This is a genomic window from Ruegeria sp. YTSB088 (assembly GCF_059609825.1).
The window spans coordinates 1-54,630 of the sequence record NZ_JBXWMM010000008.1; the positions used below are offsets into that span (position 1 = coordinate 1).

Sequence of the window (54,630 nt, forward strand, 5' to 3'; positions counted from 1 at the left end):
CCGTCCATCTGTGCGGCACCGGTGATCATGTTCTTGACGTAGTCGGCGTGGCCGGGGCAGTCGACGTGCGCATAGTGACGCGTGTCGGTCTCGTATTCCACGTGGGCGGTCGAGATGGTGATGCCACGTGCTTTTTCTTCAGGCGCGCCGTCAATCTGGTCATACGCTTTGAAGTCACCGAAATACTTGGTGATTGCTGCGGTCAGCGTGGTCTTGCCGTGGTCAACGTGGCCAATCGTGCCGATGTTGACGTGCGGCTTATTACGCTCAAACTTTTCCTTTGCCATTCCTCAGGCGCCCTTTTGCGATTTGGGGGACCCTTGGTCCCGTGGTTACATGTGCGCGCGCGGGATATTTGGTTCAAAGCGGAAAATCAAGCACATCCTGAGGGAAATGCGCCGATCACGTTGGATTTTGCGTGACCTCGACAGATTCCAGCGGCTGGATCAGGTCTGGCCGTTTGTCAAACCAGTCGTTTTCTTCATGCTCTTCAGCAAGCCATTCCTCGACACGGTCGGCAATTTTTAGAGCCAGACCGCTCATCTGTTCTTCTTTGGTGCGCTCATGCCCTGACCCTTTAAATGCACTTCCGCCGGTGGTGTCTTCCAGCACCTGGAATTGCTTCCCTTTGGCCAGAAACTCTTTCTTCTTCACGTCATAGACGTTGACCAGCACAATCGCAGTGCTTCTGGGATTGTAAATCACAGGTATTCCCGGCGGAGCCAGCATGTAGCCCTCCAGACTAATGCCGACGTCATATTCCTGCGAACCATCGTAACGCCCCAAACGAATATCAACAGCGTTCTGGATGGCTTTTGTCCATTCTTCAGGTGTGGCGTCCCGCGACACAGGTCCCTGAACGGCCTTGTCCGCAAAGGCATAGTTGACACGCAGTTTGAACTCGCCAAGGGATTCAGGTGGTTCATACACTTGTGTCTGTGTGCAGGCGGCCATCAGGGCCAGTCCGGTGATCAGCGTCAGAATGCGCAACATGTCTCGTCTCGATAGGCCTGTTTTTTGTTGATCTAGCGCACCGATACGGGTTGTGCCAAGCCGTATCGGCGGAAATTCACCTGCGCAGCAGCGCGATCACGAAAACTTATAGTCACGTGGGAAGCCATAGGGTGGTTTTTTCCCAACAGTGGCCCGTTTTGCCAGCCATTGCGTCATATCCGCCTCATGTCGGGTCTTTTCGCCGCCCATGGACCATTTCAGGCCCTCTTCCCAGTTGAAGGTCGTTACATCCGACAAACCGCCATCCAGCTCGAGCGTTCCCTGCCGACCTCGCGCCATATTGTACTTTTGCAAACGCACACCTTTTCCGCGCGTCATCTCGGGCAATTCCTCGGTTGGGAAAACCAGGAACTTGCCGTTTTGGGATATGACAGCCACGTGGTCGCCATCGACCGGCTTGCAGATCATTGCCGTTTCGCCGCCTTTGACGTTCAGCACCTGCTTGCCATTGCGGGTCTGAGCAAGAACATCGTCCTCGGGAACCATGAATCCGTTGCCCGCGTCCGAAGCCACCAAAAGCTTGCGGCCGGGCTTGTGGATCAGAATGTCGATGATCTGCACCTCGTTCGGCAGATCAACCATGAGGCGCAAGGGCTCGCCCATGCCCCGCCCGCCGGGCAGGTTGGCAGCACTAACGGTGTAGAACCGCCCGTTCGAGGCAAACACCAGCAGCCGGTCCGTCGTTTCCGCGTGGAAGATGAACCTCGGACCGTCGCCATCCTTGAACTTAAGTTCGCGCTTCAGATCGATATGGCCCGTCATCGCGCGAATCCACCCCATCTGAGAACAGACCACGGTGATCGGTTCCTTGTCGATCATCGCTTCAAGCGGCACTTCTTCGACCTGCCCGGCCTCAGCGAACCGGGTCCGACGCGCTCCACCTTCGTAGTCTTTGCCGAAGGTCTTTTTGGTTTCTTTCAACTGCTCGGCGATCTTGGCCCATTGCAGTCCTTCGTCGGCCAGCAGGTCCTCAAGGTCGGCACGCTCCAGCATCAACTCGTCACGCTCGCGGACCAGCTCCATCTCTTCCAGACGACGCAAGCTGCGAAGGCGCATGTTCAGGATGGCGTCGACCTGAACCTCAGACAGTTCACCCTCACCCGGCTTGGGCGTGACATAATCTGACTCGTCGGTGGCGCGGACATGGGTAATGCCCCAATCCTCGCGCATCAGCGCTGCCTTGGGGTCGTCGTCGTAACGGATAATGTCGATCACACGGTCGAGGTTCAGGAAAGCAACGATAAAGCCCTCCAGCACCTCCAGACGATGATCAATCTTCGCCATACGGTGGCGGGACCGACGCAGAAGCACCTCTTGCCGGTGATCGAGGAAGGCGCGCAGCACTTCCTTCATCGAGCAGACTTTCGGCGTCACCCCGTCGATCAGCACGTTCATGTTCAGGTTGAACCGCACCTCGAGGTCCGAATTGCGAAAGAGCATACCCATCAACACCTCGGGGTCGACGTTCTTGGAACGCGGCTCGAGGATCAGGCGGATGTCATCGGCGGATTCATCCCGCACATCGGCGAGGATCGGGATTTTCTTAGTCTGGATCAGTTCCGCGATCTTTTCGATCAGCTTGGACTTCTGAACCTGATAGGGGATCTCAGTGACGACGATCTGCCACTGACCGCGGCCCAGATCTTCGACCTCAAACTTGCAGCGCAACCGGAACGACCCGCGCCCTGTGCGATAAGCCTGCGCGATATTCTCCGGTGGCTCGACGATTACCCCACCGGTCGGAAAGTCTGGACCCGGCACGTAATTCAGCAACGTATCATCGCGCGCGTCTGGCGTCTTGATCAGATGCAGACATGCATCACAAAGTTCCGAAATATTGTGCGGCGGGATATTTGTCGCCATTCCAACGGCGATGCCGCTTGCACCATTGGCCAGCAGGTTCGGAAACTGAGCGGGCAGCACCACCGGCTCGGTCAGTGTCCCATCGTAATTGTCGCGGAAGTCGACGGCATCTTCGTTCAGACCCTCAAGCAGCGCTTCGGCGACGATGGTCATCCGCGCCTCGGTGTATCGCGAGGCCGCCGGGTTGTCGCCGTCGATGTTGCCGAAGTTCCCCTGCCCGTCTACCAGCGGGTACCGGACGTTGAAGTCCTGCGCCAAACGCGCCATCGCGTCGTAAATGGCGGCGTCACCGTGCGGGTGATAATTGCCCATCACGTCGCCGGAAATCTTGGCGGACTTCCGAAAGCCTCCGGTTGCACTGAGTCGCAGTTCTCTCATCGCATAGAGGATTCGCCGATGTACCGGCTTCAATCCGTCCCGCGCATCCGGCAGGGCACGGTGCATGATGGTGGACAGCGCATAGGTCAGGTAACGCTCGCCTATCGCGCGGCGCAGCGGCTCCGCCACCTCACCCCCGTTGTCGGGGGCCTCCATGTTGGGGTCGTCGATCGTATCGTTCATATATGATGTGATACGACGCAAGGACGTCTTGGTAAAGCAAGCAACGCGTATTTTACTGGGGACAAGTCGCGCTTTTTGCAACAGGGGGAGGCAAGTCAGTGTTTTCCCCGAATTTTCGACTCAAGCGCACTATTATGCTATCATTCCAACAATTGAATAATTGCTGCCTTTTTGTTGTTACGATTGACCTGGGGGATGCGCCATGACGCGCCTTGTACTTGTTACTTTCGCCGCACTCGGCTGGACCTTTTACGTTATGAGCGGAGGTCCCGACTTTGAGCCGCGCGGGGTCCGCACAGCGGAACCGGAACGCGTTGCCACTGCGCCAAGACCTGTCAAACCAGCCGTCGAACCAGCACCTGCCGAAACTTTGGTCGTTCGTGCTGCAGTAGAACCGGCAGTATCGGGCCCCCCGGTCACTAAAACTGTCGCCGAGTTGGATGAAGCAGAAACAAAAGCGCTGTTGTCTCAGGTTGCGGCTGGCTTGAAGGCGAACCCCACGCTGTTCGCTGACGAAAACGTCACCCTGACCCTGGCATCACTGGAGCAAGGCTTGGCCTCCTTGGAACAGGTGACTACCGACGCCGAATTGCCAACGGTTGAACTGCCCGCCCCTGTTGAGGTCACCAAGGATATCCGCGAAATTTCAGGAACCCGTGTAAACCTGCGCGATGGGCCGGGGACGATCTATCCGATCATCGGCAAGGCCAGGATTGGCCAGCAGGTTGAGGTCTTTGGAGATTCAGGCAGCGGCTGGTTGCGCCTGCGCGTGTTACCCGGGCAACAGGTTGGGTGGATTTCGGCATCACTCGTCCGGAAAACAACGAACTGACATCGAAGCGTCATTGCCCTGCCGCAAACCCCGCCATAGCTATGGGCGGGGATCAGGTTCGGAAGGCACATGCAGAAATCGATTCTAATTACAGGATGCTCGTCAGGCATCGGTCTGGACGCGGCACACGGAATGCGTGCGCGCGGCTGGCGCGTTTTTGCATCCTGCCGCCAGCAACGCGACTGTGATCGCCTGCGTGCGCAGGGGTTCGATAGTCCCAGAATCGACTACACCGATACAGACAGCATCACGTCGGGTTTGTCTTATGTTCTTGAGGCTACAGGCGGCTCTCTGGATGCCGTGTTCAACAATGGCGCACATGGCCTGCCCGGCGCGGTTGAGGATGTTCCGACAGATGGTCTGCGCCATATTTTTGAGACCAATGTCTTTGGCTGGCACGAGCTGACCCGACAGGTCATTCCCGTCATGCGGGAACAGGGTCATGGCCGGATTGTGCAATGTTCCTCGGTTCTGGGTCTTGTCGCCTTCCCGTGGCGCGGCGCGTATGTCGCCACAAAATACGCGATCGAAGGGCTGACCGACACGCTTAGGTTGGAGCTTCGGGATACCGACATCCACGTCGCCCTGATCGAGCCCGGCCCCATCACCTCAAAACTCCGAGAAAAGGCGATCCCAATGTTCGAGAAATACATCGACTGGGAAAACTCGGCCATTCGGGAAAAGTATGAGGACTCACTACTGAAGCGTCTTTACGAAAGCAGTGGGCCAGACCGGTTTGAATTGCCCGCCTCTGCCGTCACGGACAAGCTGGCCCACGCGATCGAGGCGCGACGCCCAAAACCGCGTTATTACGTGACCACCCCGACATATGTCGCGGGGTTCCTGCGCCGGATCCTGCCCACAAAAGCAACTGATCGCATCCTTTCGGATATCTGAGACGATATTTCCCGTTCGCTTTTCGACGCTCTGACGCTAGATGGGTGATAATCGAAAAAACCGGACGGTGACTTCATATGGACCTTCTGATGGTCATTCTGCTTCTGGCTATGGCGGCGGTTGTCGTTGTTTTGGCCCTGGGCATCGCGAATTTCGGCAAAGGCGGCATGGAAGCGGCCAAGAAGAGCAACAAGATGATGCGCCTGCGCATTCTCTTTCAGTTCATCGCCGTGTTGCTGATCGTGCTTTTCGTGTATCTGCGCGGACAGGGAGTTCAATAAATGGTCGTACTCAACAAAATCTACACGCGCACTGGCGATGACGGAAAAACCGCTCTGGGCAATGGCGAGCGTGTAGCAAAATACTCGGGCCGCGTCGCAGCCTACGGCACAGTGGACGAACTGAACGCTTTTGTCGGCGTGGCACGGACTGAAGCCGAAGGCGATGTCGAGATCGCGCTGTCGCGCATTCAGAATGACCTGTTCGATCTGGGGGCCGACCTCTGCCGACCTGACATGGAGAAAGATGCAGAGGCCGATTACCCGCCTCTGCGCATCGTGTCCGCCCAGATCGACCGGCTGGAAGCCGAGATCGACGTAATGAACGAGACGCTGGAACCTCTGCGCAGCTTCATCCTGCCCGGTGGCTCGCGTCTGGCTGCACATCTGCATGTGTGCCGCACCGTTTCGCGCCGGGCCGAACGGCTTGCGGTCGAACTGACGAATATGGAGCCCGTCAACGACGTGGCGGTCAAATACCTCAACCGTCTCAGCGACTGGTTTTTTGTTGCTGCCCGTTGCGCAAACGCGAACGGTAAAGACGACGTATTGTGGGTTCCGGGCGCGAACCGCTGATCGCGAAATGCAGAGGTCGCGGGTAATATTCTTTCGCCTCTCTGCAAAAAAATTGCAAAACGCGACGTCCCGACGCCATGACGTGACGATTTTGCTCTGTTGTGCCACTGCGGCAAGCGCTATCTAGTCGGGCGAGAGCATTGGTGGAGTCGCCTTCGCGGCTTACCGTTTTTTTGAGGAGAAAGCGCTACAATGAAGGTACTGGTGCCTGTCAAACGCGTGATTGACTACAATGTGAAGGTCCGCGTGAAAGCGGACGGTAGCGGTGTTGATCTCGCCAATGTCAAAATGTCGATGAACCCGTTCGACGAAATTGCAGTCGAAGAGGCGATCCGCCTGAAAGAAGCTGGCAAGGCTGACGAAGTCGTTGCTGTTTCGATCGGCGTGAAGCAGGCGCAGGAAACCCTGCGCACCGCGCTGGCCATGGGTGCGGACCGCGCAATCCTGGTTGTGGCGGCTGACGATGTACACACAGATATCGAGCCTCTGGCCGTTGCCAAGATCCTTGCCAAAGTGGTCGAGGAAGAGCAGCCGGGCATTGTTCTGGCGGGCAAGCAGGCGATCGACAATGATATGAACGCCACCGGCCAGATGCTGTCGGCCTTGCTGGGCTGGTCACAGGGCACTTTCGCGTCCGAGTTGGACATCGAAGGCGACACCGCCAAGATCACCCGCGAGGTGGATGGCGGTCTGCAGACCATCAGTGTCAAGATGCCTACCATCGTGACCGTTGACCTGCGCCTGAACGAGCCGCGCTATGCTTCGCTGCCGAACATCATGAAGGCGAAGAAAAAGCCGCTGGACGAGAAAACCGCCGCCGATTACGGCGTCGACGTCACTCCGCGTCTGGAAGTCGTCAAAACCGTAGAGCCGCCGGCACGTGCCGCTGGTATCATCGTTGGCTCGGTTGAAGAGCTGGTCGAGAAACTCAAAGAAGTGGGGGCTGTGTAATGGCTGTACTTCTGCTTGCCGAAGTGAACAACGGCGAACTGGCGATGGATGCGACCGCAAAGGCCGTAACCGCCGCGAAAGTGCTGGGTGACGTTACCGTTCTGGCCGCAGGCGGGTCTGCCGCTGCTGCCGGTGAGGCCGCCGCCAAGATCGACGGTGTGTCCAAGGTTCTGGTCGCCGAAGACGCGTCGCTGGGCCACCGCCTTGCGGAATCCACCGCTGCGCTGATCGTAGGTCTGGCGGATGGCTACGAGCACATCGTGGCGCCAGCAACCACCGACGCCAAGAACGTGATGCCTCGCGTTGCTGCTTTGCTTGACGTGATGGTGATCTCGGATGCATCCGGCGTTGTTGATGGCTCGACCTTCGAGCGCCCGATCTACGCGGGCAACGCGATCCAGACCGTCAAGTCGAACGACGCCAAGAAAGTCGTAACGATCCGAACCGCCAGCTTTGACGCTGCCAGTGAAGGGGGATCGGCCGCAGTTGAGACCGTGTCGGTTGGCGACAACCCCGGCCTGTCCCAATGGGTTGAGGACAAGGTGGCCGAAAGCGACCGCCCTGAACTGACCTCGGCCAGCGTTGTTGTTTCGGGCGGACGCGGTGTCGGCTCGGAAGAAGACTTCAAACTGATCGAGGGGCTGGCTGACAAGCTGGGCGCTGCGGTTGGTGCGTCGCGTGCAGCGGTTGACTCGGGCTATGCTCCGAATGACTGGCAGGTGGGTCAGACCGGTAAGGTTGTTGCCCCTGATCTGTATGTCGCCGTCGGTATTTCGGGAGCAATTCAGCACCTGGCCGGCATGAAGGACTCCAAGGTCATCGTTGCGATCAACAAAGACGAAGAAGCCCCGATCTTCCAGGTCGCTGACTTTGGTCTTGTCGCCGACTTGTTCCAGGCCGTGCCGGAACTGACCGAGAAACTCGGCTAAAGCCAAGCGCAAACAGCAAAAACCAAACAAGGCTCGCCAACAGGCGGGCCTTTTTCAGTTCAGGTCCCTCAAGGCAACCAGCAGTTTTTCGGCAATCTCGCGATGCGCGGAGGGGCCGATCATGTGTTCCGCAATCGGCTGCTGCAGCGTCCCGAACAAAACATCTTCGAGAGCATCTGATCGAGCGGATACAGGTACCGAAACCTCTACAACATCAGCACATAGTGGTTGCAGTTGTTCGATCATTGCGGCGTCAGGCACAATAGGGTCAATATGCGATCCGGCTTGCCGCTGCACATGCAACCAGAGCAGAACAACACTGGGTTCGATCCGGCCGATTAATTCTCCTGTGGTTCGTATCCAGGCCTCTCGCAACTCCTGCACCACGACTTCGAATCGCGCGTCCTTTTGGGCGCTTAACCGCTCCAGCAAATGGCGCACGAAATGGATTTCAGTGAAGTCAACGTCGGGGTATAGCTCCAGCAAGTCTGAGGTGGGTTCAAGGAACCGATCATTGCGGCGCGGATGCACGCGGTAAAACCGATTTGATTGGCGCAGAAGATCCGGCGCCTGCAACACGCACAGGCCTGACTGATTGACCAGTTTCAGCACCCCCGGATCAGTGGACAACGCTTCGACCCCGCAAAACAGGCTGCCGAAGTTGACGCACGGTTTTCCCAATCGCGTCTCCAGCACTGCCGGAAACGGGCAATCAACGAATCTGCCGAAAGTTTCCTCTCCTCCCAGGCAAGCCACCAATGGCTTGTCCAGCGCGCCGGGCGGACCCCGGAACCAAAGTTTCGAATCCGCATATTGACAGGCGGACACCCCGCCGCTGTTTGTCTGATGAAAGCTCATATCAAGCCCCCCGTTATCTCACCCGCTGCCATCTTGCGGCCACAGATATTGAGATTTTCCTAATGCGCGCATTTGAAGCAAAATTGACCACCTCGATCCTCTTGCCGCCTGCCCCGGTCTGCCGATACTGTCGCGGTATCCTCCAGGGCAAAGGCAACTGAAAATGGAAGTTAAATCGGTCGGGGTGATTGGCGCGGGTCAGATGGGTAACGGCATCGCCCATGTTATGGCTTTGGCGGGCTACGACGTCTTGTTGAACGATGTCAGTCAGGATGCTCTGGACAGCGCCATTTCCACAATCGAAGGCAACTTGGCGCGGCAGGCGTCGCGGGGCAAGATTACGAACGACGCGATGCAGACTGCCCTTAAACGGATCACGACCACGCTGGAACTGCCGCGACTGGGTCAAACAGATCTGGTTATCGAGGCGGCAACCGAGCGGGAAGCTATCAAGCAGGCGATTTTCGATGACCTGCAACCGCACCTGCTGCCGCATACGATTCTGACGTCAAATACATCCTCGATTTCCATCACGCGCCTGGCAAGCCGCACGGATCGACCCGAACGGTTCATGGGTTTTCATTTCATGAACCCTGTCCCTGTTATGCAATTGGTGGAATTGATCCGCGGCATCGCCACGGATGAAGAAACCTTCAACGCGTGCAAAGCGGTGGTGGATCGGTTGGGCAAAACGGCGGCAAGCGCCGAAGACTTTCCGGCCTTCATCGTGAACCGGATCCTGATGCCGATGATCAACGAGGCGGTTTACACACTCTATGAAGGCGTGGGGAACGTTCAATCCATCGATCAGTCAATGAAACTTGGAGCGAATCATCCCATGGGCCCGCTGGAGTTGGCGGATTTCATCGGGCTGGACACCTGCCTGGCGATAATGAACGTGCTGCATGACGGGTTGGCCGACACCAAATATCGTCCTTGTCCTCTGCTGACGAAATATGTCGAGGCCGGGTGGCTGGGGCGTAAGACCGAGCGCGGCTTTTATGATTACCGAGGCGAAGTTCCGGTACCTACGCGTTGAGGGGGCCAGCCCCCTCGCCCGGACTTTGCCCGGGCTCACCCCCGGGATATTTTTAGCCAGGTGAAGACGCGGATCAGGTTTGTTCCGACTTGCCCAGAGACATGGTGTGATTTCTGAGCCAGGCCATGAAACCGCGCGGATCGCGCTCCAACAGCTCCAGATCGCGGTCCGAAATCGAGTCGCCGATGACCGGCGACTGGGGTTTATTGCAGGATCGGACGATCTCATGCAGCAACAGTCCCTGCCGGAGAATTGCAGAGACGCGGTTGGCAATCTGGTACCAGCGCGAATTACTGCCCGGAAAGAAAATTGGCACCACGCGCGCGCCCGAACGGCGGATCATCTTGGCGGTGAACACGTTCCATTCCCGCTCGATCGCAGGCCCGAACCAATCATCCGAGGACATCACAACACCGGATGGGAACAGCGCCACAACGCCACCGTTTTTGAGATGTTCCATAGCTTTGCCGCGCATTTCCAACATCTTGGCCTGCGCCTCGGGATCATGTGGAAATGGAACCGGAATCATGAATGATGTGGCCGCTTCGTCCAGCCCTGTCAGAACCGAACGGGTCAGGATGCGGTAATCGCTGCGTACCTGGCCGATCAGCTCGGCGAGAATCATGCCATCGACCATCCCATGCGGGTGGTTGGCGACGACGACGACCGGGCCGGTTTTGGGAATGCGGTCAATCTGTTTCTGCGGTGTGGTCAGGTCGATTCCCATAGTCTTGAGGGCACCGCCCCAGAACCGCTGGCCGCGATAGTATTCGTTCTTTTTTTCGAACTTGTTGACCATACGCAAAATGGTCAGCTTGCCTGTGCACCACTCGATGGCCCGAATGGCCGTCGAAGTCCAGGCATCGTCAAATGAGTTTGCATAGGTCAGAGTTCTACGGTCGTAGATCTCACCCTGATCTGCGGCCCCATCCACCACCGGGCTTGTCTTGGTCTCGTGCGTTGTTTCCGCCAATTCCTGGTCTTCCCGTTCTTCATGTCCCGGCGGGGCGGCTTAAAACCCCTCTCCGAACTTGTCATTCACAAGCGTTTCCAGAGCTTCTGCCAATGCCTCAGCATCCGGCCCGGACGTCTCGACGTCAATAGTTGTTCCGCGCGATGCTGCCAACATCAAAAGGCCCATGATACTATCGCCTGATGCAGAAAGTCCGTCTTTTGACACCTCAGCATGCGCATCGAACCCCTCCACAACCTCAACCAGCTTTGCCGAGGCCCGTGCGTGCAGGCCCTTTTCATTGATTATTTTCAGGCTTCGGTTAGTCATATTCAATAATCCGCTTTTAATCCAATGTCACATTCTGCGCATTGATGTACTTCCGTCCAGCCTCCATTGCCTGGCGGACGGCATCACCAATGGGCAAGTGGCGACTTTTGGCCAATTTGATCAGCATCGGCAGGTTTGCCCCATACAGAATACGCCGGTCCTGAGGAGCGCAGGCACGCAGACTGAGATTCGAGGGGCTGCCTCCAAAGAGGTCGGTGACGACAACAACACCATCGCCGGTGTCCACTTCGTCCGCGGCACGGCAGATTTCGGCCTGTTTTTCGTCCCGGTCGTGGTCAGCCTCAATCGCGACCGCCACGAGGCTGGCCTGCGGTCCGACCACATGTTGAGTGGCGGCCAGGTATTCCTGAGCCAACCCCCCATGTGCAACGATCACAATTCCGATCAATCTGACCTCACATTCAACGACCGACGTTCCATCTCGCGATGTCTAATTGCCACCTGCTGACCGTCTTCCGCAAGGGCCTTTGCAACGGCTTCTGCCAGGGCAACCGATCTGTGTTGGCCACCGGTACACCCGAATGCCACGGAAAGATGCGCTTTTCCCTCGGCCCGAAAGGCAGGCAACAGCAGGGTCAGCAAGCCCAGCACACCTTCAAAAAACGGTAAATAGTTTGCGTCTGACTGCACATAGTGCGCAACGTCAGGGTGTCGACCATCCGCTGCCCTGAATTCCGGGCGCCAATAGGGATTTGCGAGAAACCTACAATCGAACACCATGTCCAATCCGCGCGGAAGTCCACGTTTATAGGAAAAGGATTCGATGGAAACCGCCAGATGCCGCCCGCCTTGTGGTGCGAACCAATTCTCGACCTCTTCCCGCAGCTGATGCACGTTCAGAAGGCTGGTGTCGATCAGCGTGTCCGCGATCTCACGTATCGGTGTCAGCAGCTCTTTTTCGCGCTCAACACCGGTTTCCGGGCTGGCATTCTTGGCGACGGGATGCCGCCTTCGGGTTTCTGAAAATCGGCGCACCAGAACATCATCGCTGCAATCCAGATACAGAACCGTCAGATCGACCTGCGCCAACCGACCCAGTGTTTCGGCCAGTTCTATGAAGCCGATCGTTGAGAAATCGCGATTGCGTGCATCTATACCCAGCGCCATCGGACGGTCGCTGTCCGCGCTGTCAAGCAAGCGCAGCAAAAGTCCCATCGGCAGGTTGTCGATGGCCTCAAAGCCCAGATCTTCCAACACATGAATGGCAGTGGATCTTCCTGCCCCGGAGGGACCCGTGACAAGTACGATTCGCCTTTGCGATGTCATTTGTTCGGCCATTCGGGGTTTACACGCCCATTTCCCAGGAGTTGCATCAACGCTGCAGCCAAGTTGGGCACCCCCGCGCCCCGAAGCAAGGGAACAGTTTGCCTCAGCACGGAAATCATCAAAGTATCGGGTAGACGCTGAGGCTCATGCTGGTCCAGATCCACGACGTAATCCAACGGAACCGGGCCTGTGGGATCGGCTGCGAGCAGGCCAAACTGACGCGCCTCGATCAAACCGCGTATCTGTGGCACGGCGGATGCAAACACCCGATGATGCTGCATCTCCAAATTGACGCGGTCATCCGCAACCAAATCCGCACCATACGCCATCATTTGTAACGCCAGACCGGACTTCCCTGTACCGGACAAACCGATGATCAAAAGCCCGCGTCCGGCAAGCGAAACGCAGGAGGCATGTACACAGGCCCTGTCCTGACCTTTGGCGTGTGACAGTGTATCAACGTGCATGGATTTAAACGGGCAGCCCTACAACAAAGCGGGCACCCAGCGGATCCGACGTGATGTCGGCCTCGGTCGGGCGGATGTTTTCCGCCCAGATCACGCCGCCGTGGGCTTCGACAATCTGCTTCGAGATCGCCAGCCCCAGGCCCGAGTTATTGCCAAAATGTTCCGCCGGACGCTGCGAGTAGAATCGCTTGAACACTTTGGTGAGCGCCTGTTCGGGAATTCCTGGGCCGGTGTCTTCGACAACGACCAACACACGGTTGTCTCGCTGTCTGACCCAGACGCGAATGGCGTCATTTTCCTCGCAGAAGGAAATCGCGTTGGTGATCAGGTTGACAAAGACCTGCGCAAGTCGCGCTTCCAGCCCGTTGATCACAATTGGTTCGGAGGGCAGATCCGTAATGTAGTCGATGCCCTTGGATCGGGCATCTTCGCCCAGATACTGGCCGAGATTGCCCAGCAGCTTGAGCAGGTCAAAGGGTTGCTCTTCTTCCTTGACGAGTTCCGCATCCAGACGCGACGCATTCGATATGTCACTGACCAGCCGGTCCAGCCGCCGAACATCATGTTCGATCACATTCAGCAGTTTGTCGCGCTGATCCTCGCGTTTGATCATCCGCAGTGTGCCCACGGCGGATTGCAGGCTGGCCAGCGGGTTTTTGATTTCATGGGCGACATCAGCAGCAAACTGTTCGTTTGCGTCGATCCGGTTGTACAGCGCGGTTACCATACCACGCAAAGCGCGGCTGAGACGCCCTATTTCATCTGGACGACCACTGAGGTCCGGAATACGGATGCGCCCGGGGTTGACGCCCGTGCCCCGGTCTTTGCCCATTTCGGCGGCCGATGCCAGGTCAGCCAGCGGATTGGCAATGGTCGAGGCCAGTACAAGACTGAGGCCCACAGAAACCAACAGCGCCACCACGAACATCTGAAGAATGCGCTCCTGCTCACGGCGGGCAAGCGCATCGATTTCCCCCGCAGGACCAGTAATGGCAACCGCTCCGGCGGGAACATCCGCATAAAGGATCGGTGCGGCAGCCACGATAACCGTCTCACCCGCGCTGTCCTGTACCGCCTGCACCTGGCTGTGACCGGCAATCGCTTGCGGAATAATGGTCTGAACACGCTGCGCCAACGTCGGTGCCTCGGTTTCAGTTGACCAATTGAGTAGATTCGACAAACCCATCCAGACAGCATTTAGCGTGTCGCTGATCACCGTGCTGCCGGTCTGAATCTCGGCCTCGGATTGCAGAAGAACCGGCATATCTGAGGCTTGCGGGGCACCACGTGTCCAGCCGATTAACGTGCCGCTGGCGTCATATACAAAAACCTCGCCCCCTTCGGGCAGGGTGAGGCCAGACAAGGTATCCTTGACGTCCAGGTTCCCGGCATTCTGCCCGGATTGCTGTGCGCCCTGACGCAGCTGGGTTTCAAACACGTTGCTGACTAGCAGCGCATCGCCCAGCAGATTGCGGGCAGTCTGCTGAACCTTCTCTTTTCGTGAGTCGTCCAGATACAGCAACCCAGTGACCAGAATCACCAGAGCGATCAGGTTGAAAGTGATGATTTTGCGCGCCAGAGGTGAACCACGCAGAGAAAACAGGTTCCTCCGGGATCGCTTTTCCCTCAGCTCCGCTGACTCGGGGTCCTGGGGAATGACCCAGTCATCCCCTAGAACGACGTCACCGTCGCGCATTTCGCTGGCTTGTTCGGTGTCGCGCACGAGACCCCATTACCTCTTGCAGGCGGCCGCGCCTATTCTTCGTTGTACCGGTAACCGATACCATACAAGGTTTCGATCGCCGAGAACTCGGAATCAGCCGCGCGCATTTTTTTCCGCAGGCGCTTGATGTGGCTGTCGATCGTGCGGTCATCCACATAGACCTGATCGTCATAGGCGACATCCATCAACTGGTCGCGGCTTTTGACAAAACCCGGACGTTGGGCCAACGCCTGAAGCAGCAGGAATTCAGTCACGGTCAGGGACACATCATTCCCTTTCCAGCTGACCGCATGGCGCAACGGATCCATTCTCAGGTCGCCGCGTTCCATGACTTTAGTATCATTGCTGTTGGTTGCTACCGCGTCGCCGCTTGTTGCCTCTTGGCGGCGCAGCAAAGCCCGAATGCGTTCGACCAGCAAACGCTGCGAAAAAGGCTTCTTTACATAGTCATCCGCGCCCATGCGCAGGCCCAGAACCTCGTCGATCTCATCGTCCTTCGAGGTCAGAAAGATCACCGGCATCTGCGTCTTCTGACGCAGCCGTTGCAGCAGATCCATGCCGTCCATTCGCGGCATCTTAATATCCAGAACAGCCATGTCCGGCAGTTTCTTGTTGAACGCATCCAACGCGGCCTGGCCATCATTATAAGTTTCAACCTCGAAACCTTCGGCTTCGAGGGTCATGGATACAGACGTCAGTATGTTTCTGTCGTCATCCACAAGTGCAATCTTTGACATCGGGCTCACCCCTATTCCTGCTCACTCGCGCAATAATTCGCTTATTTGTAAGGCATTGTTGGCGGTTTTAAGACGCCGAATCAATCCGTAACTGCGAATCACGCCTTTGTTGCGGCAGGTCTGCGGCAAATTTGCCTTGATGCCCGCAAAAATCTGCCCGCTTTTCCGACATTGAATTTCTGATGGCGCTAAACTCGGGCTTGGTTGCGCTAACTGCGTCAAACCCGCCTGTTCATGCCCTGAATGACCGTGATAAGACGCGCTCAGCCGCCGGTTTTCCCGGCTCACTGCCCCAAAGGCGCAACGGCCAACGACCTTCGCGCCGCCACAGGAGAAGACACACATGACATCTGGACGGGTTAACCCGCAATTCCGCCTCGAAGATCAGGGCATCGAGGGTCTGGGCAATGTCTATTATAACTTCATGGAACCGGCGCTGATCGAAGAGGCGCTGAAGCGCGGCGAAGGCACACTTGGCAATGGTGGTGCGTTTCTGGTTACAACAGGTAAATTCACAGGCCGGTCGCCCAAGGACAAACACGTTGTCAAGACCGCCAGCGTTGCCGACACCATCTGGTGGGAAAACAACGCCGAAATGAGCCCCGAAGGCTTTGACGCACTGTACAATGATATGCTGGCCCATATGAAAGGCCGTGACTATTTTGTGCAGGATCTGGTTGGTGGTGCTGATCCGGCTTATGCGATCAATGTTCGTATGGTCACTGAACTGGCGTGGCATAACTTGTTCATCCGACACCTGCTGCGTCGCCCGGACCGCGAGGATCTGGATGAGTTCACTGCCGATTTCACGGTCATCAACTGCCCCAGCTTTCAGGCCGACCCGGCAAAGCACGGCTGCCGCAGCGAGACCGTGATTGCAATGAATTTCGACCGCAAGCTGATCCTGATCGGCGGCACCGAATATGCCGGTGAAAACAAGAAATCGGTTTTCACCCTGCTGAACTACATGCTGCCCGAAAAAGGTGTGATGCCGATGCACTGCTCGGCCAACCATGCCGTTGGCAACCCGGTCGACACCGCCGTGTTCTTCGGCCTGTCCGGCACCGGCAAGACAACCCTGTCCGCCGATCCTTCGCGCATACTGATCGGGGATGACGAGCACGGCTGGTCGGATCGCGGCACCTTCAACTTCGAAGGCGGATGCTATGCCAAGACCATCAACCTGAATGCAGAGGCAGAGCCGGAAATCTACGCGACCACCTCGAAATTCGGTACGGTGATCGAAAACATGGTCTTCGACCCCGAAACCAAGGAACTGGATTTCGACGACGACTCACTGACTGCGAACATGCGCTGCGCCTATCCGCTCGAATATATCTCGAACGCGTCCAAAAGCGCACTGGGTGGTCACCCGAAGAACATCATCATGCTGACCTGCGATGCATTTGGCGTTCTGCCCCCGATCGCGCGGCTGACGCCAGCACAGGCAATGTATCACTTCCTGTCGGGTTTCACGTCAAAAGTGGCCGGTACAGAACGTGGCATCACCGAGCCGCAGCCGACTTTCTCGACCTGTTTTGGCGCACCGTTCATGCCACGTCGCCCAGAGGAATACGGCAACCTGTTGCGGGACAAGATCGCTCAACACGGCGCGACCTGCTGGCTGGTCAACACCGGCTGGACCGGAGGCGCCTATGGAGTAGGCAGCCGGATGCCGATCCACGCAACCCGCGCTTTGTTGACCGCCGCTCTGGAAGGCTCGCTGCGCGACGCCGAGTTCCGCAAGGATGCCAATTTCGGCTTTGACGTTCCGGTCTCTGTCCCGGGCGTCGCCGAAGTTCTGCTTGACCCGCGCCGCACTTGGGACGATCAGGCCGCATTCGACAAACAGGCCGAGAAACTGGTTCAGATGTTTGCCGAGAACTTCGAGCAGTATCTGCCCTTCATTGACGACGACATCAAAGCCGTCGCAATCGGATAAATTGGGAAAGGGGCTGAAAAGCCCCTTTTGCCTTACGCCTGCCGCACTTCTCCCTAAGGTTGTTTGTGGTAATAAGCACATACAATTGCGTTGTTTCAAAATGCAATTTGCGCTAGCTCTGATAGTCGCTGTGACGAAAAAACCCGGCACTTTTGCGCCGGGCACTGGCTGAAAATTAATTGGGGGTCACTCATGTGCGCACACTCACAACGCGGGATTGAGCAACCTAATCAGCCACCTAGTCTAAGTAAATGGGGATGAGTGTCAATACGAGACTTTCTGAAATGCGCGTCATTCAGAATGACTCAAATGGTCGCAATTAGGCGGCAAACGGCACAGAAAACTGTAGGTAACATTATGACTGAGATCTCGAAACTCACCGAACTGCGCAAATTGATGAAAAGCATGGAGCGCACATTAGGCCTGGAAAATCTATCTCCGGTTGAGCGCGACATTTACTATGCCGCCGAAGAGCTTTCCAAGCCCGATCGGGAAGTACGCACGTTCGGTTTGATTGAGCACACGTTGGTTCAGAGCGTTTCGCGCCCGACTTTCTTCCGCGCGCTGAAATCTCTGGTCGAAAAAGGCTATCTTTCTCAAAGCGGCAGCGCCAACCGAGGACGGTACATCGTTCATGCGCCCAGATGAAGCGATCCACGAGCGCAAGGAGCCGTGATCACTTTGCGCGCGTGGGCTACTGAAACGCTTCTGGCCTCTCTGGCCTATGTGCTGGCGTCGATCCTTACCTTCGCCGTTCTTATGCCGTTGCAGAACGTGTTTTTCCCGGAATATCCAAGCCGGGCGAGCCTGTTGTTTCTGCCGCATGGTGTACGGGTTCTGACGGCGTGGCTGTTGGGGTGGCGCGCCATTTTCGCATTGTTGCCAGGCGTGTTCATCGTTTTCGCCTATTTGGGTGGAACGGACGTGTTCCTGCCCAGCCGCCTGATGGCCATCGCGATTGCAGTTCTGACTGTCCCGGCCATTTTTTATCTTCTCAAAGCAATCGGATGGAACCTGTTTCCCCGCCCGGACCGCAAACCCTGCTGGATATGCGTGATGGGCGTCGGTGTCATCACGTCCTTCCTTGTCTCCGGGTTGACCAATTTGGCTTTTGGCAGTGCGACGGTCGAATACATCGCTTTCCTGATCGGCGATATATCAGGCTTGTTCTTCCTGATGCTGGGTCTGTATTTTGCCTTCAGGTTTGCCGACAAGCGACGGGTTTAAGGTGTCACCCCATCAGGCCCCGCCGCAGTAAATTCAAGCCGGCCACCAGCAAGACAAACAGTGTGACCTGGCGGAAACTGGCCTGATCAAAATGGTCCTGCAGCTTGATGCCCACCCACATCCCCGCCAAAGCAGGAAGAACCAAGGTCGCGGAAAATGGGATCGTCTCCGCGCGAACAATACCGGACATCTGATGGGCAATTAGCAAAAGCACCGCGCCCAGCCCATAAATGACACCTTGTATTCGAATCTGTTCCTTCTTGGGTGTATTCAAAGCCGTAAGATAGGCAACCGTCGGCGGACCCCATATTCCCGACATGCCGCCGACGAAACCCGCAATGCCTCCGATCACGGCCTCAATACCCTGTGACGGGCGGCTCAGAGTCAGACGGGCGCCCAGTAATTGAAACAGAACGAACACAGATACGAATGCACCGATGAGGATCAGAAAAACAGAATTCGGGACCAGTGCGACAAGCTGCGCACTCAGCACCAGTAAGAGGCCGCCAACAACAAGAAATACCCGGAACCGAAGGATTGCAGAATAGGCTGCGCTGGCCCCACCCCGAAGTGCCTGAAGCCCATTGGTTACAAGTGTCGGCAAAATCAGACCCGCCAACGTCAGATCCGGCGGCAAAAAGGAATTAAGTCCTGACACAAACACCATGGGCATGGCAAAGCCAACTATACCCTTGATCCACCCTGCGGCAAAAGCGACGGCCATGGCCAACAGCAGTTCCTGCGGCGAGAGAATGGAAAACAGGTTCATTCCCCCTAGATATCATCTGGATATTCTTCTGCATTGCAAAAATGATGGGGTAATATTTGAACTTTTTTACATCATAATTGGTATTTTTGTTGCGCTGCACGTGCAGCATGATATGACCAGACGACCGAGGAAAGGACGCGATTCATGGCCCACGACGGACAGGATATGACCGAGATGACAACTGCTGCAGTTTTGCCCGATCTTCTGAATATGACCCGGGCTGCCGTACCCGCGGTAGAAGCCGTTTTTGAAAAGGCCCGTGAATCCGTGCGCCGCATGGTCTCGGCAGATGGCCGTATCTCTGGCGCTCTGATCGAAGCAAACCAGACCGCCGCACATGGTCTGGCCTGGCTGGCCACGTATAATCAGTCGCTGCAACAGATGCAGCGCTGGGCCGAAGCACTTCAGGCCGAAGGCAAGTTCGGCGAAGTCGAGCAGTTGCTTCACCAGATAGCTTTTGGCGAGTACCTGCATCAGGTCGCAGGTGGCATCCCGATGAACCAGGGCGAAGTCGTGCGCCTTCAGGATATGGGTCTCGGTTGGGATGCGCTGTCGGGCTTTCAGTCGTCCGAAGTACAGACCTTGATGGCGCAGGCAAACTCACAAGCCGCACGCAGCCGTTTGGTCGAGCTGATGCAGGATCAGGCCGGTGCCACCATGTTCGGCGCGTCGGGCCTGGACGAAGAACTTGAGATGATCCGCGACCAGTTCCGCCGCTATGCGCAGGAAAAGGTCGAACCGTATGCCCATGAATGGCACCTCAAGGATGAGCTGATCCCGCTGGAAATCATCGAAGAGCTGGCGGAAATGGGCGTTTTCGGGCTGACCATCCCGGAGGAGTTTGGCGGTTTCGGCCTGTCCAAAGCCTCGATGTGCGTTGTGTCCGAAGAACTGTCGCGTGGCTACATTGGCGTTGGCTCACTGGGCACCCGTTCGGAAATCGCAGCCGAATTGATTATCGCCGGCGGCACAGACGAGCAAAAGGCCAACTGGCTGCCGAAACTGGCCAGCGCCGAAATTCTGCCGACCGCTGTCTTCACTGAACCCAACACCGGCTCGGATCTTGGCAGCCTGCGCACCCGTGCCGTGAAGGACGAGAACGGTGATTACCGGATCACCGGCAATAAGACCTGGATCACCCACGCCGCGCGCACCCATGTCATGACCCTGCTGGCGCGGACCGATCCCGACAGCACCGATCACCGCGGCCTGTCCATGTTCCTGGCCGAAAAAACACCGGGCACGGACGAGAACCCCTTCCCCACTCCCGGCATGACCGGTGGTGAGATCGAGGTTCTGGGCTATCGCGGCATGAAGGAATACGAGCTGGGCTTTGACGGCTTCCACATCAAGGGTGAAAACCTGCTGGGGGGTGAAGAAGGCAAGGGTTTCAAACAGCTGATGGAAACCTTTGAAAGCGCCCGCATCCAGACTGCCGCTCGCGCTATCGGCGTGGCGCAAAGCGCGCTGGATATCGCCATGCAATATGCGATCGACCGCAAGCAGTTCGGCAAATCGCTGATCAACTTCCCGCGTGTCTCGGGCAAGCTGGCAATAATGGCGGTCGAGATCATGATTGCGCGCCAGCTGACCTATTTCAGCGCGTGGGAGAAAGACCACGGCCAGCGCTGTGATCTTGAGGCCGGCATGGCCAAGCTGCTAGGCGCCCGGGTGGCCTGGGCAGCAGCCGATAACGGGCTTCAAATCCACGGCGGCAATGGCTTTGCGCTGGAATACAAGATCAGCCGCGTTCTGTGTGACGCGCGCATTCTCAACATTTTCGAAGGGGCTGCCGAGATTCAGGCACAGGTCATAGCACGACGTCTGCTCGGGTGACCGGAACCGGCACCCCGTTTCCCCAACTGACCCGGCCTTTGCGCCGGGTCTTTTTCTTTACGGTGGGGTTTGTACGCACTCTGTCCTTGGAACCTTCCGTTTTGTACAGGCCCACATCGACGCCCTTCAGCGCCTCTACAACGGCACGTGTGACTGGCACGTGTCCAAACTTCCCCCTTTGATCCCGGCACTTTCACCGTTACAGCGTCAGCTGGACCTGACTCAACCCGATCAGCATTTGGTACTTCGCATGACCCGATCCTTCTTCGTCCTTTGCGCCACTCTGACGACGCTCTTTCTTGCGGGCTGCACCACCCCTGCGCCAACGGCCAGTCAAAGTGATATCGAGACGCTTGCGCAGTCGATCCAAAGGCTTGGGCCGGATGTCGATCCGGTTGAAGCCCAGAAGGCGGCAACCATCGCCTACACCTATTCGCAGCAATTGGCGCGGGACTGGAATGTCACCGACCCGGCCATCGTCCACAACGCCAAGGTCATTAACGGATTCCGTGAAAAAGGGTTGTGCAATGACTGGGCCGAAGCCATGACCAAGCGGCTGCGGCAGGAAAACTTCCGGACACTGGACCTGAATTGGGCCACTTCTCCGCCGACATCCTTTCGAATTATCCACCATTCGGCGTCTATCAGCGCCAAGGGGGATTCGATGTATGACGGCATCATCCTTGATCCCTGGCGCAACAGTGGCGCATTGTACTGGGCGCCGGTGCGCGAGGATACGCGCTATAACTGGAAACCCAGGCAGGAAGTGCGCGAGCAACTGCTGAACGGGTCCCTCCCCTACTGACCGTGGTTCCGCCGACAACCCCGATGCGCTAAGACCCAGCTATGACACGCCTGATCCTGACCCTGTCTTTGATGGCACTGTTCCAATGCGACAAGGACGAAACCGTTGCGGCCTATGGTGCGGCGGACCAGATTTGGGTGCTGCAGGAGATCGATGGTCAGCCCTATGAGGCGAGTGCTCTGCTGCGGTTTCCCGAAGAAGGCAGGATTTCCGGAAACGCTCCGTGCAACAGCTATGACGGAACACTCAACGCGCCCTACCCGTGGTTTGAGGTTCAGAACCTCAGCGCGACGCGCGCCGCCTGCGCGGGGCTCGAAGCGGAAGGGTTCTACTTTGCCGCCCTCATGACCATGACCCAATCCGAAGTGTCAGGCAATGTGCTGATCCTGCGAAACGAGGATGGGCACGAGATGGTGTTCACAGCCGCCGAGTGACCTGATCCACGAACCTGGCCCGCGCTTCGGGCAGCGGATTATGCCCCAAAGACGGCGCGACGCGGTGTTCCAGGAAATACCCGGTCGTGCGCAGGGCCTCTGCGATCTCGGCGTCGGGCGCAGTGCCTTCCCCGCGCAGACAGGGCGGAAGGGGCAACAGCTTGTCCGCCCAATCACCGGCGCCATTCGCACTAACGGAACGGCCTGTTTTGGGCGATACGTAGATCAATCCTTCGGTCACACCTGTCACGGCGCAGGCTGTCAGATCAAGGCCAAAGCCAAGTTCGTCCAGCAGCGCGAGTTCCCATCGCAGATAAGCCAGAGGCCAGATCTCGTCCTGCCCCAGCAGGTCCATCAACTGTTCCGTCCGTGTATAGAGCGAGGCGTGTGGTTCCCGTTCGGGCAAACAAAAGGACAAGAGAGAGACGACAGCGTTGAGCCCGGACAGTGCCAGCCGCCCTGAAAACGCGGCTGCCGCGCGGGACCGCAGGGGCTCGACCTGAAAGGTGCCGATATGTTCTTCCAGTCGCGCGCGCCACAGCACGTCCAGTTGCGCGCCAGGTTGCAGGATCGGCGCGATCTTGCGGCTGGTCCCACCACGCACCACACCGGCATGACGACCATGGCCTTCGGTGAAGACCTCGATAATCGCCGCTGTTTCGCCATGGCGGCGTAAAGTCAGGAGTATTCCGTGATCGCGCCAGTCCAAAACTCGACCCTGCTGTTGGTTGGGTTGGATCGCAGAAAATCCCAAGCGACGTCGGCGCGCAAGGGCGGAACTTCTTTTCCCGCTTTCGACGAGAGTCCTTTTTCCGAAGGCGCCATAGTTTTGTGACTTCGTGCCACCCGTCTTGTGCACGTTCTCGCAACCCCCACCTGCGCTTCAAACAGAAGGGGCCGCGCCATGATAGATGACGAACCGCAACCTGCCGTGTATTACGACAAACACGAAATCTGGACGCCGGATCCGACAGCCGCAGACATGCAGGTCTATGAGACGTTTGCTTCGGCCGTCGTCGAACTTGTGCAGGTGCTGGATGACAACAAGCCGATGTTGTCACGGGATGTCTACGCCCGCTTTTTTGCGTCTCTGCTGCACCTGTCCAGAATGTTGGGCGAATACGAAGACGGGTGGAACGGCGGAGATGGCGCGTGATCCAAAGGCGAGCGAAGACCGTGGGGAAGAATATCAGCCTTTCATTCCAAAGGCCCCGGAAGAACGCGTCAGCTGACCCACAGACCGATGGAAACCCCGTCAGTTCCCTGTTCGGGTAGGTCGGGGGCCGCCAAAGCTATTCCGAAAAACGCGTTGCTTGAATCCAGTTCAGGTATTAATGTTCCGCTTATGTTCTTAAAGTGGGATTCCAAAAAATGTCTCTTAACTATATCATGATCGGTTCTAACGACGTTGCCAAAGCGCGGAAATACTATGACGCGGTTGTTCCCCAGATCGGCGGAAAGGTCATCGCCGAGTATATGCCGCACGCTGTGTGCTATGAGCTGCGTGGCGGCGGATGCATATGGGTCGCGACACCCTTCGACAAAGAAGTCGCGACGATCGGAAACGGGAACATGGTTGGTCTGCTGTGCCAAAACGAAGCGGAAGTTCGCGATGCGCACGCAACCGCGCTTGCAAATGGCGGAGCAAACGAAGGTGATCCGGGTGACCGCCCCCAATATGGTCCGAACTTTTTTGGCGCTTATGCACGCGACCCTGACGGGAACAAGATGAGCTTTGTCTATTTTAGCGACGCAGGTTGATGGCGCTGAAAACCACTTGCGAACTTGATAGTGAGAAAAACCTCAGGCGGCAGGAGGTTTAGAACGTCACACCTGCGTGAATTAGGATGCCGATGACCATTAATAAGTTCAGCACCATCGAGAGTCCGTTGCCCACATAGATGGGCAGCTTGCCCACCACCATACCATAGGCAAACCACAGGAAGGACAGCCCGGCATAGAGAGACCAGGACAGAAGCGACTGACCGGTCGCGTGTTCGGAATGGGTAAAGTAGAGCTTGATCAATTGTGGAAGCGTGGCAAAAGGCCCGACAACGCCGACAAAGACCATGAAGCCCTCGAACCGCTGCATCCAGTGGCCGAGTTCCGATTTCTCCAGTTTCTCCGCAAGCGTTTCAGTCACGAAAGCCCCTCTTGGTTGCGCTCGGTCCGTAGGACACGTCAGGCCTTACAGGCCAATTGCAGCAATAAAATAGTCGCTTTGATCTCGGCGTCAAAGACCCTTCTGAATCGTGGTCACTCCAGCCCCTCTTCGCCCAGCAGGTGCCGCCCCTGCCGGTCTTCGACCTCAATCACCCAGAGGTCCGGGTCAAAGCCACGTTGACGCTGGATGGCCTGGTCCACGTGGCCCTCCGGGCCAGACGAGAGTTCGACCCATTTTCGTTCACCACTCATCAGATCAAAGCTGCGTTGGAACGCAACGGCCTGTCCATCCAGCGTGTTCAGCTTGACCAGAACTGCGCCTGCCGTGTCATCGCCATGGGCCACCACATAGGCCGGGATATCCTGAAATCGCAGCCGCGCCAGATAGGCGTGGACCCAGAACTCGGCCGTCAGACGGGTCATGCGTTTCCGTCTTTGAAATCCAGACCCATTTCCGAGTAACGCTCGGATTCTTCCAGCCAGTTGGGCCGGACCTTCACTTGCAGGAACAGGTGAATTTTGCGGTCGAGGAATTCTTCCAGTTCTGCCCGCGCAGCCTGGCTGACGGCCTTGATGGTCTCGCCCTTTTTGCCCAACACGATGCCTTTGTGGCCGTCACGCATGACATAGATGACCTGATCGATCTTGGCAGAGCCGTCTTTGCGTTCTTCCCAGTTCTCGGTCTCGACAGTCAGCTGATAGGGCAATTCCTGATGCAGGCGAAGAGTAAGTTTCTCGCGCGTCATTTCCGCGGCGATCATGCGCAGGGGCAGATCGGCGATCTGATCTTCGGGATAGAGCCAGGGGCCTTCAGGCAGTTCAGAGGCCAGCCACTTACGCAGGTCCTCGACGCCGTGGCCCTTTTCAGCCGAGATCATGAAGGTTTCGGCAAACGGGTAGCGTGCGTTCAGGTCACTGGTCAGCGCCAGCAGCTTTTCGGACGGCACCTTGTCGATCTTGTTGATCGCCAACGCGATGGTGCGGCCCTGCCCGATCTCTTCCAGACCTTCGAGGATGCGTTCAACCCCTTCGGTGATACCACGATGCGCTTCAACCATCAGGACAACGACGTCCGCATCTGCGGCCCCGCCCCATGCAGCAGCTACCATGGCGCGATCCAGGCGGCGGCGGGGTTTGAACAGGCCGGGCGTGTCGACGAAGACCAGTTGCGCGTCGCCTTCCATCGCCACTCCGCGGATACGCGCGCGGGTGGTCTGCACCTTATGAGTCACGATCGAAACCTTGGCCCCGACCATGCGGTTCAGCAGGGTTGACTTACCCGCATTGGGCTCTCCGATCAGGGCGATAAATCCGGCGCGTGTGGTCATGAGTCTGGCGATCCTGTTTGCAAGTGCGCACCCCTATAGCAGAAAGCTTCGACGGGCCAGAGGGATTTGTCGCATTGCGGCCATGCGATTTCGATGTCAGATGAACGCAGACGCCCAGCCATTCCCAGCCCGGCATCAAATCCGTTCAGTGAGGTTTTCATGAAACGTCGCGAGTTTCTTCTTGGAAGCAGCGCCGCTGCAAGTGTTTTGGGATTGGGAGCGTTGCCTCTGACGGCCAGCGATGCTGCGCAGGAGCTGGTGTTGCAACCTGCCAGCTATCGGTTGCGCGATCAGCTGACCACAGGGATGGTCAGCCTGTCACCAGATGCGCCACCACCGGTTCTTTACGGGCGTCAGGGCGAAACACTGCGTCTGACGGTGCGCAATACCCTGCCCGATTATACTGCGATGCATTGGCACGGGCTGCGCATCCGCAACGAGATGGACGGGGTACCCTACCTGACCCAGATGCCCATCGGCGAAAACGAGAGCTTTACCTATGAATTCACACCGCCGGATGCGGGCACGTATTGGTATCACCCTCATTGCATGACGATGGACCAGATGGCCCGAGGGCTGACCGGTGTGATGGTGGTTGCCGAACCGGAAGACCCGGGATTCGACAGCGAGCAGGTGATCAATCTGCGGGATTTCCGACTGGACGAAGATGGAGCGTTTCTCCCGGCTTATACTGCCCGCGGCGCTGCGCGGGCAGGCACGTTTGGCAACGTGCAGACCGCCAACTGGCAGAGCGAAGCAGCGTATGACCACGCCGCGGGCAGTCTGGTGCGCGTACGGGTGGTCAATACGGACACGACCCGTATCTACACGTTGCATCCCGAAGGGGCCGAGGTCCGGATCATCGCATGGGATGGTCATCCGGTTGAGATTGACGTGACACTGCCCACAGCAGCCAAGCCGCTATTGCTTGCCCCGGGTCAACGGGTGGATCTGGCGGTTCGGATGCCGGACGACGAGGGGCAGTCAGCCCTGCTGGTAGCCAAGTTTCCCGGGCAGAAACACCTCACTATGGTCCGGTTGCGGGCTATGGGCAAAACCATTGCAAGAGACCTGCAAGAGCTGCGCCCATTGCAGGTAAACCCAGTCGCGCGCCCTGATCTGGGTCAGGCCGAGTTGCATGAATTCGTGTTCGGTTGGACCCCGGAAGGCGGCGCCCCGAATGACGGGTTCTGCGGGTCGTTGGGCTATAGTTTCTGGTCGATCAACCGCACGCCCTGGCCAGGCGATGCGGCGCAGGGAACCGGGCCAATGGCCGTGCTGCAACGGGGCAAGAGCTATGTTCTGCGACTGCGCAATGAATCGCCCAACCTGCACCCGATCCACCTGCACGGGCTGGCCTTCGTTCCGCTGACGTCGAACCTGCGCAAACTGCCACCGTTGCTGTCCGATACCATGCTTTTGTTGAAAGACGAGACCGTCGACGTCGCGCTGGTCGCGGACAATCCCGGCGACTGGGCGTTTCATTGCCACGTGATAGAACACCAGAAAACCGGACTGGCCGGGTTCATCCGGGTAATCTGACCCTAGCCCGGTGGTGACATGTTCAACGCCAGAACGTGGTTCGGATAGGCTTGGTCTGCGATACGGAAATCCGTGACGCCGACCTGACGGAAGCCTTTGGACAGGTAGAAATCGATGGCCGGAGCGTTCTCGGAATTGGTCGTCAGCCAGATTTCGGTGCGGCCTTTGTTCCGGCAATGGTCAATGGCCACCTGCAACAAAGCTGACCCGATGCCCTTTCCGTGGTGGCGCGGCTGCACGTAAAAGGTCACGATCTCAAGATCGGAAAGCCCGTCAATGGGTGGATCACGGCCCTCTGCCAACCGAATGTAGCCATCGATTCCATCGCGGTTTTCAGACACCACCAGAAGATCACTCCCTTCCTCTAGCAGCGTTTCGAACCGTGCGGTTGTGAACTCGGACAATGCAAACTCGGCGAAGAAAGAACTTACGCCATGGCGCAGGTATGTGCCGATCCAGACTTCAATCGACAACGCGGCCAGGCTGGCGGCGTCCGATTTCCGGGCTGGTCTGAGCTTCATGCCCCTAGGACGAGCTGGCCGGACTCAACCGTTCCAGCAAAGCCTTCGCCGCGGCCTGTTCGGCCTGACGTTTGGATCCTGCGGTGGCCTGTGCCTCGGTGCCGTCCTGAAGGCGGGCCGCAATGGTGAATATCGGGGCGTGGTCTGGACCACTGCGTTTGACTTCGACGTATGTGGGCGGCTTTTGTCCACGCGCCTGCGCCCATTCCTGCAACGAGGTCTTGGCGTCACGCGCATCTGCCTCGACCTCGTGGATGCGGTCCCCCCAAAGCGCCAGGATGACATCGCGGGCGGCCTCGAACCCCGCATCCCGGTAGATGGCGGCGATCACGGCCTCCATCGCGTCACCCAGCAGCGCTTGCTTGCGGCGGCCACCAGTCAGCATCTCGGACCGGCCCAGTTTCAGGACCGCGCCCAGATCGATCTGGCGGGCTACATCTGCGCAGGCCTCCTTGCGGACCAATGCGTTGAACCGGGGGGCCAACTGGCCTTCGGAGGCTTTTTTGTCAGCTTCAAGCAACGCGGTGGCCATGACAAGGCCCAGGACGCGGTCGCCCAGAAACTCCAGCCGCTGATTGTCTGGTCGGGTGGACGAAGACACCGAGCCATGGGTCAGCGCACGCACCAGCAGTTCGGGGTTTTTGAACTCATACCCCAATCGCCGCTGGAACGCCTTTATCTCAGACGAAAGCTTCAATTGACCGCCTTGAAGAAGCGGTCCGACCGCCATGTCCAGAAGAACAGCATCGAACGGCCGGCAGACGAGAACATGATCCGGTCGGCGCGACCGATCAGGTTTTCATAAGGCACGTATCCCACACCACCGGCAGATTGCGGCAGACGGCTGTCGCTGGAGTTGTCACGGTTGTCACCCATGAAGAAATAGTTGCCCTCGGGCACGGTATAGATGCCGGTATTGTCCGATGCCTGGTTGCCGATGTTCAGCACATCATAGGAAACGCCATTGGGCAGGGTTTCGATTAGGCGCGACTTTTCGCAGGTGCCGCCAATACCGACAGGACCGTTTTCACAGCGCGGGCGCAGACGCTGCGGGCCTTGTGGTTCTGCAACTTCGGTGAACACGCCATCGGGCTGCTGTGGAACCGGAGTGCCATTGAGGATGATCTGGCCATCGCGGACCTGGATCCGGTCGCCCGGCAACCCGATCAGGCGTTTGATATAATCACGCCCGGTGACCGGATGGCGAAAGACGATGACATCGCCACGTTCCGGATCACCGCCCCAGATACGGCTGTCGTCGTCGCCCTTCATCCAGCCACAGATGTCTTCGGCGTCCACATTCAGGCCGACGCTGGGGATGATCAGGCTGGGGCAGGATGCATAGGAATAGCCATAAGCCATCTTGTTGACGAAGAGGAAATCACCGATCAGCAGCGTCTGCTTCATCGAGCCCGAGGGGATCCAGAACGGCTGAAAGAAGAGGGTACGGAACACGCCGGCAATCAGCAGCGCATAGACGATGGTTTTGATCGTCTCCCAGACGGGATTTCCGGTCTTGGCTTCCTCGGCCATACTGCTCTCTCCAGTTCTTTGCTTGGCTTCGCTGCTACATGCGGGGGCGATGGGGGTGAGTCAAGGCTGCGTGGTGAGATCTTGAAGCGGCCGCGCCTCGATCACCACGAAAGCCTGCGCCCAGGGATGGTCATCGGTCAGCGTGACGTGGATGATCGCCTCGTGCCCTTCAGGCGTCATTTCGCGCAGCCGTTCGGCGGCCCAGCCTGTCACATGCATCACGGGCTGGCCGGTGCGCAGATTGGTGACGGCCATGTCTTTCCACGCGATGCCCATGCGCAAACCGGTACCCAGCGCCTTGGAACAGGCCTCTTTCGCGGCCCAGCGTTTGGCATACGTACCCGCGGTGTCGGCGCGGCGTTCGGCCTTGCGCTGTTCGGTGTCAGTAAAGACGCGATTGCGGAACCGGTCGCCGAACCGGTCGAGCGTGCCCTGGATGCGATCAATATTTGCCAGGTCTGTGCCGATGCCGAGGATCATGACAATCTCACCGTCAGGATCTTGTAACTCGCCACACCAAAGAACCCGGCGAAGGCGAAATCGAACCAGCGGCGGGCGCGGCTGTAGGTGCGGACCATGCGCTCGGATGAAAACAGAAATGCATAGCCGATGAAGATCAAAAGCGATCCGGCATAGAGCATGGCGAAATAACCCAGCAGCATCGACAGGCTGGCATCATTGGGCGCGACGATGGCATAGATCGAGCCCCAGCTGAGGATCGCCTTGGGGTTGGTCAGGTGAATGGCCGCGCCCTTGGCAAAGATGGTCGGCAAAGTACCCGTGACCGGTTTGCCCAAAGCGACCTCATCCGAGGTCATCGCACGACGCAGGGCCTTCAGCGCCAGCCAACCCAGATAAACTACGCCGATATAGCGGATCACCTCGAACACCCAGACATTGGCCAGCATGATCGCCGACAGGCCAAGCGCGGCGGCAATGCCCCACGCGGCAGATCCAGCGCAAATGCCCAGTGCAAAGGCCAGCCCAGCGGTGCGGCCTTCGTTCATGGCTGTTCCGGCAATGCCCATCGTGGCGGGGCCCGGAGAGCCGCCAGCCATCAGCCAGGCTAGCCAGATGGCGACAAAGCCGGGGGTGATCACGCCCGCGCCTCATCCATAAGGCGGCGCATTTCCTGAATGGCCGGGGTCAGACCCAGAAAGATCGCCTCGCCAATCAGGAAATGACCGATATTCAGTTCCTTGACCTCTGGGAAAGCGGCGACCGGTTTCACGGTGTCATAGGTCAGGCCATGACCCGCATGAACCTCAAGCCCCAGCGAATGGGCGAAAGAGGACATCTGGCGCAGCGATTCAAGCTCGCGCTCGGCATCCTCGATACGGCCTTCGGCATAGGCGTCGCAATAGGCGCCGGTGTGCAGTTCGATTACCTCAGCACCGATACGGTGCGCGGCCTCGATCTGGCGTTGATCGGCGGCGATGAAGATCGACACCCGACAGCCGACATCACGCAAAGGCGCGATGAAATGCGCCAGCCTGTTTTCCTCGCGCGCGACTTCAAGACCGCCCTCGGTGGTGCGCTCCTCGCGCTTTTCGGGAACGATGCAAACCGCGTGCGGCTTATGGCGCAAGGCGATTTTCTGCATCTCGGGCGTCGCGGCCATCTCAAAGTTCAGCGGCACCGACAGAACCTCCATCAGCCCGTCGATATCGGCGTCCGAGATATGGCGTCGATCTTCGCGCAAATGCGCGGTGATGCCGTCGGCGCCTGCTTCTTCCGCCAGTTTCGCGGCGCGCAACGGATCCGGATAGTCCCCGCCCCGCGCATTGCGCACCGTGGCCACGTGATCGATGTTCACACCCAGACGCAGATGGTTCTCAGACATCCCTCGATTCCTTTTGCATGTTTTGGCCCGAGCCTAGAGGCTCTGCCGAAGAAACGGCAGCCGAATCTTCGGCCAAACGCTTGATTTCATCAAACTTCGCCTTGATCTTGGCGCGACGGCGCTGCTGGTACGTCAGTATCAACGGCAGGCTGAGGTAATAGCAGATCACACCCGCAACGACGCCCGGAATGATCCCACCGATCATGTAGGGGTAGAAGACGTCGTCGTAGAACTGCGACAGCCCGTGCCAGTCGGCCACGCGATCCGTAAACAACGCCAAGAAATTGTTCTTGAGATCCCCTATGGCATTGGCGAATTTGCCCATCAGCCCCCGTGTGTCGCCTTCTTCGTATTCGGTGCCCAGCAGGAAATGCCCGGTCTGAAGACAGATCACCCCAATCGGTACATACGTGAGCGGGTTGCCAAAGAACGTGCCGCTGAGCGCGGCCAGAAGATTGCCTTTGATCAGCCTTGCGCCAATGGCGGCGACAAGAAAATGCAACCCGTAAAACGGAGTAAAGGCCGCGAAAACACCCGCCCCTATGCCGCGCGCGATCCGGTCAGGGGTATCCGGCAAGCGCCGGACGCGGTGTTTCACGTAATGGAAGGCGCGGGTCCATCCGCCACGCGGATAGACGAAATCCGATGCGATCTGGACTGGAGAGCGTCGGTCTCGGCGCTTGAATACCACCCGTGATCACCCCTTCTCAGCCAGCCGCAACCGAAGTCTTGACCTGATCCCGATACCGTTCGACCGCAGCAACATCGCTTTCCGCCTCTAGCATCAGCATGAGTGAGTGAAGCTGTTCAAGGTCGCGCAGCTCGACATTGATCAGAAGGCGATAAAAATCCGGTTTGCGATCAACAAACTCGAGGTTCGAGATATTGGCCTTTTTCTCGCCGATCAATGTGCAAATACGCCCCAGAACTCCGGCGTCGTTGCCAATGGTCAGATCCAACGTCGCGCCATAGACGGCCGGGTGGGTGCCCGAGTGCCAGTGCAGATCGACCCACCGGTCAGGTTCGCCTTCGAACTCGCTGAGCCGGTCGCAATCGATGGCATGTACAACCACGCCCTTGCCCCGATAGGTGATGCCAACGATACGTTCCCCCGGCAGCGGCTGACAGCAGGGGGCCCGGTCGAACTTCTGCCCCGGCTCCAGGCCGATCACGGCACGACGCAGCGGAATGGCGTCGCCGTCGTCCTTGGCAAGTTCGGGATAGACGGCCTGAACCACCTCATGCGCGGTCAGTTCGGCGCTGCCAAGACGGGCCAGCAGCTCGTGCCGATCTTTCAGGCGCAGGTGTTTTGCGGCGGTATCGAGCGCTTTGTCGGTCGCCTTGCGGCCCACGTGCTCGAACCCGGAACGGGCCAGTTCCTTGCCCAGCTTGATGAATCGTTCCCGATCCACCTCGCGCAGGGCGCGGCGAATGGCGGTACGGGCCTTGCCGGTGACTGCAATCTCCAGCCACGTGACCTGAGGCGTCTGACCATCGGCGGTGATGATGTCCACGGACTGGCCATTTTTTAGCCGCGTCCAGAGCGGAACGCGGATACCATCAACCTTGGCCCCGACACAGGCATGACCAATCCGAGTGTGAATGGCATAGGCAAAATCGATCGGAGTCGCGCCACGCGGCAGCTTCACCACGTCGCCCTTGGGGGTGAAACAGAACACCTGGTCCGAATACATCTCGAGCTTGACGGCCTCGAGGAAGTCTTCGTGATCTTCCTCGTTGTCGAACTGCTCGGTCAGATTGGAAATCCATTTGGCCGGGTCGACGGCGAACGGGTTCTCGGTGCGCACACCGTCGCGATAGGACCAGTGCGCCGCGACCCCGGTTTCGGCCACGTCATGCATCTGCCGGGTACGGATCTGGACCTCGACCCGTTTACCGTCCCGGCCAGAAACCGTGGTGTGGATGGAGCGGTAACCGTTGGATTTCGGCTGGCTTATGTAATCCTTGAACCTGCCCGGCACCGCCCGCCAGCGCTGATGGATGGCACCCAGAGTCCTATAGCAGTCTTCCTCGGTCTGGGTGATGATGCGGAAACCGTAGATGTCAGACAAGCGAGAGAAGCCCTGATCCTTTTCCTGCATCTTGCGCCAGATCGAATAGGGTTTCTTGGCGCGACCAAAAACCTCTGCCTCGATACCCGCTTTTTCCAGCTCGTGTCGCATGTCGCCGGTGATGCGATGAATCACGTCGCCGGTTTCGCGTTGCAGGGTGATGAAGCGACGGATGATCGACTGGCGGCCTTCGGGGTTGAGGACACGGAAAGCCAGATCTTCAAGTTCCTCGCGCATCCACTGCATGCCCATCCGGCCCGCAAGCGGTGCGTAGATATCCATCGTCTCACGGGCTTTGACGATCTGCTTTTCCGGGCGCATCGCCTTGATCGTGCGCATGTTGTGCAAACGGTCGGCGAGCTTGACCAGAATGACCCGCAGGTCCTTGGACATGGCCATGAACAGCTTGCGGAAGTTCTCGGCCTGCTTGGTCTCGCGGCTGGACAGTTGCAGGTTGGTCAGTTTGGTGACGCCATCCACCAGCTTGGCGACCTCATCCCCAAAAAGTTCAGCCACCTTGCCATAGTTGGCCTTGGTGTCTTCGATCGTGTCGTGAAGCAGCGCCGTGATGATGGTCGCATCATCCAGACGCTGTTCGGTCAGGATGGCGGCAACGGCAACGGGATGGGTGAAATAGGGTTCACCGGAATGACGGAATTGCCCTTCATGCATCTGTTGGCCAAATTCGTAGGCCAGCGCAATGCGGTCAGCATTCGTCTTGGGATTGTAGTTGCGGACCAGCGCAATCAGGTCGTCAGCAGAAATCATCCGGTCCGCACCTTCGTCTTCAGGGCTTACCCCTGCCCTTGAGCCTCCATCAGAGCGCGCAGGAGCTTCTCTTCGGACATGTCGTCCATGGCGGGTTTGTCCGTTTCGGCACCCATCAGCAGCGCCATCTGATCCTCTTCGGGCTCATCAACCTCGATCTGGGTCTGGTTGGCCTCGATCAGCCGCTCGCGCAGTTCGTCTGCGCTTTGGGTTTCGTCGGCGATCTCACGCAGAGACACGACAGGGTTCTTGTCGTTATCGCGGTCAACGGTAATCGCTGCACCGGCGGAAATCTCGCGCGCCCGATGGGCGGCGAGCATCACCAGCTCGAACCGGTTTGGAACCTTGTCTACGCAATCTTCAACCGTCACGCGGGCCATTGGGCGCTCTCCGTTTCTGAATCCATGTCAGGAAGGGGTTTATCTAAGCGCGAATCCGCGCCTTGACAAGCAGGAAATGCTGCATTTGCACGGATCACAGCGCCGTGACCGCCTCAACCTCTGCCGCGGGAAGGGCCTGGATCATCTCGGAGACCGTGAGATCCAGAACCGGATGACGCCATTCGGGCACGATATCGGCCATTGGCACCAGGACAAAGGCGCGATCCTGAAGGCGCGGGTGCGGCAGAACCAACTGATCCGGCGCCTCCTGCCTTTGCGCTTCGGCCGGCAGGGTCAGCCAGCGATCGAACACGGCGCGATCCGGCAGGACCTGATCTTCGAAACAGACCAGATCCAGATCCAGCGTCCGCATCCCCCAGCGCTGCACCCGTTCGCGCCCGAATTCCTGCTCGACCTCGTGCAGCGCCTGCAAAACCTGCGACGGAGATTTCTCGGTCGCAATCAGCGCCGCGGCATTCACGTAGTCCGGGCCGGACCCGGCGGGAAAGCACGGTGTCGCAAAAAAACGACTGACAGAGCGAATCACCACATTGTGACGCGGTAACGCGTCAAGCGCGTTCTGAAGTGTTACAGCGGGACTATTTCCTCTCAAATCGAGATTTGCGCCCAGCGCAACAACGGCATTTGGCATGGATTTGCTCATGTGATACCCTACATTCGACCCATTGCATACTTGCGATAACCGACAGAAGTTCTAATTATAGGCTTACCAGAGCGCGTCATTTTATCACTCACTCACTCACGTAACGCGGCACGCACTGGATTATACCGGAAGGGACCATTTATGTTTTATAAAGACGAACGGCTAGCGCTGTTCATCGACGGCTCGAATCTTTATGCCGCGGCAAAAGCACTCGGTTTCGACATTGACTACAAACTTCTGCGGCAGGAATTCATGCGCCGCGGCAAGCTTCTTAGGGCCTTCTACTACACAGCGCTGCTGGAAAACGACGAGTATTCGCCGATCCGTCCCTTGGTTGACTGGCTGCATTACAATGGCTTCACCATGGTCACGAAACCGGCCAAGGAATACACCGACAGCATGGGGCGTCGGAAAGTCAAAGGAAACATGGATATCGAGCTTACCGTCGATGCCATGGAACTGGCGCCGCGCGTCGATCATATCGTGCTGTTCTCGGGTGATGGGGATTTCCGCCCGTTGATCGCCAGCCTGCAACGGCAGGGTGTGCGCGTATCGGTGGTTTCGACCATCCGCAGCCAGCCACCGATGATCTCGGACGAACTGCGCCGCCAGGCAGACAATTTCATCGAGCTGGAAGACCTGCGCGATGTCATCGGTCGCCCGCCGCGTGAAATGCCAACGGAGCATCGCAGCGTCGCTGTTGCCAGCAACAGCTAACAAGGCGACTGGCCTGTCATGATGGGGAAAAATCGCGCGGTCAGGACGTCGGTCCTGGCCGCGCTTCTTTAACAAGGTACAGGTGCTTAAACATCACCTGATTAGCAACGATTCGTGTCAGAGGAATGACGATGTCCTGTCTGGACCAAGGCCGGGAAAAGACTTACCTGTGCCATAAGGAGACAGCCTGATGAAAAAGCCGCCACTGACACTTTACCTTGCCGCCCCACGCGGGTTCTGCGCCGGTGTGGACCGCGCCATCAAGATCGTTGAGATGGCTTTGCAGAAATGGGGCCCACCGGTCTATGTGCGCCACGAGATCGTGCACAACAAATTCGTGGTCGATGGCCTTCGCGCCAAAGGGGCCGTTTTCGTCGAAGAGTTGCAGGAATGCCCCGATGATCGCCCCGTGATCTTTTCCGCCCACGGAGTGCCGAAATCCGTTCCCGCCGAGGCTGCCCAGCGCGAGATGATATATGTGGACGCCACCTGTCCTCTGGTTTCCAAGGTGCATGTCGAGGCGCAGCGCCACGCGGATGCGGGGTTGCAGATGATTATGATCGGCCACAAGGGCCATCCGGAAACCGTGGGCACCATGGGGCAGTTGCCCGAGGGCGATGTGCTGCTGGTCGAGACCGTGGACGACGTTGCCACGGTGCAGGTGCGCGACCCGCAGAAGCTGGCCTTTGTCACCCAAACCACCCTGTCGGTCGATGACACCAAGGACATCATCGCGGCCCTTCAGGCCCGGTTCCCGGCCATTGTCGGACCGCACAAGGAAGACATCTGCTATGCCACCACGAACCGGCAGGAAGCGGTGAAGTCCGTGGCCCCCAAGGCGGATGCCTTGCTGGTTGTGGGGGCGCCGAATTCATCGAACTCGCGCCGCCTGGTCGAGGTCGCCTCGCGCGAGGGGTGTCAGTACGCGCAGCTGGTCCAGCGCGCCACCGAGATTGACTGGCGCGCGCTTGAGGGTATCTCGACCGTGGCTGTCACTGCAGGCGCGTCGGCCCCGGAGGTTCTGGTGAACGAGGTGATAGAAGCGTTCAGCGTGCATTTTGATGTCACCGTCGAGCCGGTCGAGACCGCCATTGAAAACGTCGAGTTCAAAGTCCCCCGCGTGTTGAGGCAACCGGCGTGAACGGAGTGCCGAAAGCACCGCTCTATCTGGGACTGGCGGGACTTGTCCCGTTTGTCTGGGGCGCGCTGACCTATCTGAACGGCGACCTGAATGCCTGGGGCGCGCAAACCTTTGGCCCACGTTTCGTAGGGCCCTATGTGCAACTGTTCTATGGATCGGTCATCCTGAGCTTCATATCCGGTGTTCTCTGGGGCTTTGCCACCAAGACGTCAGGCAGCAAGGCGGCACTGTGTTATCTGTTGTCGGTTCTGCCCGCGCTTTGGGCATTTGCTATGACAGGGGGCGGGCCGGTCAATGCGGGCACCAATCTGATATATGGGTTCGTTGGCTTGTTGTTGCTGGATGCCCTGTTTTCCTACTGGCGCCTTACACCGATCTGGTGGATGCAGTTGCGCATCCTGCTGACCGCAGTCGTTTTGGCCAGCCTTGCAGTCGGAGTGTATCTGTGACCGATGAACGTACGATCAAAGCCTATACAAACAAGGTGGCCGAATATCTGAAGATCCCCCTGCCGCCCGAGCAGCTTGAGGCTCGTCAGGCTTTCGCCGATGCGGTCGGTGCAGGAGGCTATGTACTGGATCTGGGGTCCGGGCCGGGGTCGGACAGCAGTTTCCTTATGCGTCAGGGGCTGAAAGTTCGGGCACTGGATGCCACGCCAGCCTTTGTCGAACATGCACGCGTAAACGGTGTGGATGCACATCTGGGTACGTTCGATGACGTCACCGAGACAGCCGAATATGACGGGATTTACGCCAGCTTTTCCCTGCTGCACGCTCCCCGCGCAGATTTCCCGCGCCATCTGCAATCGATCCACAGGGCTCTGAAACCGGGCGGCCAGTTGTTTCTGGGGATGAAACTGGGCACCGGTGAGCACCGCGATGATCTGGATCGCTATTACACCTATTACACAGAGTCTGAAATCGAAGACGCATTGAAAGAGGCCGGGTTCACGATTAATCGCGCAGTCCACGGCATCGGAAAGGGTCTGGCCGGATCGTATGATGGATATGTTCTGGTGTTTGCCCATGCCTGAATTGTTTGCATATACAGACGGCGCCTGTTCGGGCAATCCTGGCCCCGGCGGCTGGGGCGTGCTGCTGCGCGCGATGGACGGGGACAGGGTTCTTAAAGAACGTGAGCTCAACGGAGGCGAGGCCGAGACCACCAACAACCGGATGGAGTTGCTGGCCGCCATCAGCGCGCTGGAAACGCTGGAGCGGCCGTCGAAGATTACCGTCGTCACCGACAGCGCCTATGTGAAGAACGGTGTCACCGGCTGGATTTTCGGTTGGAAGCGCAACGGTTGGAAAACCTCGAACAAGAAGCCGGTTAAGAATGTCGATCTGTGGCAGCGCCTGGATGAGGCGCAGGAACGGCATGATGTGACCTGGGAATGGGTCAAGGGCCACGCGGGCCACCCCGAGAATGAAAAAGCCGATGAACTGGCTCGTGCCGGCATGGCGCCGTTCAAACCGAAAAAGGCACAGGCGTGACCGCACTGACGCTGCTGGACTATGCCTCAGTTCTGATCTTCGCGTTGACAGGGGCACTGGTGGCCAGCCGTGCCCAGCTGGATCTGGTGGGCTTTGCTTTCATGGCCTGCCTGACCGCCGTCGGTGGCGGCACTGTACGAGACCTTTTGCTGGATCGTCACCCGATCTTTTGGGTCGGGCAGCCGAATTACATCTTGATCGCAGTCGCGGCGTCGGTCTTGGTGTTCTTTACAGCACATCTGGTTGAAAGCCGTTATAACTGGCTGGTCTGGCTGGACAGTTTTGCGCTGTCGGTTGCCGTTGCGGCCGGAACCGGCGCGGCGCTGTCGCTGGATCAGTCCGGGGTCATTGTCGTTTTGATGGGTGTGACCACCGGATGCCTGGGCGGGCTGATGCGCGACGTGGTCTGCAACGAAGTGCCGCTGGTGCTGAAACAGGGCGAACTTTATGTGTCCTGCGCCTTTACAGGTGCCCTGACGGCAGTGCTGGCTGCCAGATTGGGGACAGAGCCTGCGTTTTCTCTGGCTCTCTGCGCGCTGGTGTGCTGGGCGTTGCGAGCCGGGTCTTTGATGTTTGGCTGGCAGATGCCGGTCTACAAAAGCCGCCCGCCGCGCAACTGAGCCTATCTGTGGACGCCAAAGCGGCATGCTGATACCCCTGCTGAAAGCGCAGCCCGGAGGCCAATGTGTCCTTTAGACTTACATCCATCACTTCCTGCCTGGCCCTGCTCGCCTCATGTGGCGCGTATTACACTCCTGTCAGTTTTGTTGCTCAGGGCGACCAGATCATCGCCTCGGGCACGATTGACGAGACAACCCTGTCTGCCTTTGAGGAAGTGATCGCCCAAAACCCCGAAGCCCGAACGCTGGTGCTGCAATACATTGAAGGGTCGTTGGATGATGACGCCAACGTTATTTTCAGCCGCGAAGTGCACAAGGCCGGGTTCGATACCGTCGTGCCCTCGAACGGTCTGGTTGCCAGCGGGGGCACCGATCTGTTTCTGGCCGGAAACCGCCGCGTCCTGCAACCGGGGGCCTGTGTCGGTGTCCACAGCTGGGCCGGGTCAGGTCTGGTGGCGACCGACTTGCCCGAGGACGACCCCGAACATGACCGATACCTGGACTATTTCACAGACATCGGCGTGGATGAGGCATTCTACTGGTACACCCTCTATGCCGCCCCGGCCGACAGTATGCACTGGATGAACACCACCGAAGCGAACCGGTTCGGTTTGACCAACAGAGGTGCTCCGGCACTTGGGTCTGCGACGGAGTGCGACGAAAGGTAAGTTAGCCGTTCAACAAGCGCGCGCCGATTTCCTTGACGAACTTCGCGGCCACCATCGCCGTCATGCCATAGGGGTCGCGATGCGGGTTAAGCTCGACAATATCTGCACCGACCAGCTGACCTTTGAACCAGTGGATCAGGTCGATAACCTCGCGCGTGCTCAGCCCGCCGGGCTCATGGTGCGAGACGCCGGGGGCAAAGGCCGGGTCCAGCGCATCCAGATCCAGTGACAGGTAGACGGGGCCATCGAAGGCAATCTGCAAATCGGGGCTCCAGCTGCGCATGTCGATCACCTCGACGCCGAACCTGTCGGCCTGTTCACGCTGATGCGCGTTCATGGTGCGGATGCCGACCTGCACCAGACGCTTGACCGGGCAGTTCTCCATCACGCGGGCAAAGGGGCAGCCATGGCCGAGCGGTCCGATATCCTGCGTTTCGTACAGATCAGGGTGGCTGTCGATATGCAGGATATTCAGCCCTTCGTACCGGTCTGCATGGGCCTTGATCAGCGGATAGGCCACGGAATGGTCACCGCCCAGTGACAACAGGCGTGCGCCGGTTGCGATCCGCTTCGCCGCTTCGGCCTCGATCCGGTCAATCGGTTCCTGCCCGCGCATCTCAAAAACACCCAGATCGCCGGTATCCCGGAATTGGGCGCTTGCACCCAGATCAGTGCCATCCTCGGCCGTCAGGTTGGCCGCGCCGGAATGCAGCGCCTCGCGGATGCGTCCGGGGGCGAATGCCGGCCCTTGCAGGAACGAGGAATGCAGATCCAGAGGAATGCCCATCAAAGCGACATCTCCCGGCTTCAGTTCGTACGGCATCATCACTCCCCTTTTTACTTGAATGTGATCTGGATGGAGGAATGGCGCCGGGTCAAGGGGTTAACGGCGCAGGTAGGTCTGCCAGATCCAGATCACCAGCAATGCACCCAGAACCGCCCCGACAAAACCAGACAGCCACCCCATAACGGTTACAAGAAACCGCAGAACGAACCCTCCGATCAAGGCCCCGACAATACCGATCAGCATGGTCGTCGGGATGTCGGCCTCGATCCGCATCAAGCGGGTGGCGAGGAACCCTGCCGCTGCGCCGATGATGATCAGGGCGACGATTGGCATGTCACTTCCTCCAATGGGTCGGCACGATGATCAGGGCCCCAATGGACGAAATCACCGCATTAAGCCCCGGAAGGCCAAAGCTGATGCCAAACATGATGCGGACGAAATAGAACAGGAACGCCCCGCCCACGCAGATGATGATGGATTGTAAATATCCGTTATGGGTGAAACCGGTCTGTTCGGACAGATACCCGACGATCCCGGCAATCACGACAGTGCCCATCATCACCATGAACATATGGCTTTACTCCGAAGACATCCGGGTGCCAATCGGGATTGGCCAGCCCCGCAGGAAGGTTTCCCTATCCTGCGCGCCTTTGCCTGCCCTTTGCAAGCGCAGCAGCTCTACGGCACCCTGCCCGCAGGCCACATACAGATTGTCATTCAGTACCTCCCCCGGTGCGCCCTGTCCTTCGGCCAGACGCGAGGCGAGGAGCTTTACCCGATTGCCTTCGACCTCGGTCCAGGCCCCGGGAAAGGGCGACAGGCCGCGGATCTGCCGATCGACCTCAACGGCGGGGCGCGACCAGTCCACGCGAGCCTCGGACTTGTCGATCTTGGCGGCATAGGTGACACCAATCTCGGGCTGCGGATCAGGAGTCAGGCCGGGCAGCTTTGCCAACGCCTCAACAATCAGAGCCGCGCCCATCGCCGAGAGCCGGTCAAGCAGTTCCGCGGTGGTTTCCTCGGGCCCGATATCGGTGGCCTGCCGCAGCAGAACGGGGCCGGTATCAAGGCCCGCCTCCATTTGCATGATACAGATGCCGGTTTGCGCATCGCCTGCCATGATCGCCCGATGGATCGGGGCCGCCCCGCGCCAGCGCGGCAACAGGCTGGCATGAATGTTCAGGCAGCCATGAGTCGGCGCATCGAGGACGGGCTGGGGCAGGATCAGCCCATAAGCCACAACGACCGCCACATCCGCATTCAGTGCGGCAAAACTGTCCTGTTCCTCAGCCGGTTTCAGCGAGGTTGGGTGACGCACGTCCAGACCCAGCGCCTGAGCACGTGCGTGAACCGGCGTTGGGCGATCCTTCTTGCCCCGCCCCGCTGGGCGCGGGGGCTGGCAATAGACGGCGGCGATCTCATGCCCGGCCTCGACCAGCGCATCCAGAACCGGCACCGAGAAATCCGGGGTTCCCATGAAAACAACGCGCATCTTTATACCTGTTTTTTGGCTTTTCGCAGCAGCATGTCGCGTTTGACCTTGCTGAGCCGGTCAAAATACATCCGGCCATTCAGATGGTCGATCTGGTGCTGGACACTGGTGGCCTCGATGCCGACAAAATCGCGACGGTCCACCATGCCCTGCTCGTTCAGGAATTTGACAGTCACTGCACGCGGACGTTTTACCGTGGCCGACACGCCCGGCAGGTTCGGACTGGCCTCTTCATGTTCACGCAGTTCGATCGAGCTGTGCAGGATTTCCGGGTTCGCCAGACGCACGGCCTTGCCCCGCTCGGCCGACCCATCGACCACGGCCAGACGCAACATCACTCCGATCTGCGGCGCGGCCAGACCGACACCGGGCATGGCCTCCATCGTGTCGATCATGTCCTGCCAAATCCGGCGAATTTCATCGGTGATTTCAGTCACCTGATCCGCCTTGGTGCGCAAGCGTTTGTCGGGCCAGGGCAGACAGGTACGAACGGTCATACGCGCGTCCGTTCACGTTTGAGCTTTTGCATCTTGCGGGTAATCATTTGCCGTTTCAAAGGTTTGAGATAGTCGATGAACAGCTTGCCGTTCAAATGGTCGATTTCATGCTGCACGCAAGTGGCCCAAAGCCCGTCGAAAGTCTCCTGTTGCAGGTTTCCCTTCTCGTCCATCCAGGTGACATCGACCACCTTGGGGCGGGTCACTTCGGCATATTGATCCGGGATCGACAGGCATCCTTCCTCGTACACATTGGTTTCCTCGGAAGACGCGATGACCTCGGGGTTGAACATGATCAGCGGGCGCGGTGTTTCGCCTTCTTCCTTGACGCAGTCCAGCACGATCAACCGCTCCAGAACACCGATCTGAGGTGCGGCGAGGCCAATCCCGGGCGCGTCATACATGGTTTCCAGCATGTCGTCAGCCAGCGTGCGCAGCTCATCCGTCAGGTCGGACACAGGCGCACAGACCTTTTTCAGGCGGGGGTCGGGATGGATCAGGATATTGCGTCTCATGTGGCTGATTTAGGCCATCCCGCCCCGCGCCGCAACGCCCCCCTTGCACCTGCCCGATTTGCGGTTAGCTTTCGATCGACAAAATGGAGCAGACATGACTTTCAACGACCTGATCGACCGCCGGGGCACCAACAGTTCAAAATGGGACAAGATGGAGATGTTGTATGGCATCTCGCCCGAGGACGGTCTGGCCATGTGGACGGCCGATTCCGATTACCAAACAGCACCCTGCGTGATCGACGCGGTGCGCAAAGCCGCAGATCACGGCGTGTTTGGCTATTCATGGATGCACCCGGATTACCTGGCGTCGGTTCAGTGGTGGATGAAAACCCGGCATGATTGGGAAATCGACTCAGATTGGATTCTGACAACCCAGGGTCTGGGCAATGCAATCGCCCTGTCGCTGGATGTATGGACCGATCCCGGTGATGGCATCGTGATCTTCACCCCCGTCTACCATGAGTTCGCGCACAAGGTGAACAAATCGGGCCGCCGTGTCGTAGAATGCCCATTGGTGCGGGACATGGATAGCTATGGCCTTGATCTGGAGGACGCCCAGTCCCGGCTGGACGGGTCCGAGAAGATGCTGCTGTGGTGTTCGCCGCAAAACCCGTCAGGTCGCGTCTGGACACCCGAGGAATTGCAAGCCGTAGCCGCGTTTGCCGAACGGAACGGTTTGATCCTGGTATCGGACGAGATTCACCACGATTTGGTCTATCCCGACGCCAAATTTGTGCCGATGGATGTGGCCGCTCCAGATGCGCGGCCTTGGACAGTGACGCTGACGGCAGCGTCGAAGACCTTCAACATCGCCGGGCAGCGGACCGGCAATATGATCATTCCCGATCCCAAACTGCGCGCGGCCATGAAGCAACGGCTGCAGACATTGGATTACGATCCCAGCGCGCTGGGTGTGGCGATGATCACCGCCGCCTACAGCCCCGAAGGGGCCGAATGGGTGGATGCCCAGATCGCGCATCTGGAGGAAAACCGGCGCCTGTTCGATCAGACCATCGCCGAAATTCCGGGGCTTTGGTCGATGCCCTTGCAGGCGACCTATCTGGCCTGGGTCGATTTCTCGGGCACCGGCATGGATCACGCCGAATTTGTCCGTCGTCTGCGCGAGGACGCGCGGATCGCGACATCGTCAGGTCCGGGTTTCGGCACTGGAGGCGAGACGTTCGAACGGTTCAACCTCGCCACACAAAGAGCGCGGGTTGAGGAAGCTTGCGTGCGGCTGAAACAGGCCTTCGGGGATCTGCAATAAGTATGCGTCGGCCGGGAATTTCAAGCTCTGCCCTGTTGTTCACAGGTGCCGGTTGATTTGGCTGACGCTGCTTTGGCCCGCGCGTGCCTGCCCTTATGCTGGCACCGCTGGCCTCTGGTATCGACCAAATCCTGGACGCAACTGGAACGCCCGTTGAAATTCGCCCTTAGTCGTCAAGCCCAAGCAGGGCGATCGGCGCGTCGGGCGCGCGATAAAAGTCAAGCGGCGCGCTGTCATGGGCCGCCGTGTTGCGTTTGAATTCATACCGCATCTCACCGCCCTCATCCTCATCCGCGACGATGAGGCATTGATAGAGGTGGTTGGCCCCGTCATAGATATCGACAAGTCCGCGCAGGCGCGGCGTGGTTTCCGCCTCAACCGTAAAACCGTCTTTCCACAATTTGAGTATTTTGTAAGTATTGTCGCCCATTTCCACCCGTAAACGACTGGCTTTTTTCAATGTGGCGATTCGTGCCGCGTCCAACTCGGCGCGTATTTCCTTTGAAACATAGGTACTCATTAATCCGTTCCCCCCGTGACTGACTACCATTGTGCGGGAAAAGTTGTAAAAATCCAGTGAACCACGTCACAGACATCCGATCTGGCGGAGGTTTCCTGCACAGAAACCCCGGCCTCGACTGTGCGCGAATGCAGGGCATTTGCGCGGGCACTCGCATAGGAAGACGCCGGGTCCGGCCCTATCTTTGGCGAAACGCGCATGCGGAGGAAAAGATATGGGCCTGTTGGTCGAAGGAAAATGGCACGACACCTGGTATGATACCAAATCCACGGGCGGTGCATTCAAGCGCAGCGCCGCGCAGTTTCGCAATTGGTTGACAGCTGACGGCGAGGCGGGGCCATCAGGCAAAGGCGAGTTCAAGGCGGAACCCGGGCGCTATCACCTTTATGTCAGCTACGCTTGCCCCTGGGCGCATCGCACCCTGATTTTTCGCGAGTTGAAAGGGCTGAACGATCTGATTTCAGTCTCGGTCGTACATCCGGACATGCTGGACAAAGGCTGGACCTTTGAAACAGACGGCCATGGCGCGACGGGCGACGATCTCTATGGGCTGAACTATGCTCACCAGATCTATACCAAAGCCGATCCAGCCTATTCGGGCCGCGTGACCGTGCCGATCCTTTGGGACAAGCAGCAGGAAACCATTGTCTCGAACGAAAGCTCGGAAATCATCCGCATGTTCAATTCGGCCTTCAACGGGATCACCGGCAATACCGATGATTACTGGCCCGAAGCGATGCGCGATGAAATCGAAGAGGTCAACGGGCGCATCTACTCAGACGTCAACAACGGCGTGTACAAGTCCGGCTTTGCCACCTCGCAAGCGGCCTACGACGCCGCAGTGGGTCCTTTGTTCGACACGCTGGACTGGCTGGAAGACCGTCTGGCCCGGAACCGTTACCTGATGGGGGATCGGATCACCGAGGCTGACTGGCGGCTGTTTACGACGCTGATCCGCTTTGACCCGGTCTATCACCTGCACTTCAAATGCAACAAACGGCGTCTGATCGATTACACGAATCTATGGGCCTATACGCGTGAATTGTACCAATGGCCCGGCGTGGCCCCCACCGTGAACATGACCCATATCGTGCGCCACTATCACTACAGCCATGACAGCATCAATCCATACCGGATCATTCCGGTGAACCCGGTGCTGGATTACGCAGAACCGCACCGCCGCGATCAGCGCCCAGCTGCGTAGTGTTCAACCATCGCCGCCAGATCCTCTGGCGGTGTTTCGCTTTGCACATAAGCACAGGCATTCGGACTGTGGGCAAAGATTGATCCATCCGAGAAGAAGGTGGTGTTGGTGACAAAGATCACCCGCGCCTGGGGGCGGCGATAGCTGGCAAAATCGGCCACAGCCAGAGCACTTCCGGTTTCCAGAACCAGATCCAGCACGATGATTTCGAAATCCGTGCCGTATAGCGCCAGAATGGCGGCCTCCTGCGTCTCGACCAGCGTGACCTCGGCGCCTTGCCGTTCCAGATGCCTTTTCCAGACCCGACCTAGGTCGGGATTACTCTCAACAATCAGAACTTTCATTTGCAACAACCTCGGCACTTGATATGGTGAGCGGTGCCGACCCCCGTGGTCCGTGATCTCGTTATTTCCTTAACAAAGTGTTAACAGCGGCCCCACAGCCCCGTGATCGGGCGGATTTGCTTGTATTAGAGGCAAGAATCCGCTTGAAGCACGCCAAAAGCGGTTTTTTTCTCGCAGAGAGAGCAGATGAGCACATCGGATCAAGACCTGGATCCACGCACGGTTCGCGACCACGGCGGCGGGCTGGACAGGGCGATTGCACAATACGGCGGACAACGCACCGACTGGATCGATCTGTCTACCGGCATCAATCCGCATACCTATCCTATTTCGGGCCTGACTGCCGCTGACTGGGCTGAGTTACCGGATCACGGGGCTTTTGAACGGCTGAGCGGTGCCGCACGCCGGTTCTGGAACGTGCCGCACCGAGCATCGATCCTGCCCGCACCGGGAGCATCGGCGGTCATCGCGCGTCTTCCCGCGCTAACTGCGGCGGGTACGGTACAGATCACGCCGCCCACCTATAACGAACACGCCGCCGCCTTTTCGGCACAGGGGTGGAATGTTCAAACAAAAGGGCCGGGTGACGCCCGCGTGATCGTCCATCCGAACAATCCCGACGGGTATATCTGGCAGGAAAGCGACGTCTCAGCGCCACTTGCCATTATTGATGAAAGCTTTGGCGACGTCATGCCGGACAAGTCCTTGATCCATCTGGCAGACCGCCCCGGCGTGATCGTGCTGAAGAGTTTTGGCAAGTTCTGGGGGCTGGCCGGGATGAGACTGGGATTCGCCATCGGACGACCGGACTTGATCAACCGGCTGAACGATCTGACTGGGCCATGGTCGGTCTCAGGCCCCGCTTTGCGGGTTGGCACACAGGCCCTTGCAGATACGGAATGGGCGAACGCCACGCGTAAGCGACTGGCAGACGAGGCCGCTCGGCTGGATTTGCTGTTGACGGCCAGAGGAGCCAAGGTCGCTGGCGGCACAAGCCTGTTCCGATTGTACAAGGTCGATGATGCATCCCGCTGGCAGGAACAGCTGGCACAGAACCATATCTGGAGTCGCATCTTCCCCTACTCCGAAACCTATCTGCGCCTCGGTTTGCCTCCTGCGAACGGGTGGGACCGGCTGGAGGTCGCGCTGTGAGCCTTGGCCTGATGCTGGTCTGTGCCATGTGTCTGGACGCAGCGCTGGGAGAACCCGACTGGCTCTGGTCGCGTATCAAGCATCCGGCGGTAGTGATCGGAAACCTGATTGGCTGGCTGGATAAACGTCTGAATCACGGGGCCGCACGTCGGGCAAAAGGGGTGGGTGTGCTTGTCCTGCTGGTTTGCGGCGCATGGGGGCTTGGATGGGCTTTGTCCCTGCTGGGGCCAGTTGTCGAAATCCTGGTCTGCGCTATCCTGCTGGCGCAAAAATCGTTGGTCGCGCATGTTCGCGCCGTGGGCAAAGGGCTGATGGCCTCGCTGGCAGAGGGACGGACACAGGTGTCCAGGATCGTCTCGCGCGATACACGGGACATGACCGAGGCGCAGGTGGCACGCTCAGCCATCGAAAGCGCCGCAGAAAACCTTAGCGACGGTGTCATCGCGCCTGCTTTCTGGTTTCTGGTCGCGGGGTTGCCGGGGCTGCTGGCCTATAAGGCGGTAAATACCGCCGACAGCATGATCGGGTATCGCAATGAAAAATACCGCGCGTTTGGCTGGGCCTCGGCCCGGTTCGATGACCTGCTGAACCTGATCCCGGCCCGCCTGACCTGCGTGATGATCGTGGCGCTGTCGGGCCAGTGGTCGCGCTGGCGCGAAATCGTGGCAGATGCGCACCGTCACATTTCACCCAATGCAGGCTGGCCCGAGGCCGCCATGGCCCGCGCCTTGAACGTCGCCCTGGCCGGACCGCGCAGCTATGACGGTAAGGTACGGGATCTGGCATGGGTCAATGGCGACGCCCCGCGTGAGATAGGCGCGTCAGAGATTTTCCGCGCTTGTCACATGTTGTGGAGTGTTTGGGGGCTTGCGCTCGGGCTCGTGTCGGTGTGGGTTGGGATCGACCTGATTTACTGACGGACACTTGTCATGCGTTTTCTTTCCGGCCTTATCGCCGCTGCCCTGTTTGCCTCTCCTGCCCTGGCCCAATGTGGTGGTGACTTCAATTCTTTTGTCAAAGGGCTAAAGGCCGAGGCCAAACAACAAGGCTTTGAAAAATCCACCGTGAACGCTTTTTTCAAAGGCGTGCAGCAGGATGGCGCCGTGCTGAAGGCCGACCGGGCGCAGGGAGTGTTTCAGAAGCCCTTCATCGAGTTTTCCCGTCGTCTGATCTCGGCCAACCGTATCGAACGCGGGCAAGCGATGTCGCGCAAATACGATGCGGTATTTGACCGGATCAAGAGGGAATACGGCATCTCGCGTGGGGTGTTGCTGGCTTTCTGGGCGTTCGAGACCGATTACGGATCGTTTCAGGGCGACTTCAACACCCGAAACGCACTGGTGACTTTGGCCCATGACTGCCGTCGACCCGACCTGTTCCGCCCCCAAATCTTTGCAGTTATCGAGCTATATCAGAACGGTGATTTCGACCCGGCTCGTACAACGGGCGCATGGGCGGGTGAAATCGGTATGGTCCAGATGCTGCCGCGGGATATTCTGGAAAACGGTGTCGATGGTGACGGCGACGGGCATGTCCGTCTGAAAACCTCGGCCCCCGATGCGCTGATGTCCGGGGCCAAGATGCTGTCGCATCTGGGCTGGCGAGCAGGCGAACCCTGGCTACAGGAGGTCACGGTGCCCGCGCAGATGGATTGGTCGCTATCCGGTCCCGGCAAGCCCCGTTCGGTGGCGGATTGGCAGGCCATGGGCGTTCAGGCGCGCAGCGGGTCGCTGGCGAACCTGCCCGCCTCGCTGATCCTGCCACAGGGGCACAACGGCCCGGCCTTTCTGGCCTATCCGAACTTCGACGTCTATTTCGAATGGAACCAGAGCTTTGTTTATGTAATGACCGCCGCCTATTTCGGTACACGTCTGGAAGGGGCGCAGATTTACGATGCCGGCAATCCCGCACAAGGCCTGAACGGGGCGCAGATGAAGCAACTGCAAAGCAAGCTTCAGACCAAAGGGTATGACGTTGGCAAGGTCGACGGGATCCTTGGGGCTGGCACCAGAGCGGCCGTGCAGGCGGAACAGAAGCGGCTTGGCCTGCCGGCCGACGCATGGCCGACAGTGGATCTGCTAAACCGGCTTTAAGCAGCAACCACGCTCACGCGACCCATTCCCGTTCCTGCGAAACGTGGGGTGCAAAGGCGCGCGTCGTCACCACGGCACCGTCGGTTTCGATAGCAGTGTTGGGCTGTATCTCGAGCCATCCTTCATTATTGGCATCCAGTGGCTCGGACGAAATGATGAAACCGTCTTTGCAGGCCTTGTAATGCAAGCTGGGCGCAAACCGATCAGAGGCATAACGGGCCGCAAAAACCCGTTTGCCGTCCGACCAGCAGGCGGCAAACCGAAGATAGGGTGATGCTCCTCGGTGCCTGGAAAGGGCTTCGACCCGACCGACCGCACGGGCCATTGCACCAACAGGGTCGGCGTCCAGCCCCTCTCCATGGGCGATGAGAAAGATCGCCTCACTCTCGGTTGCGCCCACACGATGTTGGTACAGGTACGCCGGGATCATGGTATCAAGCTCTTGCCGGATTCGTTCATGACCCCCGGCCTGACCGTTATGCATAAAGCTCCATCTGCCGACGCCGAAGGGGTGACAGTTGTTGCGCGAGGTCGCCGTACCCGTCGAGGCCCGTACATGGGCCAGAAACAGCCGTGATTTCGTGTGATGCGCCAATTGCTTCAGATTGGCATCAGACCACGCTGGATGGGTGTCCTTGTAAAAGCACGGCGTTTCACGATCAGAATACCATGCCAGACCGAACCCATCCGCGTTTATCGGTGTTTTCCCAATCAATGCGTTTCGGCTTTGAATAACAAGCGATTGTTCTTGCTCAAGGACCAGTTCGTCCAGATATCGCTGCTGCCCAACCCAAGCCAAAAATCGGCACATTTTTTTTCCCGTACATCAAAGAAGATTCTCCGGGACGATACCGCCTTGGTTGTCAGGTTTCCTCCCTTACATCATCTGGATTCTCGGTATTTGGCTATCAAATGATCTGTAAATATAAAAACTTCAGATCATTTTATTCACTGCGCACCGGATACCGGTCGCCTTTTTCGTCAATCAGGATCAACCTTTCCCCCCTGCGCACGTACAAATCGCACCGGCTGAACCCGGTGCGATAGGCGATGCAGACACTGCCATCCTCGGCAATGGAATAGGTACCAAAAGCAGAATCTCCGCTCGCGTATGTGTAGGAATAGGCCCCGCCCGCTGAGAATTTCGCTTGCCCGTCGTCGTAGAAAGTCAGTGTCTGTCCTGCCAAAGCGTCAAGCTCAGCGGTTGTCAGGGGAATATCCCCGGTTTTGACAGGCCAGTCGGCGGCAAAGGCCGGGCTGGCGGCGACGAGGGCAGAGATCAGAAAGCGCGTCATGCGCCCAGACTAGCGCGATAAAGTCGCACCCGTCATAAACTTGCAGTGAACGGGGTCACGCAACCATCTGTTCGGCCTTCTTCAGATCGACCGAAACCAACTGACTGACACCCTGTTCCTGCATGGTGACACCGAACAGGCGATCCATGCGCGCCATAGTCACCGCATGGTGGGTGATGATCAGGAAGCGCGTGTCGGTCTGGCGGCACATCTCGTCCAGCAGGTCACAGAAGCGCGTCACGTTTGCATCGTCCAGTGGTGCATCAACCTCGTCCAGCACACAGATCGGGGCTGGATTGGCGAGGAAGACGCCGAAGATCAGCGCGGTCGCCGTCAGGGTCTGTTCACCGCCCGACAACAGGCTGAGAGTCGAGAGCTTCTTGCCAGGCGGCTGGCACATGATCTCTAGACCCGCGTCCAGAGGGTCGTCACTTTCGACCATCACAAGATTGGCCTCGCCACCACCAAAGAGATGCTTGAACAACATGGCGAAGTTGGAATTCACCTGTTCAAACGCGGTCAGCAAACGCTCGCGCCCTTCGCGGTTGAGGCTGGCGATACCGCTGCGCAGGGCCTTGATCGCCTCTTCCAGATCGGCTTTTTCGCTGCTGAGCGTATCGAATTCTTCCTGAACTTCCTTGCTGTCTTCCTCGGCCCTCAGGTTCACCGCACCCATCGCATCGCGCTGGCGTTTGTGACGGTTCACTTCGGATTCCAGAACGTCCGCAGCTGGCATCTGGTCGGGGTTCACGTCCAGCTGGTTCAGCAATTGGTTCGGGGTCAGTTGCTGATCCTCGGCAATCCGTTCGGCCGCCGCGACAACACTTTCCTTGGCCGCGTCACAGCGCGCCTCGGCCGCGGCACGGCTTTCGCGCGCTTCAGATGCCAGACGCTCGGCTTCCCGTTCGGCCAGAACGATTTCACGCTGCTGAGCCTCGGCTTCAGCCAATTTGTCGGCTGCTTCGGCCCGCCGAGCCTCGGCGGCAGCGATCAGTTCGTTCAGTTCCTCACGCGCCTCGGCGATTTCGCTGGGCGCGGCCATGGCCTCGGTCAGCTCTTCTTCCGAGCTTTCCTTGCGCTCGGCAAGTTCCGAGATCCGCTTTTCAGCCGTTTCTAAACGGTGGCGCCATCCACTGAGATCCTTTGTGACCTCTTGGGTACGACGTGTGCGGGCGTCCCCTTCGCGGCGCAGTTCGTCATGGGTCGAGCGGTGGGTCAGCATGGTGATCCGCGCCGCCTCGACGGTCTGCTTGATGTCTTCCACTTCTGCACGGGCGCTGTCGAGGTCGCCCAGGCCGTTTAAAGAGGCTTCTGCCTCGCGCAGTTGCGCACGGGCCGACATCGCATCTTCCTTGTGACGGTCCACGGCCAGAGCAAGGGTTTCCAGCTTGCCTTGTGCAAGATTGCGATCCGCTTCGGCCCGGCTGAGCAGACGGGCGGTTTCAGCCATGCGCTGATCAGCAGCACGGCGGGCTTCACGCGCACGGCGGTCTGCCTCAGTCACATCCGCCAATTGCTGAGACAGTGCTTCATGTGCGGCACAGGCACCGTCAGCCTGTGCTTCGGCACGGGCAAGGTCCTGTTTCAGCGCTTCCAGCCTGTTGAGTTGCTCCAACCGCAGAGCAGCAGCACTTGGCGCGTCTTCGGCCCAGGCACGGAACCCATCCCAACGCCACAGGTCGCCCGAGCGGGACACCAGACGCTGGCCGGGTTTCAACGACGCCTGCAACCGCGCGCCCTGATCCGTATCCACCAACCCGATCTGGGCAATTCGGCGGCTGAGACGATCCGGCCCCGAGACATGAAGCGCCAGTGGTTCAGCCCCTTCAGGCAATGGCTGGTCGCTGTCATATCCAGCCACCTGCACCCAGCCGGACGGGCCGTCGCCCTCAACCAGCGGCGCGCGCAGATCGTCAGCCAGAGCAGCACCCAGAGCCTTTTCATAGCCGGGTTCGACGCGCAGCAGGTCCAGCACCTGACCACCTTCCGCTGTGTCGCGTTCCACCAGCTTGGCCAGCGCAGTGGTTTCGGCCCGGATCGCTCCAAGCTCGCCTTCCGCTTCGGAACGTCGCGCCCGGGCCTCGGCTTCGCGCCCTTGCGTTTCGTTGCGGAGTTCATCCGCTGCGGCAAGAGCCTCTTCGGCGGCTTCGACCGCTTCACGGGCTTCTTCCTCGCCCAATTGGGCTTCTTCAAACGCCTCGCTGGCGCGGATCAGGGCTGTTTTCGCCTCGTCCACGGCCTGCCGGGCTTTTCCCTCTTCACCCTCGGATCGGGCCAGCGTCTTGCGACTGTCTTCGACCAGACGCTGGGCTGACTGGTGCCGGGCAACTAGGCGGGCCATATCCTCGGTTTGCTGCGACAGGTGGTCTTCGCGTTCCTGTAGGATCGAGGCCGCCTCGCGGGCGATTTCCGCCGCCTCGGCCACTTTCTCATCGTGACCTTCAGCTGCCTTGGCCAACTCGCGCGCTTCCCATTCCAGCCGTTCGATCATTTGTCCCGCATCGCGGTTCAGACCGGCTTCGCGTTCGATGTCGTTGCCAAGCTGCTGGATTCGGTTGGTCAGTGTTTCGATCGTCTGACGCGCGCGGGTTTCCTGATCGGACAATTGATCGCGCTGCACCTGCTGGCGTTGCAGCACGGCGGCGGCAATGGCCTCTTCCTCGCGCAGCGGCGGCAGGGTTTCCTCGATCTCGGCACGTTTCGCGGCAGCAGCGCGGGCTTCAGCCTCGGCACGGGAGGCTTCGGTGATCCGCTCACGCAGTTTTTCTTCGGCCTGCTGGCGGGCCATGTCGGCCTCTTTCCAACGTCGATAAAGCAGCATTCCCTCGGCCTGACGCAGCTGTTCGCCAATTTCGCGATAGCGCGCCGCCTGACGGGCCTGACGCGCAAGCTGGGCCAGTTGTCCGCCCAACTGCTCCAGCACGTCATCGACGCGGGTCAGGTTGGCTTCGGTGCCCTTCAGCTTCAGCTCGGCCTCATGGCGACGCTGATAGAGGCCCGAGATCCCGGCGGCCTCTTCCAGAATGCGGCGACGGGCGCGCGGCTTGGCGTTGATCAACTCGGCAATGCGGTTCTGTCCGACCAACGCGGGCGAATGTGCACCGGTCGAAGCATCGGCAAACAGCATCTGCACATCGCGCGCACGAATGTCTTTGCCATTTGTCTTGTAGGCACTGCCCACATCGCGGGTGATGCGGCGTACGATTTCCAGTTGATCGCTGTCGTTGAACCCCGACGGTGCCAGACGCTCCGAGTTGTCCAAGGTCAAAACGACTTCGGCAAAGTTGCGCGCCGGACGTGTGGCAGCACCGGCAAAGATTACGTCTTCCATCGCGCCGCCGCGCATGGATTTGGGGCGGTTTTCCCCCATCACCCAGCGCAATGCTTCCAGAAGGTTGGACTTGCCGCAGCCGTTCGGGCCCACCACACCAGTCAACCCGTCCGCGATGATCAGATCGGTCGGATCAACAAAGCTTTTGAAGCCGGTCAGTTTGAGCTTGCTGAAACGCAATGGCTGCGTGTCCCATGATTCCTGTGCATTGAAAGTCTGCGCAAGGGATGGGGTCTGAGTCAACGGAGTTGCGCAGGATATGGGATTTCAACTTGAGTTATCCACAACATCTTGCCTAAATGCGCAAGAATGCGCGTGTTTTAATAAGGGGTGCATTCAAAGACCTAGTAACCGTAGTCGTCACCGACATTTT

67 protein-coding genes (1 of these 67 only partly in view) are annotated in these 54,630 nt (G+C 58.6%); 28 read left to right on the forward strand and 39 right to left on the reverse strand.

Going from position 1 to position 54,630, the window contains the following annotated elements:
- From AC2FFA_RS13785 to parC, 3 genes are all read right to left on the reverse strand, one after another.
- On the reverse strand, positions 1–287 hold a 287-nt coding region (locus AC2FFA_RS13785), incomplete at its 3' end, for a GTP-binding protein (protein ID WP_496852034.1).
- 115 nt (positions 288–402) lie between these two features.
- Complete coding sequence (locus AC2FFA_RS13790) at positions 403–993, reverse strand: hypothetical protein (RefSeq protein ID WP_496852035.1); 591 nt, start codon at positions 991–993, stop codon at positions 403–405.
- Positions 994–1,089: 96 nt separating this feature from the next.
- Positions 1,090–3,438: a DNA topoisomerase IV subunit A gene (gene parC / locus AC2FFA_RS13795; protein WP_496852036.1), complete on the reverse strand. Its 2,349-nt coding sequence runs from the start codon at positions 3,436–3,438 to the stop codon at positions 1,090–1,092.
- 202 nt (positions 3,439–3,640) lie between these two features.
- On the opposite strand from parC, the gene AC2FFA_RS13800 reads away from it, so the two are divergent.
- The 6 genes from AC2FFA_RS13800 (at position 3,641) to AC2FFA_RS13825 (ending at position 7,901) form a co-directional block, all read left to right on the forward strand.
- Positions 3,641–4,270: an SH3 domain-containing protein gene (locus AC2FFA_RS13800; RefSeq protein ID WP_496852037.1), complete on the forward strand. Its 630-nt coding sequence runs from the start codon at positions 3,641–3,643 to the stop codon at positions 4,268–4,270.
- A gap of 69 nt (positions 4,271–4,339) precedes the next feature.
- Complete coding sequence (locus AC2FFA_RS13805) at positions 4,340–5,167, forward strand: SDR family NAD(P)-dependent oxidoreductase (protein ID WP_496852038.1); 828 nt, start codon at positions 4,340–4,342, stop codon at positions 5,165–5,167.
- A gap of 77 nt (positions 5,168–5,244) precedes the next feature.
- Positions 5,245–5,448: a twin transmembrane helix small protein gene (locus tag AC2FFA_RS13810; protein WP_117869843.1), complete on the forward strand. Its 204-nt coding sequence runs from the start codon at positions 5,245–5,247 to the stop codon at positions 5,446–5,448.
- The gene (locus tag AC2FFA_RS13815) at positions 5,449–6,021 is read left to right on the forward strand and encodes a cob(I)yrinic acid a,c-diamide adenosyltransferase (RefSeq protein WP_117869844.1); all 573 of its coding nucleotides are present in this window, start codon (positions 5,449–5,451) and stop codon (positions 6,019–6,021) included.
- A 192-nt stretch (positions 6,022–6,213) separates the two neighbouring features.
- Positions 6,214–6,972, forward strand: coding sequence for an electron transfer flavoprotein subunit beta/FixA family protein (locus tag AC2FFA_RS13820; protein ID WP_496852039.1), 759 nt, complete (start codon positions 6,214–6,216; stop codon positions 6,970–6,972).
- On the forward strand, positions 6,972–7,901 hold the full coding sequence (locus AC2FFA_RS13825; protein ID WP_496852040.1) for an electron transfer flavoprotein subunit alpha/FixB family protein: 930 nt from the start codon (positions 6,972–6,974) through the stop codon (positions 7,899–7,901). The genes AC2FFA_RS13820 and AC2FFA_RS13825 overlap by 1 nt, the downstream gene beginning before the upstream one ends.
- Positions 7,902–7,955: 54 nt before the next feature.
- Here AC2FFA_RS13825 and AC2FFA_RS13830 read toward each other — a convergent pair whose 3' ends face one another.
- Positions 7,956–8,759 (reverse strand): DUF6473 family protein, encoded by an 804-nt coding sequence (locus AC2FFA_RS13830; protein ID WP_496852041.1) that lies wholly within the window; start codon positions 8,757–8,759, stop codon positions 7,956–7,958.
- A gap of 163 nt (positions 8,760–8,922) precedes the next feature.
- Here AC2FFA_RS13830 and AC2FFA_RS13835 point away from each other — a divergent pair, with 163 nt between their 5' ends.
- Complete coding sequence (locus AC2FFA_RS13835) at positions 8,923–9,798, forward strand: 3-hydroxybutyryl-CoA dehydrogenase (RefSeq protein ID WP_496852042.1); 876 nt, start codon at positions 8,923–8,925, stop codon at positions 9,796–9,798.
- 73 nt (positions 9,799–9,871) lie between these two features.
- On the opposite strand, the gene AC2FFA_RS13840 is transcribed toward AC2FFA_RS13835, so the two are convergent.
- The 8 genes from AC2FFA_RS13840 to AC2FFA_RS13875 are packed head-to-tail and all read right to left on the reverse strand — an operon-like array spanning position 9,872 to position 15,582.
- Positions 9,872–10,771: a lysophospholipid acyltransferase family protein gene (locus AC2FFA_RS13840; protein WP_496852043.1), complete on the reverse strand. Its 900-nt coding sequence runs from the start codon at positions 10,769–10,771 to the stop codon at positions 9,872–9,874.
- A gap of 39 nt (positions 10,772–10,810) precedes the next feature.
- Complete coding sequence (locus AC2FFA_RS13845; protein WP_117869849.1) at positions 10,811–11,080, reverse strand: HPr family phosphocarrier protein; 270 nt, start codon at positions 11,078–11,080, stop codon at positions 10,811–10,813.
- A 16-nt stretch (positions 11,081–11,096) separates the two neighbouring features.
- Complete coding sequence (locus tag AC2FFA_RS13850) at positions 11,097–11,489, reverse strand: PTS sugar transporter subunit IIA (protein WP_152457103.1); 393 nt, start codon at positions 11,487–11,489, stop codon at positions 11,097–11,099.
- A complete protein-coding gene (gene rapZ / locus AC2FFA_RS13855) occupies positions 11,486–12,367 on the reverse strand; it encodes an RNase adapter RapZ (RefSeq protein ID WP_254683708.1) in 882 nt (293 codons plus the stop codon). The genes AC2FFA_RS13850 and rapZ overlap by 4 nt, the downstream gene beginning before the upstream one ends.
- Positions 12,364–12,834, reverse strand: a complete 471-nt coding sequence (locus tag AC2FFA_RS13860) for an HPr kinase/phosphorylase (protein ID WP_496852044.1) — start codon at positions 12,832–12,834, stop codon at positions 12,364–12,366. Before AC2FFA_RS13860 ends, rapZ begins: the two co-directional genes overlap by 4 nt.
- Positions 12,835–12,838: 4 nt before the next feature.
- Complete coding sequence (locus AC2FFA_RS13865) at positions 12,839–14,530, reverse strand: ATP-binding protein (RefSeq protein WP_496685014.1); 1,692 nt, start codon at positions 14,528–14,530, stop codon at positions 12,839–12,841.
- 59 nt (positions 14,531–14,589) lie between these two features.
- Positions 14,590–15,294, reverse strand: a complete 705-nt coding sequence (locus tag AC2FFA_RS13870; protein WP_117869853.1) for a response regulator transcription factor — start codon at positions 15,292–15,294, stop codon at positions 14,590–14,592.
- A gap of 21 nt (positions 15,295–15,315) precedes the next feature.
- Positions 15,316–15,582: a hypothetical protein gene (locus AC2FFA_RS13875; protein WP_496852045.1), complete on the reverse strand. Its 267-nt coding sequence runs from the start codon at positions 15,580–15,582 to the stop codon at positions 15,316–15,318.
- Between the two features lie 55 nt (positions 15,583–15,637).
- On the opposite strand from AC2FFA_RS13875, the gene AC2FFA_RS13880 reads away from it, so the two are divergent.
- The 3 genes from AC2FFA_RS13880 (at position 15,638) to AC2FFA_RS13890 (ending at position 18,463) form a co-directional block, all read left to right on the forward strand.
- The gene (locus AC2FFA_RS13880) at positions 15,638–17,236 is read left to right on the forward strand and encodes a phosphoenolpyruvate carboxykinase (RefSeq protein ID WP_117869854.1); all 1,599 of its coding nucleotides are present in this window, start codon (positions 15,638–15,640) and stop codon (positions 17,234–17,236) included.
- A gap of 357 nt (positions 17,237–17,593) precedes the next feature.
- Positions 17,594–17,884, forward strand: a complete 291-nt coding sequence (locus AC2FFA_RS13885) for a hypothetical protein (RefSeq protein WP_496852046.1) — start codon at positions 17,594–17,596, stop codon at positions 17,882–17,884.
- Positions 17,885–17,908: 24 nt separating this feature from the next.
- Entirely contained in the window at positions 17,909–18,463 is a 555-nt protein-coding gene (locus tag AC2FFA_RS13890; protein WP_496852047.1) for a hypothetical protein, read from the forward strand.
- A gap of 4 nt (positions 18,464–18,467) precedes the next feature.
- On the opposite strand, the gene AC2FFA_RS13895 is transcribed toward AC2FFA_RS13890, so the two are convergent.
- Positions 18,468–19,232 carry a sulfite exporter TauE/SafE family protein gene (locus AC2FFA_RS13895; protein WP_496852048.1) on the reverse strand — a complete coding sequence of 255 codons (765 nt, stop codon included), beginning with the start codon at positions 19,230–19,232 and terminating at the stop codon, positions 18,468–18,470.
- Positions 19,233–19,376: 144 nt separating this feature from the next.
- On the opposite strand from AC2FFA_RS13895, the gene AC2FFA_RS13900 reads away from it, so the two are divergent.
- From AC2FFA_RS13900 to AC2FFA_RS13910, 3 genes are all read left to right on the forward strand, one after another.
- A complete protein-coding gene (locus AC2FFA_RS13900) occupies positions 19,377–21,068 on the forward strand; it encodes an acyl-CoA dehydrogenase family protein (protein WP_496719507.1) in 1,692 nt (563 codons plus the stop codon).
- Between the two features lie 160 nt (positions 21,069–21,228).
- Positions 21,229–21,873 (forward strand): hypothetical protein, encoded by a 645-nt coding sequence (locus tag AC2FFA_RS13905; protein ID WP_496852049.1) that lies wholly within the window; start codon positions 21,229–21,231, stop codon positions 21,871–21,873.
- A 41-nt stretch (positions 21,874–21,914) separates the two neighbouring features.
- A complete protein-coding gene (locus AC2FFA_RS13910) occupies positions 21,915–22,307 on the forward strand; it encodes an META domain-containing protein (protein WP_496852050.1) in 393 nt (130 codons plus the stop codon).
- Here the strand turns inward: AC2FFA_RS13910 and recO are convergent.
- Complete coding sequence (recO, locus tag AC2FFA_RS13915; protein WP_117872845.1) at positions 22,291–23,016, reverse strand: DNA repair protein RecO; 726 nt, start codon at positions 23,014–23,016, stop codon at positions 22,291–22,293. The genes AC2FFA_RS13910 and recO overlap by 17 nt on opposite strands.
- Before the next feature lie 195 nt (positions 23,017–23,211).
- Between recO and AC2FFA_RS13920 the strand changes: the two genes are divergently transcribed.
- Complete coding sequence (locus AC2FFA_RS13920) at positions 23,212–23,463, forward strand: hypothetical protein (protein ID WP_299900540.1); 252 nt, start codon at positions 23,212–23,214, stop codon at positions 23,461–23,463.
- 215 nt (positions 23,464–23,678) lie between these two features.
- Positions 23,679–24,068: a VOC family protein gene (locus tag AC2FFA_RS13925; protein WP_496852051.1), complete on the forward strand. Its 390-nt coding sequence runs from the start codon at positions 23,679–23,681 to the stop codon at positions 24,066–24,068.
- 58 nt (positions 24,069–24,126) lie between these two features.
- On the opposite strand, the gene AC2FFA_RS13930 is transcribed toward AC2FFA_RS13925, so the two are convergent.
- From AC2FFA_RS13930 to era, 3 genes are all read right to left on the reverse strand, one after another.
- Positions 24,127–24,450, reverse strand: a complete 324-nt coding sequence (locus AC2FFA_RS13930; protein WP_117869862.1) for a SemiSWEET transporter — start codon at positions 24,448–24,450, stop codon at positions 24,127–24,129.
- A 113-nt stretch (positions 24,451–24,563) separates the two neighbouring features.
- A complete protein-coding gene (locus tag AC2FFA_RS13935) occupies positions 24,564–24,893 on the reverse strand; it encodes a DUF1491 family protein (RefSeq protein WP_496675890.1) in 330 nt (109 codons plus the stop codon).
- Positions 24,890–25,798, reverse strand: coding sequence for a GTPase Era (gene era / locus AC2FFA_RS13940; protein ID WP_117869864.1), 909 nt, complete (start codon positions 25,796–25,798; stop codon positions 24,890–24,892). The genes AC2FFA_RS13935 and era overlap by 4 nt, the downstream gene beginning before the upstream one ends.
- Before the next feature lie 159 nt (positions 25,799–25,957).
- On the opposite strand from era, the gene AC2FFA_RS13945 reads away from it, so the two are divergent.
- Positions 25,958–27,340, forward strand: a complete 1,383-nt coding sequence (locus AC2FFA_RS13945) for a multicopper oxidase family protein (RefSeq protein ID WP_496852052.1) — start codon at positions 25,958–25,960, stop codon at positions 27,338–27,340.
- Positions 27,341–27,342: 2 nt separating this feature from the next.
- Here the strand turns inward: AC2FFA_RS13945 and AC2FFA_RS13950 are convergent, their stop codons facing one another.
- The 10 genes from AC2FFA_RS13950 to folK form a co-directional block, all read right to left on the reverse strand.
- Positions 27,343–27,861 carry a GNAT family N-acetyltransferase gene (locus AC2FFA_RS13950; protein ID WP_496684989.1) on the reverse strand — a complete coding sequence of 173 codons (519 nt, stop codon included), beginning with the start codon at positions 27,859–27,861 and terminating at the stop codon, positions 27,343–27,345.
- A gap of 4 nt (positions 27,862–27,865) precedes the next feature.
- Positions 27,866–28,558 carry a ribonuclease III gene (gene rnc, locus AC2FFA_RS13955; RefSeq protein ID WP_299900525.1) on the reverse strand — a complete coding sequence of 231 codons (693 nt, stop codon included), beginning with the start codon at positions 28,556–28,558 and terminating at the stop codon, positions 27,866–27,868.
- A complete protein-coding gene (gene lepB / locus AC2FFA_RS13960; protein ID WP_117869867.1) occupies positions 28,555–29,394 on the reverse strand; it encodes a signal peptidase I in 840 nt (279 codons plus the stop codon). Before lepB ends, rnc begins: the two co-directional genes overlap by 4 nt.
- A gap of 60 nt (positions 29,395–29,454) precedes the next feature.
- Complete coding sequence (acpS, locus tag AC2FFA_RS13965; RefSeq protein ID WP_117869868.1) at positions 29,455–29,874, reverse strand: holo-ACP synthase; 420 nt, start codon at positions 29,872–29,874, stop codon at positions 29,455–29,457.
- Positions 29,871–30,494 carry a LysE family translocator gene (locus tag AC2FFA_RS13970; RefSeq protein ID WP_496852053.1) on the reverse strand — a complete coding sequence of 208 codons (624 nt, stop codon included), beginning with the start codon at positions 30,492–30,494 and terminating at the stop codon, positions 29,871–29,873. Before AC2FFA_RS13970 ends, acpS begins: the two co-directional genes overlap by 4 nt.
- Positions 30,491–31,237 carry a pyridoxine 5'-phosphate synthase gene (locus tag AC2FFA_RS13975; RefSeq protein ID WP_496852054.1) on the reverse strand — a complete coding sequence of 249 codons (747 nt, stop codon included), beginning with the start codon at positions 31,235–31,237 and terminating at the stop codon, positions 30,491–30,493. The genes AC2FFA_RS13970 and AC2FFA_RS13975 overlap by 4 nt, the downstream gene beginning before the upstream one ends.
- On the reverse strand, positions 31,230–31,928 hold the full coding sequence (locus AC2FFA_RS13980) for a DUF2062 domain-containing protein (protein ID WP_496852055.1): 699 nt from the start codon (positions 31,926–31,928) through the stop codon (positions 31,230–31,232). The genes AC2FFA_RS13975 and AC2FFA_RS13980 overlap by 8 nt, the downstream gene beginning before the upstream one ends.
- Positions 31,929–31,944: 16 nt before the next feature.
- Positions 31,945–34,077, reverse strand: coding sequence for a RelA/SpoT family protein (locus AC2FFA_RS13985; protein WP_117869872.1), 2,133 nt, complete (start codon positions 34,075–34,077; stop codon positions 31,945–31,947).
- Positions 34,078–34,103: 26 nt separating this feature from the next.
- Entirely contained in the window at positions 34,104–34,457 is a 354-nt protein-coding gene (gene rpoZ / locus AC2FFA_RS13990; RefSeq protein ID WP_117869873.1) for a DNA-directed RNA polymerase subunit omega, read from the reverse strand.
- A 94-nt stretch (positions 34,458–34,551) separates the two neighbouring features.
- Entirely contained in the window at positions 34,552–35,121 is a 570-nt protein-coding gene (folK, locus tag AC2FFA_RS13995; RefSeq protein ID WP_496852056.1) for a 2-amino-4-hydroxy-6-hydroxymethyldihydropteridine diphosphokinase, read from the reverse strand.
- A gap of 141 nt (positions 35,122–35,262) precedes the next feature.
- Between folK and AC2FFA_RS14000 the strand changes: the two genes are divergently transcribed.
- From AC2FFA_RS14000 to AC2FFA_RS14030, 7 genes are all read left to right on the forward strand, one after another.
- Positions 35,263–35,838, forward strand: a complete 576-nt coding sequence (locus AC2FFA_RS14000) for a LabA-like NYN domain-containing protein (protein WP_117869875.1) — start codon at positions 35,263–35,265, stop codon at positions 35,836–35,838.
- Positions 35,839–36,028: 190 nt separating this feature from the next.
- Positions 36,029–36,979 carry a 4-hydroxy-3-methylbut-2-enyl diphosphate reductase gene (gene ispH / locus AC2FFA_RS14005; protein WP_496852057.1) on the forward strand — a complete coding sequence of 317 codons (951 nt, stop codon included), beginning with the start codon at positions 36,029–36,031 and terminating at the stop codon, positions 36,977–36,979.
- A complete protein-coding gene (locus AC2FFA_RS14010; protein WP_496852058.1) occupies positions 36,976–37,428 on the forward strand; it encodes a DUF3429 domain-containing protein in 453 nt (150 codons plus the stop codon). The genes ispH and AC2FFA_RS14010 overlap by 4 nt, the downstream gene beginning before the upstream one ends.
- A complete protein-coding gene (locus AC2FFA_RS14015; RefSeq protein ID WP_496852059.1) occupies positions 37,425–38,012 on the forward strand; it encodes a class I SAM-dependent methyltransferase in 588 nt (195 codons plus the stop codon). Before AC2FFA_RS14010 ends, AC2FFA_RS14015 begins: the two co-directional genes overlap by 4 nt.
- Complete coding sequence (gene rnhA / locus AC2FFA_RS14020) at positions 38,005–38,472, forward strand: ribonuclease HI (RefSeq protein WP_496852060.1); 468 nt, start codon at positions 38,005–38,007, stop codon at positions 38,470–38,472. The genes AC2FFA_RS14015 and rnhA overlap by 8 nt, the downstream gene beginning before the upstream one ends.
- Positions 38,469–39,092 carry a trimeric intracellular cation channel family protein gene (locus AC2FFA_RS14025; protein WP_117869879.1) on the forward strand — a complete coding sequence of 208 codons (624 nt, stop codon included), beginning with the start codon at positions 38,469–38,471 and terminating at the stop codon, positions 39,090–39,092. Before rnhA ends, AC2FFA_RS14025 begins: the two co-directional genes overlap by 4 nt.
- 65 nt (positions 39,093–39,157) lie before the next feature.
- The gene (locus AC2FFA_RS14030) at positions 39,158–39,760 is read left to right on the forward strand and encodes a COG3904 family protein (RefSeq protein WP_496852061.1); all 603 of its coding nucleotides are present in this window, start codon (positions 39,158–39,160) and stop codon (positions 39,758–39,760) included.
- Position 39,761: 1 nt separating this feature from the next.
- On the opposite strand, the gene speB is transcribed toward AC2FFA_RS14030, so the two are convergent.
- The 6 genes from speB to def (AC2FFA_RS14060) are packed head-to-tail and all read right to left on the reverse strand — an operon-like array spanning position 39,762 to position 43,051.
- Complete coding sequence (speB, locus tag AC2FFA_RS14035; RefSeq protein ID WP_496719522.1) at positions 39,762–40,583, reverse strand: agmatinase; 822 nt, start codon at positions 40,581–40,583, stop codon at positions 39,762–39,764.
- Positions 40,584–40,643: 60 nt separating this feature from the next.
- Positions 40,644–40,880 (reverse strand): GlsB/YeaQ/YmgE family stress response membrane protein, encoded by a 237-nt coding sequence (locus AC2FFA_RS14040; protein ID WP_117869880.1) that lies wholly within the window; start codon positions 40,878–40,880, stop codon positions 40,644–40,646.
- Position 40,881: 1 nt separating this feature from the next.
- Positions 40,882–41,118: a hypothetical protein gene (locus AC2FFA_RS14045; protein WP_299900489.1), complete on the reverse strand. Its 237-nt coding sequence runs from the start codon at positions 41,116–41,118 to the stop codon at positions 40,882–40,884.
- 6 nt (positions 41,119–41,124) lie between these two features.
- Complete coding sequence (fmt, locus tag AC2FFA_RS14050; protein WP_299900486.1) at positions 41,125–42,039, reverse strand: methionyl-tRNA formyltransferase; 915 nt, start codon at positions 42,037–42,039, stop codon at positions 41,125–41,127.
- A gap of 2 nt (positions 42,040–42,041) precedes the next feature.
- Entirely contained in the window at positions 42,042–42,536 is a 495-nt protein-coding gene (gene def / locus AC2FFA_RS14055) for a peptide deformylase (RefSeq protein WP_299900483.1), read from the reverse strand.
- Positions 42,533–43,051, reverse strand: a complete 519-nt coding sequence (gene def / locus AC2FFA_RS14060; RefSeq protein WP_117869884.1) for a peptide deformylase — start codon at positions 43,049–43,051, stop codon at positions 42,533–42,535. The genes def (AC2FFA_RS14055) and def (AC2FFA_RS14060) overlap by 4 nt, the downstream gene beginning before the upstream one ends.
- A gap of 94 nt (positions 43,052–43,145) precedes the next feature.
- Here def (AC2FFA_RS14060) and AC2FFA_RS14065 point away from each other — a divergent pair, with 94 nt between their 5' ends.
- Positions 43,146–44,318, forward strand: a complete 1,173-nt coding sequence (locus AC2FFA_RS14065) for a MalY/PatB family protein (RefSeq protein WP_496852062.1) — start codon at positions 43,146–43,148, stop codon at positions 44,316–44,318.
- Between the two features lie 166 nt (positions 44,319–44,484).
- On the opposite strand, the gene AC2FFA_RS14070 is transcribed toward AC2FFA_RS14065, so the two are convergent.
- Positions 44,485–44,838, reverse strand: a complete 354-nt coding sequence (locus AC2FFA_RS14070) for a hypothetical protein (protein WP_496684974.1) — start codon at positions 44,836–44,838, stop codon at positions 44,485–44,487.
- A gap of 214 nt (positions 44,839–45,052) precedes the next feature.
- On the opposite strand from AC2FFA_RS14070, the gene AC2FFA_RS14075 reads away from it, so the two are divergent.
- Positions 45,053–46,042: a glutathione S-transferase family protein gene (locus AC2FFA_RS14075; RefSeq protein WP_299900473.1), complete on the forward strand. Its 990-nt coding sequence runs from the start codon at positions 45,053–45,055 to the stop codon at positions 46,040–46,042.
- Here AC2FFA_RS14075 and AC2FFA_RS14080 read toward each other — a convergent pair.
- A complete protein-coding gene (locus AC2FFA_RS14080; protein ID WP_117869888.1) occupies positions 46,024–46,386 on the reverse strand; it encodes a response regulator transcription factor in 363 nt (120 codons plus the stop codon). The genes AC2FFA_RS14075 and AC2FFA_RS14080 overlap by 19 nt on opposite strands.
- 186 nt (positions 46,387–46,572) lie before the next feature.
- Between AC2FFA_RS14080 and cobD the strand changes: the two genes are divergently transcribed.
- The 3 genes from cobD to AC2FFA_RS14095 are packed head-to-tail and all read left to right on the forward strand — an operon-like array spanning position 46,573 to position 49,631.
- A complete protein-coding gene (gene cobD / locus AC2FFA_RS14085) occupies positions 46,573–47,538 on the forward strand; it encodes a threonine-phosphate decarboxylase CobD (protein ID WP_496852063.1) in 966 nt (321 codons plus the stop codon).
- Positions 47,535–48,455, forward strand: coding sequence for an adenosylcobinamide-phosphate synthase CbiB (cbiB, locus tag AC2FFA_RS14090; protein WP_496719527.1), 921 nt, complete (start codon positions 47,535–47,537; stop codon positions 48,453–48,455). Before cobD ends, cbiB begins: the two co-directional genes overlap by 4 nt.
- Positions 48,456–48,467: 12 nt before the next feature.
- Positions 48,468–49,631, forward strand: a complete 1,164-nt coding sequence (locus AC2FFA_RS14095; protein ID WP_496852064.1) for a lytic murein transglycosylase — start codon at positions 48,468–48,470, stop codon at positions 49,629–49,631.
- A 13-nt stretch (positions 49,632–49,644) separates the two neighbouring features.
- Here AC2FFA_RS14095 and AC2FFA_RS14100 read toward each other — a convergent pair whose 3' ends face one another.
- The 4 genes from AC2FFA_RS14100 to AC2FFA_RS14115 all read right to left on the reverse strand — a co-directional run.
- Positions 49,645–50,442, reverse strand: coding sequence for a class II glutamine amidotransferase (locus AC2FFA_RS14100; protein ID WP_496852065.1), 798 nt, complete (start codon positions 50,440–50,442; stop codon positions 49,645–49,647).
- Positions 50,443–50,575: 133 nt separating this feature from the next.
- A complete protein-coding gene (locus AC2FFA_RS14105; RefSeq protein ID WP_496852066.1) occupies positions 50,576–50,926 on the reverse strand; it encodes a hypothetical protein in 351 nt (116 codons plus the stop codon).
- 55 nt (positions 50,927–50,981) lie between these two features.
- Positions 50,982–54,437, reverse strand: coding sequence for a chromosome segregation SMC family protein (locus AC2FFA_RS14110; protein WP_496852067.1), 3,456 nt, complete (start codon positions 54,435–54,437; stop codon positions 50,982–50,984).
- A gap of 164 nt (positions 54,438–54,601) precedes the next feature.
- On the reverse strand, positions 54,602–54,630 hold the final stretch of the coding sequence (locus tag AC2FFA_RS14115) for a hypothetical protein (RefSeq protein WP_496852068.1). It continues 373 nt past the right edge of the window; only the last 29 of its 402 coding nucleotides appear in the window; its start codon lies beyond the right edge, outside the window — the gene reads right to left on this strand; the stop codon is at positions 54,602–54,604.

Coding starts and splice junctions, on each gene's coding strand:
- AC2FFA_RS13830 (WP_496852041.1), bottom strand. CDS start 8,759: ATGAGCTTTCATCAGACAAACAGCGGCGGGGTGTCCGCCTGTCAATAT.
- AC2FFA_RS14080 (WP_117869888.1), bottom strand. CDS start 46,386: ATGAAAGTTCTGATTGTTGAGAGTAATCCCGACCTAGGTCGGGTCTGG.
- AC2FFA_RS13880 (WP_117869854.1), top strand. CDS start 15,638: ATGACATCTGGACGGGTTAACCCGCAATTCCGCCTCGAAGATCAGGGC.
- AC2FFA_RS13825 (WP_496852040.1), top strand. CDS start 6,972: ATGGCTGTACTTCTGCTTGCCGAAGTGAACAACGGCGAACTGGCGATG.
- AC2FFA_RS14045 (WP_299900489.1), bottom strand. CDS start 41,118: ATGTTCATGGTGATGATGGGCACTGTCGTGATTGCCGGGATCGTCGGG.
- AC2FFA_RS13800 (WP_496852037.1), top strand. CDS start 3,641: ATGACGCGCCTTGTACTTGTTACTTTCGCCGCACTCGGCTGGACCTTT.
- AC2FFA_RS13975 (WP_496852054.1), bottom strand. CDS start 31,237: ATGTCTGAGAACCATCTGCGTCTGGGTGTGAACATCGATCACGTGGCC.
- def (WP_117869884.1), bottom strand. CDS start 43,051: ATGAGACGCAATATCCTGATCCATCCCGACCCCCGCCTGAAAAAGGTC.
- fmt (WP_299900486.1), bottom strand. CDS start 42,039: ATGCGCGTTGTTTTCATGGGAACCCCGGATTTCTCGGTGCCGGTTCTG.
- AC2FFA_RS13820 (WP_496852039.1), top strand. CDS start 6,214: ATGAAGGTACTGGTGCCTGTCAAACGCGTGATTGACTACAATGTGAAG.
- AC2FFA_RS13805 (WP_496852038.1), top strand. CDS start 4,340: ATGCAGAAATCGATTCTAATTACAGGATGCTCGTCAGGCATCGGTCTG.
- rpoZ (WP_117869873.1), bottom strand. CDS start 34,457: ATGGCCCGCGTGACGGTTGAAGATTGCGTAGACAAGGTTCCAAACCGG.
- AC2FFA_RS13895 (WP_496852048.1), bottom strand. CDS start 19,232: ATGAACCTGTTTTCCATTCTCTCGCCGCAGGAACTGCTGTTGGCCATG.
- AC2FFA_RS14095 (WP_496852064.1), top strand. CDS start 48,468: ATGCGTTTTCTTTCCGGCCTTATCGCCGCTGCCCTGTTTGCCTCTCCT.
- AC2FFA_RS14000 (WP_117869875.1), top strand. CDS start 35,263: ATGTTTTATAAAGACGAACGGCTAGCGCTGTTCATCGACGGCTCGAAT.
- lepB (WP_117869867.1), bottom strand. CDS start 29,394: ATGGCCGAGGAAGCCAAGACCGGAAATCCCGTCTGGGAGACGATCAAA.
- AC2FFA_RS14040 (WP_117869880.1), bottom strand. CDS start 40,880: ATGCCAATCGTCGCCCTGATCATCATCGGCGCAGCGGCAGGGTTCCTC.
- AC2FFA_RS13950 (WP_496684989.1), bottom strand. CDS start 27,861: ATGAAGCTCAGACCAGCCCGGAAATCGGACGCCGCCAGCCTGGCCGCG.
- AC2FFA_RS13985 (WP_117869872.1), bottom strand. CDS start 34,077: ATGATTTCTGCTGACGACCTGATTGCGCTGGTCCGCAACTACAATCCC.
- AC2FFA_RS13945 (WP_496852052.1), top strand. CDS start 25,958: ATGAAACGTCGCGAGTTTCTTCTTGGAAGCAGCGCCGCTGCAAGTGTT.
- AC2FFA_RS13925 (WP_496852051.1), top strand. CDS start 23,679: ATGTCTCTTAACTATATCATGATCGGTTCTAACGACGTTGCCAAAGCG.
- era (WP_117869864.1), bottom strand. CDS start 25,798: ATGACCACACGCGCCGGATTTATCGCCCTGATCGGAGAGCCCAATGCG.
- AC2FFA_RS13815 (WP_117869844.1), top strand. CDS start 5,449: ATGGTCGTACTCAACAAAATCTACACGCGCACTGGCGATGACGGAAAA.
- AC2FFA_RS13870 (WP_117869853.1), bottom strand. CDS start 15,294: ATGTCAAAGATTGCACTTGTGGATGACGACAGAAACATACTGACGTCT.
- parC (WP_496852036.1), bottom strand. CDS start 3,438: ATGAACGATACGATCGACGACCCCAACATGGAGGCCCCCGACAACGGG.
- AC2FFA_RS13810 (WP_117869843.1), top strand. CDS start 5,245: ATGGACCTTCTGATGGTCATTCTGCTTCTGGCTATGGCGGCGGTTGTC.
- AC2FFA_RS13885 (WP_496852046.1), top strand. CDS start 17,594: ATGACTGAGATCTCGAAACTCACCGAACTGCGCAAATTGATGAAAAGC.
- AC2FFA_RS13935 (WP_496675890.1), bottom strand. CDS start 24,893: ATGACCCGTCTGACGGCCGAGTTCTGGGTCCACGCCTATCTGGCGCGG.
- AC2FFA_RS13835 (WP_496852042.1), top strand. CDS start 8,923: ATGGAAGTTAAATCGGTCGGGGTGATTGGCGCGGGTCAGATGGGTAAC.
- AC2FFA_RS13845 (WP_117869849.1), bottom strand. CDS start 11,080: ATGACTAACCGAAGCCTGAAAATAATCAATGAAAAGGGCCTGCACGCA.
- AC2FFA_RS13900 (WP_496719507.1), top strand. CDS start 19,377: ATGGCCCACGACGGACAGGATATGACCGAGATGACAACTGCTGCAGTT.
- rapZ (WP_254683708.1), bottom strand. CDS start 12,367: ATGACATCGCAAAGGCGAATCGTACTTGTCACGGGTCCCTCCGGGGCA.
- AC2FFA_RS13910 (WP_496852050.1), top strand. CDS start 21,915: ATGACACGCCTGATCCTGACCCTGTCTTTGATGGCACTGTTCCAATGC.
- speB (WP_496719522.1), bottom strand. CDS start 40,583: ATGCCGTACGAACTGAAGCCGGGAGATGTCGCTTTGATGGGCATTCCT.
- def (WP_299900483.1), bottom strand. CDS start 42,536: ATGACCGTTCGTACCTGTCTGCCCTGGCCCGACAAACGCTTGCGCACC.
- AC2FFA_RS13860 (WP_496852044.1), bottom strand. CDS start 12,834: ATGCACGTTGATACACTGTCACACGCCAAAGGTCAGGACAGGGCCTGT.
- acpS (WP_117869868.1), bottom strand. CDS start 29,874: ATGATCCTCGGCATCGGCACAGACCTGGCAAATATTGATCGCATCCAG.
- ispH (WP_496852057.1), top strand. CDS start 36,029: ATGAAAAAGCCGCCACTGACACTTTACCTTGCCGCCCCACGCGGGTTC.
- AC2FFA_RS13920 (WP_299900540.1), top strand. CDS start 23,212: ATGATAGATGACGAACCGCAACCTGCCGTGTATTACGACAAACACGAA.
- folK (WP_496852056.1), bottom strand. CDS start 35,121: ATGAGCAAATCCATGCCAAATGCCGTTGTTGCGCTGGGCGCAAATCTC.
- AC2FFA_RS14070 (WP_496684974.1), bottom strand. CDS start 44,838: ATGAGTACCTATGTTTCAAAGGAAATACGCGCCGAGTTGGACGCGGCA.
- AC2FFA_RS13865 (WP_496685014.1), bottom strand. CDS start 14,530: ATGCGCGACGGTGACGTCGTTCTAGGGGATGACTGGGTCATTCCCCAG.
- AC2FFA_RS14075 (WP_299900473.1), top strand. CDS start 45,053: ATGGGCCTGTTGGTCGAAGGAAAATGGCACGACACCTGGTATGATACC.
- AC2FFA_RS14105 (WP_496852066.1), bottom strand. CDS start 50,926: ATGACGCGCTTTCTGATCTCTGCCCTCGTCGCCGCCAGCCCGGCCTTT.
- rnhA (WP_496852060.1), top strand. CDS start 38,005: ATGCCTGAATTGTTTGCATATACAGACGGCGCCTGTTCGGGCAATCCT.
- AC2FFA_RS13790 (WP_496852035.1), bottom strand. CDS start 993: ATGTTGCGCATTCTGACGCTGATCACCGGACTGGCCCTGATGGCCGCC.
- cobD (WP_496852063.1), top strand. CDS start 46,573: ATGAGCACATCGGATCAAGACCTGGATCCACGCACGGTTCGCGACCAC.
- AC2FFA_RS14065 (WP_496852062.1), top strand. CDS start 43,146: ATGACTTTCAACGACCTGATCGACCGCCGGGGCACCAACAGTTCAAAA.
- AC2FFA_RS14100 (WP_496852065.1), bottom strand. CDS start 50,442: ATGTGCCGATTTTTGGCTTGGGTTGGGCAGCAGCGATATCTGGACGAA.